Here is a 57,671-nt window from a genome sequence, read left to right as displayed (position 1 = left end):
TTGTCTCGAAAAATTTTGACTCGAATGAAAGCTTTAAAAATAGCATTTCCCGACAAATATTATCAAATCTTAGCCGCTTCGAGTCCGGAAAGTCAAAATGAATGGCAGGAACTAACCTTGCTGCTGACAACCAACGAAAGTTATTTCATGCGGGACAAAGGACAGTTTTCGCTCCTAGAAAAAGTGATTTTGCCGGAATTAATCGCACGCAAAATAAAATTGCACGAGACATTGGGAATTAAGCCAAGACTGCGAATCTGGAGTGCTGGCTGCTCGACTGGTGAAGAACCTTATTCTTTACTTATTATTTTAAAACAACTAATTCCTGATTGGGACAAATGGAAAATTTTAATTTTAGGTACTGATATCAATCAAGCAGCAATAGAAAAAGCCCAGCGAGGAATTTATAGCCCTTGGTCTTTTCGCTTAGTTGACCGGGAACTGCAAAATCGATATTTCTCTCAGCGGAAAACCGATTGGGAAATAGACAAGAACTTGCGCCAATTTGTCAGCTTTAGATCTGTAAATTTAGTGACAGATAATTTTCCTAATATTTACACAGATCTTCATAACATGGATTTGATATTATGCCGAAATGTTTTTGTTTATTTTGAAGCTCAGTATATTTCACAGGTATTGAAAAAGTTTGCCAAAACGCTAAGACCTGGAGGATATTTAATGACTGGTCACGCTGAAATTCACAGTCACGTGATGAACGATTTTCAACCAAAGAGTTTCCCGGAGTCGGTTGTTTATCAAGCCAAGAATGTCCTAGAGGAGGAACCAGGTAAAAAAAAGTCTTTGATTGTACCAGAATCTAAAACAAAATCGGCGTTTGGGGAATCGGGAAATAAATTGGAATTGGGCGACCATAGCGGTCAGTTGCTACCGAGGAAAGGGGAAACGGTGCCAGCTAGTTTTGCTAACGGCAATTTTGGGGATGTCGGGTCGCTGTCGCTGTTAACAGCAGGTACCGGGCTGGGAAAGATGCTGCGAAGTCGCTATTTAGAGGGCGATCTGGCGAACAAGAAGATATCTAGTTTATCCCCAAAAATTGCAGCCGAAAAAGCTGATAGCAAAACGCCTCAGATGCTTATATTAGAGGCAAAAGCTTGTTTAAAAAATAAAGCTTATTTTGAGGCAATTGATAAAGCAAAACAGGCGCTCCACCTGCAATCTCAAAATTTTGAAGCTGATTATTTGCTCGCTCAAATTTATGCAAATTTAGGCCAGTATTCTCAGGCGGTAGAATACTGCAAGCGAGCTAGTAAGCTAGATACTATGTCAGTATTTCCTTATTATTTGCAAGCTCAGATTGCTGAAGAACAGGACGACTTGGAAACCGCTAAAATATATTTAAGAAAAGTTATTTATCTTTGCCCATCTTTTGTTTCAGCTTATCTCGAATTCGGGAATATATACCATAAAGAAGGTAAGCTAAATATAGCTATTAAAATGTACAAGTCATCTTGCGATATTCTCAAACAACTGCCGCCCAATACTCCGATCGAGCAACAGGGAAAAATGACAGCGAGTCAAGTATTGATTGATGTTCAAAAAAAATTGGTAAAATTGTACAGCCAAAAAAACTGACGCACTGGGAAAATCTAAAAACCTGGTTTTTTGTGGGTGTGTCGCTGCCAAACCGAATGGGTGCATCTCAATTTTGAAGCCTGAAGAAGCATGACCGCATATAAGTTATTAGTTATAATCCTATATTGACTACGGTCATGCTTCGCCCCTACAAACATATTTGACAAACCCAGATGCACCCAACCGAATCCGATCGCATAAACCATGTGTTTTTTGCAAGTCTTACTAGATAAATTGTCAGAATTAATATGGAAACTAAGCCGTATCTTATATTTGAACATAACGGTTTGCTGTGCGGCGTAGAAGTCGGCTGCGTTAGAGAAATTTTCTTTCTCCCGGAGTTGACACCGATCGCCGAAGCGCCTCAAGATATTGTTGGGGCGATCGATCTTAGAGGATCCATTCTGCCCGTGATGGATCTAAATCTCCGTTTTGGGTACGTTTGGCAGGACTATTCTGTCACAGATAGTGCGATCGTCATAGAATGGCAAGAAATTCGACTTGTCATCATTGTCGATCGAGTTAACGAAGTTAAGCAGATCCCCGCAGATGCCATAACTCCCCAGCTATCTTACGGGCGAGACAACCCAGAAGCCCCCCATCATTTTTTAGCTGGATTTGCCCGCTGCGGGGCCGATATGATTATGCTGCTGGATCTCGATCGGCTAATTCGATATTCTCCCGACAAAACAGAAGCCCAAATCCCAGTGTCTGCAAGCGATGCAGGACTGTCAGCGGCATCCGGCAACCTAGAAACCGCCAATTTGCAGTTAGAAATAGAGCCAAAATTGTTAGTGGAAGATACTAAAGTTTTGGCCAAAATTCACGTTTTTTGTCCGAATGCTACAGCCCAAGAAAAGGCGATTTTTCGAGATAGGGCCCAGAATTTGAGGCAGCAGGGCGATCGCGAAAATTCCGCAGCAATTGATATGTCCCTCGCCGTAGTTGTTTTAAACAGCGAATACTTTGGTATTAACCTAGCTGTAGTGCGCGAATTCACTGACATTCGCCAAGTAACTCCAATTCCTTGCACTCCCGATCGCATTATTGGCAACATGAATTTGCGGGGCGAGATTCTCACCCTAGTGGACATTCGGAATGTTTTAAATATGTCAGGCGACACAAAATCTCTCTCAAAGGCGATCGTTGTTGAAATTGAAGATTTGGTCGCCGGTATAGTCGTTGACGAAATCTTAGATATTATACATTTAAATGTGGCAGAAATTGCGACTATTCCTGCTGCACTAAATTCGGCCAACCGCGAATATCTTCGAGGCACCGCTTTTTACGAGGAAAAACTTATCGCTGTTCTGAACTTGCAGAAACTATTAACAAAAGGAGGAGTTGCTGTTGATGAGGAGGTTTGAAGAAAGATTTTACCATAAAGAATTGTTTGAAAGCCTCTCCCCGATCGGGAGAAACTAAAATCCGACTATTCATTACTCCAATCCTCTTCCTTCTAGGTAGAGGTCGCTCTCAAACTGTCAACTGTCAACTGTCAACTGTCAACTGTTGAAGGCCAAATCGGAATCGCACCTGCAAAAACGATGTCAGCGCCACCCGAAACTAAAGAAAAGAGAGTAAGAGAACAGAATTTGCTATGATACTATTTTCTACTGTCACTGGACGGCATCAGTCCCAGAAGTGGCTGACCCATTTCCGTTGCCAACGCCGGACTCCCAACCACTATCGCAGGATCGCAACCTTAGTAACGCAAATGCTATCTTAAATTAACGCAAAAATATGTTTTTATCCATTAAAAAACTAAATATTAGAAACAAGATGCTCGTCGGATATCTAGCGCCAGCAGCTATTTATTTAGGGTTGCCAGTCTTAGTTCTCGTTACTACGAGTCAGGTTTTTGAGACTTTCAAAAAAGTGGAAAGAGTAGAAAATGTGATCGGAGAAACAAGTAATATGTCCGTAGGTACGGAGCAAATGGTACGGGGAATGCGCGGCTATTTAATTAATAAAAATCAGCAGTTCTTAAACGATTTTAAAACAGGTGCAGACTTGGCTCGCCAGTCAGGGATCAATCTAGGGCCGATTGTTGAAAATTCCGAACAAAAAGCCCGTTTGCGGAGAATGTTGGATCTGGTCAAAGAATATTATGATGGTTCTAACGAAATAGTTCGCTTATTTCAGCAAAATCAGACAGCCGAAGCCCTCGCTATATTTAATACAGGCAAGTATACCAAATTTGTGAATGAATTCGTGGAATTGAACCGGGAATTTCGGGAAACAGAATTAAAGATTATTAAGCAAGAAACTAAAATCACGAAGGCATCTTTAAGCTTTTTGGTATCGACGCTGGTGTTTGGTTCGATACTGCTACTGCTGCTTGGCGCCACTGTTGCTTGGCTGATTTCGTCAGGAATTGCTCGAACTATCGATCGCACAATTAGTTCGATCGCCAGTTCCTCCGCCCAGATTGCCGCCACAGTTGAAGAACAGGAACGAATGGCAAGCCAGCAAGCAGTTTCAGTCAATGAAACTACTACCACAATGGACGAATTGGGTGCATCTTCTAGGGCGACTTCACAGCAGATAGAAACTGCCGCAAGTCAAGCAATGCAAGCTTTAACTTTAGCTGGTGGCGGTACAAAAGCTGTGGAACAAACCTTAGAAGCAATGGCAATACTGAAAACAAAAGTGCAAGATATGCAAGGACAAATTATGCAGTTGAGCGAGCAAACCGATCGCATTGGCAATATCTCAACCGTAGTCAGCGACTTAGCAAATCAGACTAATATGTTAGCACTAAATGCTGCGGTGGAAGCAGTCCGAGCCGGCGAACACGGCAAGGGGTTCGGCGTTGTCGCGTCAGAAATTCGCAAACTTGCCGATCGCAGTAAAAAATCTGCCGCACAAATAAATCTCTTAGTCGCCGATATTCAGCGCGCGATCAACTCAACAGTCATGGTGACAGACGAAGGAACTAAAACGGTAGAATCTGGCGTAAATATTGCGGAGGAAACTGCCGCAGCATTTGCTGGAGTAGCTGATGCAATTAACAACGTAGTTTTGAGTTCTCAGCAAATTTCGCTGAATGCCAAACAGCAAGCAATCGCGATCGAACAAGTGGTGGAAGCGATGAACTCTCTCAACCAAGCAGCAGCACAAACAGCTTGCGGTATCACTCAAACTAAAATTGGCACTCAAAAATTGAATGAAGCTGCTTTAGATTTAAAAGCAGTTGTTTAGCATAGTTATAAGTTCTGATAGTTTGAAAACAAAATTAAACAGTAAGTCTGTATTCTCAGCCCCGATACTCATTAGTCAATCCCAATTATTCAATCTAAAATCTAAAACGGTGCATCTCACGCAAGGCGAATATATCCGTAGGGGCGAAGCATGACCGCAGAAAATATGGGATTACAACTAATAACTTATATGCGGTCATGCTTCGCCCTCTTCAAAAACCAGATGCACCCATCTAAAATCTCAAGTCTCAAATGGTATGAGTCATTAATAATTATGAAAAACCAATGAAAAAAATGTCTTTAAGAATTAAAGCGATTGTTTTTGCGATCGCCCTCGGAACAATTCCCGTAATTTTAACTGGGGCAATAACTTTTTTCTTAGCCAATCAAAGTATCACTAGCTATGTAATTAATTATCAAGAAACGCGGGCGCTCGCTACTGCCAATGAAGTCAGCAATTTTATGTTAGAACGCTACCAAGATATCAAGCAACTAGCAAGATTAAGCATACTTAACGACCCCAGAGTCAGTCAAACGACTTCAACCATTCAAAAGGAAGCCATGTTAGATAAATATATAGAAGAAGACGAAGGCTACGACAGCATTGCAGTCGCCGATCTCAAGGGAAATACTATTTTGCAATCCCGTGGAGAAAAAATTGTAGATTTGGGAAAGCGGGACTATTTTCAGGAAGTAACAAAAACTAATCAGGCTGTAATTATGCAGCCTATAAAGTCAACAGACGGCAAATATGCCATTTTTACGGCGGCTCCGGTTGTGGATGTCAATACTAACGAAACTATCGCCGTCATCAGGACTCGCACGCCCATAACTTATTTAGAGCAGACTTTTAAGGAAACACAAAACAAGCTAACCAGAAGTTCTGAAGGATTAAAAAAAGAGGAATTCCATTTAATTGATGGCAATGGCAAGTTTTTTTCGGCAACAGAAGCTGAGCAGATCGGCAGAGATGCAGCCTCAGATTTTAGTGTTTTTGCCAAAATGCAAGCTAACAAAAAAATTGACAGTGCCATAGATATCGATCGCATTGATGGAGCTAAGCAATTGCTTACTTATGCTCCTATTAAAGCCTTAGAAAATATGCCAGAATTGGGCTGGAGCGTGATTATTGCTAACGATACAAAAAATGTATTTGCTCCCCAACAAGAGTTACTGTATACTTTGATGTCAGGAGTTGGGTTCACTGCTGCTGTTGTTAGCGCGATCGCAATTTTTTTAGCTAGTCGAACTACTCGCTCGGTTAATCACATTGTACGGGCGATCGCCTCTTCTTCGTCCCAAATTGCTGTCACCATCGAACAGCAGAAGCGCATCGCCAGCCAACAACTATCTGCTGTCGATCGCACTGCGACTACAATGAACGAATTGAGCGAATCAAGCAAAGCTTGTGCCTCCGAAGCCGAAGCTGCCGCTTTTGGGGCAGTCCAAGCTCTTAAACTTGCAGCAGGAGGCAGTCAAGCAGTAGATAATACCTTGAAAGAAATGGCAACTTTGACAGAAAATGTCGGAGCAATTCAAAAACAAATTTTGCATTTAAGCGAGCAAACCGATCGCATTGGCAATATATCCAGTTTAGTCAGCGATTTAGCCAACCAAACAAATATGCTCGCCCTTAACGCTGCTGTCGAAGCAGTTAGAGCCGGTGAAAGCGGTAAAGGATTTGCTGTTGTTGCTAGCGAGATTCGCAAATTAGCCGATCGCAGCAAGGAATCTGCTAGCAACATCAATGCTTTAGTTGCAGAAATCCAGAAAGCTATTACTTTGACAGCAACAGTGACGGATGACGGCACAAAAACTGTAGAAAATGGAGTAAAAATTGCCCGAAAAACCGCAGACGCATTTGCTGGGGTTGCCAGGGCGATCGATCGCATTGCTGCAAACAGCAAACAAATTTCCGTCACATCGAAAAACCAGGCGATCGCCATTCAGGATGTAGTTGAATCCGTCAACTCTCTTCACCTCGCCACTCAAGAAACTGCCGCCAGTATTTCTCAAGTCAAACTCGGCATTGTTCAACTAAACCAAGCAGCCCAAAATCTCAAATCAGCAGTGTAGTTGAAGGAAGTAAGATTTATTTATTACTGATTAGCGATTATCGATTACCAATTAGCAATTAGCCACTCCCCATGATTAATAAATTTTTCAGAAAAATTCAAAACCGACTGCTACTGCTTTTAATTTTAAGTACCTTGATTCCAGTATCTCTTGTTGGCTGGTATGGAATTTCCTCTTCCGAAGCAGCACTCCAAACCTTAGCCTTAACTAATCTTACTGAAAGTGTCACATCCAGCGGAGAGCAAATAGTCAACAAACTAGAAAATATCAGTTACGATCTTTTGTTCTTCAGCAAATCTCCTGCTCTTCAAGGAATAATTAAAGCTAGAGATGGAAATGGAGCAGACAAAGAAACTAATTCAACTTATCAAAATTGGGTCGATCGAATGCAAATCACATTTGCATCAATGATGGCAATTAAGCAATCTTATATGCAATTGCGTTATATAGATGAGAATGGCAACGAACTCGTGCGCGTAAATTCTGACGGCCAAACGCTCAAAATAGTTCCAACTTCAGAACTACAAAATCAGGCTCATAGGGATTACTTTTACTTAACTATGAAGCTAAAACCGGGCGAAATTTATGTGTCTCAATTCAATCTCAATCAGGAGCGCGGTAAAATAGAAATTCCTTACAAGCCAACCATTCGTCACGCCACTCCTGTTTTTAATACCAAAGGAGAAAGAAAAGGCATTTTGATTGCCAATTCTTTGGGAAAGAATCTGATTGATATAGTTAAAAACATGAATCATGATAATTCAGAGAAAGGTTTTATGTTAAATCAAGATGGTAGCTACATCTACCATCCCACTTCTAAAAAAGAATGGGGTTATGAAACAAAAACGAATGAAAATGTCCAAAAAGATTATGTGGCAGAGGTAGTGACACAAATACTTTCTGGTGGCAAAGGCAATATTGACCTCGGCGATCGAGTGATTAGCTATGATACAGTTTTTCTGAGTAAAGAAAACAACAACAAATTCATTGTGATTGTGAATCAAGCACCTAAATATTCGCTGTTTGCTTCTATTTTTGTTCTTAAAAAAATAGCTACTATTATTGCTGTATTGTCCCTGGGTACTGTTCTGGGATTAGGATTTTTGGTGCTGCGACAACTAATTAAGCTGATTCGAGGATTGATCTATCAAATATCGTCATTCTCTATGCAAATATTATCTAATATGAATGAGCAAGAGCAAGTCGTCGGCCAGCAATTTCTCTCAGTCAATGAAACAACTGCAACCTTAGAACAATTGGGCATATCTTCTCGGGAGACAGCCGAGCAAGCTGAGGCTGTTGCCGTCGCCGCTCGCCAAGCTTTAACCCTCGCGCAAGAAGGAACTCAAAAAGTTGAAGAAACTCTCAATCAAATGCTGAGTCTTAGACAAGCTGTGGCAGCAATTTCTCAGCAAAATCAGCGCCTGGGGGATAGCACAAGTCAGATTGGCAATATCTCGACTTTGGCAAATTTAGTTAGCGATTTAGCCACTCAGACAAATATGCTGGCTCTTAACGCGGCTGTGGAAGCTGTCAGGGCTGGTGAGTATGGCAAAGGTTTTGCGGTGGTAGCCAGCGAGATCCGTAAATTAGCAGATGAAAGCCAACAAGCCGCGCAAAAGATTAATGGTATTATTCCAGAAATTAAGGGCGCGATCGACTCGACGGTGAAAGCAACGGAAGAAAGCCGCAAAACAGTCGCGGCAGGGGTGAAAACAGCGCAGGATACAGCAGAAGCTTTTACGGGGGTTCGGGAAGCTTGCAATCTGGTGTTTGCTAGCAATCAACAAATTTCTTTGAATATTAAACAGCAGGCGATCGCGATCGGGCAAGTAGGTGATGAAATGAACTCTCTCAACCGCACTGCATCTCAAACTATCAGCGGCATTACTCAAGTCAAAGTAGGCACTCAAAAACTTAATGAAGCTGCTTTAACTCTTAAGTCTATAGTGTAAGAAGGAAGTTAGGCAACGGATTGTGTAACGGATGTCAAGGATAAAATTACCGATTACCGATGACTAATTACCGATGGATGACCAATTCCCAATTACCAATTACCAATTCCCAATTCCCAATTACCAATTACCAATTCCCAATTACCAATTACCAATTACCAATTACCAATTACCAATTACCAATTCCCAATTACCAATTACCAATTCCCAATTCCCAATTCCCAATTACCAATTCCCAATTACCAATTACCAATTCCCAATTACCAATTACCAATTCCCAATTACCAATTCCCAATTACCAATTCCCAATTACCAATTACCAATTACCAATTCCCAATTACCAATTCCCAATTACCAATTACCAATTCCCAATTACCAATTCCCAATTACCAATTCCCAATTACCAATTCCCAATTACCAATTACCAATTACCAATTCCCAATTACCAATTACCCATTACCAATTACCAATTACCCATTACCAATTACCAATTACCCATTACCCATTACCACAAACACCTATGATAATTGAAGATGAAGAACTTCGAGATGTATTTAAAATTGCTAGTGAAGAACACTTGCAGAAACTAGACGATGGATTGCTGTACTTGGAACAACACCCCGGGGACTCAGCTAAGTTAGAAGAATTGCTGCGGGAAACTCATTCTCTTAAAGGCGATGCTGGGATGTTGGCGGTAAAAAATGTAGCATCTTTAGCTCATCAAATAGAGCATATTTTGGGAGGTGTCAAGCGGGGAGAGACTCAACTAACTTCAGAAATTAGCGATCGACTTTCGCAAGGTTTAGACGCCATCCGCAAACTCGTTGACGAAGCCGTGACTGGTCAAGATTCCGGTGTCAATACCTTTTACGTGCTCGCTAGCATGATGGGTGCTTCTAACAAGCCCCTGCCCGCCGTCCCCATAGCAGATCCAGAATCTTCAAAGGTACCAGAAGAAGAATTTATACAAACGCAACTTATTGATTCGTCTACTGCGGAACCCGAAACAAATAGTGAAACTTATTCCGCCACTAATTTAGATAAAAATTATTCTTTTTCGACTCTACAATCCGAGCAAGAATTGTTGCTCCAATCTCACAACTTGCGTGGGGCTTCTGCCCCCGCTACTGCATCGGCTTCCCAACCCGCTGTTAGCAGTTCTTCAAGTTCGTCTTACCGCATCGAAACAATTCGCGTTGCTACCAAAAATTTAGACGATTTAATGACTCAAGCTGGTGAACTTACTGTTACAAAAACTAGGTTAGTACACCGACTTGCTGATATCGAAAAACTGACAAATTTGTGGGAAAGTTGGAGCAGAGAAGCTTTTATAAATCGCTTGGCTTTTCATCAGATAGAATCGGACAAAAATGCTTTTCAACAAAATGCCCTCATCATACAGTTACAGAATTATTACCAGCGTACAGAAGAACGTTTAGAACGTCTGGGAACTCTAGTAAATAGATTGAAAAATCGAGTTGATGAAGATACTGCAAGACTCGAATTAATTGCGGAAGAGTTGGAATCAGGAATTCGCACTCTCAGACTGCTGCCTTTGTCTACTATTTTTAATCTATTTCCACGAGCAGTTAGAGACTTGGCTAAGCGGGAAGGGAAAGAGGTTAAATTAGTCATTGAAGGTGGGGAAACTCGAGCTGACAAACGCATTCTAGAAGAAATGAAAGACCCTTTAATGCACCTGATTCGGAATGCGATAGATCACGGAATTGAGACGCCAGCCGATCGCGAAAAGCTCGGCAAGCATCCCGCAGCTACTCTCCGAATTAAAGGCTACCATACTGCTAGCAATATTATTATTGAAGTTGCTGATGATGGTCGGGGGCTGAATCTCGATCGCATTAAACAAACTGCTGTCAAACGCAACATCTGCACGCCGGAAGAACTGGCGGTGATGACAGAAAGCCAAATTCAATCGCTGATTTTTGCTGCGGGTTTTTCAACCAGAACATTTGTTACTGAAATCTCTGGAAGAGGGGTAGGTTTGGATGTAGTTAGGACTAATGTTGAAGCATTAAAAGGTCGCATTCAAGTTGAATCAGATCTCGGGAAAGGATGCACTTTTCGCCTGCAACTAAGTACGTCTTTAGCTACTGCTAATGTATTAATATTAGCGGTTGATGGTATTGCTTATGCGCTGCCAGTCGAGTTTATTGAAACTGCAATATTAGTCCGCTCTTCGGATGTTTTTTCTCTCGAAAGCAAGGCGACGGTGATTTTAGACTCTCAGCCTTTGTCAGTTGCTTATTTGGCAGATTTACTAGAATTAAATGATACAGATTGGTTGCACAATAATCGGGAGTGGAGACAGGAAAGTTGGAGAGAATTCAAGAGAAATACAGAGGTAGAATCGGTGAATCATAATTCTCGGAAAATGCCTTGTATTGTTTTGAAAGTTGGGGAGGAAAGATTGGGATTATTTATAGATGCTTTGATTGACGAACAGGATGTGGTGATTAAACCTCAAAGTCAATTGCTGAAACGGGTGCGAAACGTTTCTGGTGCAACGATTCTGGGGACGGGGGAAGTTTGTATGGTGCTCAATCCCCACGATTTGATAAAATCTGTACGCAAGCAAGTTTTGTTGGGTGGGGTTGGGGGTGCCCGATCGCCAATTGAGACAGTCAGCCGAAAACAAGTTATACTTTTAGCAGAAGATTCGATCGCTACCCGCACTCAAGAAAAGCGCATTCTGGAAGGTGCAGGTTATGAAGTGGTGACAGCAGTGGACGGGTTGGATGCTTTCAATAAATTAAAAACTCGCTATTTTGATGCTCTGATTTCTGACGTACAAATGCCTAATTTGGACGGCTTGGGACTGACTATTAAAATTCGTCAGCTAAAAGAATACAGTGAGTTACCGATTATTTTGGTCACATCTTTGGCGTCTGATGAAGATAGAAAAAGAGGGGCTGATGCTGGCGCTAATGCTTATATTCCTAAAGGTACTTTCAATCAAGATGTATTAATCGAGACTTTGAAAAGGTTAGTTTGATTGTCAGAGGGGAAGGGAAGAGGGGGACAGGGGGAGAGGGGGACAGGGGAAGAGGGGGAGAATTACCCATTACCCATTACCCATTACCCATTACCCATTACCCATTACCCATTACCCATTACCCATTACCTAAAAAAATCTAAAATCTAAAATCTAAAATGGTATGATGTTGTCGCCCATTAAAGTATTGTTAGTAGAAGATTCCCCAGTAGCTACGATCGTTCTCAAGCGCATTTTGGATGCTTCGCCAGAAATCCAGGTTGTCGGAACGGCTTCTAACGGGTTAGAAGCCCTAGAATTAATCCCGAAACTTCAACCGGAAGTCATCTGTACGGATTTGAATATGGCACAAATGAACGGGTTAGAGTTCACGCGGGAAGTGATGAAAAAATACCCGCGACCAATTTTAATAATTAGTGCTTCTGTACAAGCAAAGGATACTCAAAATGTATTTGAATTAATGAAAGCAGGTGCATTAGATGTTTTTCCGAAACCCATTGGCGGGTTGGCGTCTGATTACGATCGCCTGGGGAATGAATTAATCGCTAAAGTTAAAGTGTTGTCGGGAGTTAAAGTATTTACGCGACATCAAAGGCTTGGAGGAATCGAAACAGCCGAGGGTCGCCCAAGCAAAAAAATTTATCAATTACCAATTCATAATTACCAATTATCTAGCAAAAATCTCAATTCTCAAACTATTAAGTTATTGGCTGTTGGCGCGTCTACAGGGGGGCCACAAGCGCTACACTCGATTATTTCTAAGTTTCCGGCTAATTTGCCAGTACCGGTGATTTGCATCCAGCATATCAGTGAAGGATTTTTGCAAGGATTGGTTGACTGGTTGGGTTTTGAATCTAAACTGCCGGTGAAAATAGCGGGTTTTGGGGAATTTCCACAAGCTGGGATTGTTTATTTCCCGCCAGAAAAACGTCATTTAGAATTGGATGCTCAAGGGCGTTTTATTTATTCTGAAGCTGCTCGTGAAGCGGGACATTGCCCCTCTGTAACGGTAACATTTAAGTCAGTTGCTAGTTTTTATGGTCGCGGGGCTGCGGGAGTGTTGCTAACAGGAATGGGGCGAGATGGTGCTGAGGGTATGTTGGCGATCGCCCAAGCCGGCGGTTTGACTATTGCTCAAAATGAGGCTAGTTGTGTTGTGTTTGGAATGCCAAAAGAGGCGATCGCCCTCGGTGCGGCCCAGCACGTTTTACCCGTCAGTGCGATCGCTCCTTTACTGTTGGCGAAATTAAAAGTTTAGGACAAGCGGGAGAATATAGCAGATCGGACGTAAGGTTGAAACCGCTTCTATATAAACGATGTCCGCCGGACGCCGACTGAATAGAATAACATAAAACGTAATTTAAACGGTCTGAGCTTCAACCCGCGGAGGCGGGTTTTGCTGGTATAGACGCGGTTTCAACCGCGCCCGTCTTCTTTTATGATTTGATATTGATAAACTTACCAATTACTTCGCGCAACTTGTCAGCATCAAAGGGCTTAGTTAAATACTCGGTTGCTCCTGCCAAACGCCCCTGTACTTTATCAAATGCTCCATCTCTGGCTGTCAGCATCACGATCGGCAAATTCTGAAACTGAGGCAAGCTTCGCACCGTGCGGCAGAGCTCCAATCCGTCAATCCCAGGCATCGAAACATCGAGCAACAAAACCGAAATTTGTTCGTGATAAATTGTTGACAAAGCATCAACTGCATTGTCTGTCACGAGAACTCGAAACTCTTTGCTTAAGGCTTGTTTGACCAGTCCTTGCATGACGACGCTATCATCAACTGCCAAAATAGTTGGTACTTGACTGCTAGTTGCAGACATATTCTTCTCCCGGTTTATTTATAGTTCTTGAAAATAGAAAACATAATTCCCGCCGTCAGTCGATTGTAGATTGTAGATTTTAGATTGACTGTTCCAGATGAATCTGGGAGCTTGAACTTGAGTCTAAAATTGCGATCTCGACCCTCAAAATTGTCGGCAAGCAAGTATCGGTTTTTGGGTGGGTCATTTTTCAAGAGTGCCTTCGGATAAATAGTGCCCAACTCCGTTGGAGCATTAGCAGAAACTTCACCCCTGTTTTTTTGACCTCAAACTCGAAAAAACAGATTGCCCGAGGGGTCGATCGGCGATGACAACAGTTGCAAAATCTGCATCTCAACCGTCAAACCCTTGATGGTGGAGTTTGAACAACTATTGTTACAAAGTTTAACATTTTCGGTGTTTGTGTAGTCGCTCTCCTAACTTTTGTTGAGTTGCCTGTGCAACAGCCCGGTAAACCGTACTGGTATTGTGGCACAAACCAATTATTTTAATCTACCAGCAAGCCTGCTACCCACGATTAGATCTGTCTGTTAAAATACTATTAAACTTATTAAGAAATTCTCTGTAAGCTATCCGCCATAGATTTTTGAAGGGTGCTTCGTCCCCACGGAGGCTCTTAGATTCACCCAGCCTCTGGCACATCAAAAGCATAGTCAACTCGAAGTATAATTTCTAGAGTATTAGATCTGCGGTGCTCTAACTCCCATAAATCAAAAGTTTCCATGTCAGTCAAGAGGTTGGTCTGAGTTTGGTGCCAGCAGCCTGTGTTCGACTTGCGATCGCAGTCTCCCGGGACAAAATTCATGGCTCGTTTTTCTCCTCGGCCAGTATTGATTAGGGCGGTTGCCAGCAACTAGATGGGCACTTATACATGATGAAAGCACCCTTGCCTCTTGGTAAAACAGTGTTCGATCTCGATCGCACCGACTTGTATCAACTTCTGGGTTCCGATCCAGAGGCTTGCTTTGACGATTTGGTAGGCTTGGCCGCCAGGATGAGCGGAACTCCTATTGCTTTTTTGAGTTTGATTGATGCCTCCGGCCACTGGTTGAAGTCGCAGCTAGGTATCGATCGAACTTTGGCACACCGTTACCTGAATTTTTGCGATCGCTGCTATATCGACCAAACTCCCGCACAGTTGGGCGCGAGTTCCAACTCTAACTCGGAATTTGACCGGGACATTCCCCTACAAAAACCTGCGGTTGCGGCGGCAGATGCGATCGCACCCTTTGCAAATTCCTGCAATAAACCGCCTGCCATCATTGTCCGAGACGCTTCCACAGACGTGCGATTTGCCCAGCATCCGCTAATTGTTTCTTACCCCTTCATCAAATTTTACGCTAGCATCCCAGTCGTCACCTCAGATGGGCAGATGCTGGGCGCGATCTGTGTCATGGATTCCGTACCTAAAGGCTTGACAAAAAATACGATTGATGGTATTGAGATTTTAACTCGGCAAGTTGCGAGTTTGGTGGAGCTGCGGTGGCAATTAGTCAAAGCCAAGAAAGAGGTGGCAGAGGTAGAAGATATCGCTTCACAGGGCCAGCAAATCTCGGAGTTAGCTCGATCGAACCAGGAGTTTTTCTGGGCAGTACAGACTTCAGAGAAGGACACAAGAATATTCCCAACAAAAAAGCTGCCGGTGCTCGAAACAGGCAAATCTCAGGATTTGCGGGAAACTTCAGCGGGCATGAGGCGCGATCGCGATCCCAAACAAATTCCCGAAATAGTGACAGAGGGGCAATCAATGGCAGACTTGCTACAGGAGCGATCGCGCTTGGCAATGCTGCAAGCTAAAGTTGGTGCAGCTCTCGGACAAGGCGGGACAATACCGGCCACCCTCAACCGCTGCACCGACGCAATGGTAGACCATCTCGACGCCACAGCAGCCAGCATCTGGACGTTCAACCCGCAGATAGAGCGGTTAGAATTGCAGGCCGATTCAGGAGTCAGCAGCCAAGATTGGGAACGGCTAATAGAAGATTGGCTGCGAGAAGAAACGGGAAAACTCGAAACGGCTCCTCTGTGCTTGCTGTCGAACCCGTCCCTCTGCGCCATTGCCTATCCCCTGATTGTGGAGGAACGACTGGTGGGAGTGATGGCTGTATGCAGCAGCGCTGCTGCCACGGAGGGGGCGCTAGAAGTTCTGGGGTGGATGGCTAATGCCATTGGCGTGGCGATCGATCGTGTCAAGGCCCGAGAAGAATTGTTGAGCCGCCGGGAAAGTCTGCTGTTTGGCCTCGCCAGTCAGATGCGGAATTCTCTAGACCTCGACAAAATTTTAGATACGGCTGTTAATGAAATTCACAGCTTGTTGCAGGTTGACCAGTGCTACTTTTTGTGGTATTCAGTATCGCGGCAGGGGCAGCCGAGTTTTGCGATTACCCACGAGGCGGCAAATCCTGAACTCACAGATCTGCTCGCAGAATATCCGATCGCACAAGTAACGCTACTAGCCGAGAAAATTCGCGATCGCCAAACGCTCCGCATCGGCGACGCTGCCACAGCAGCCTGCATAGATTCCGCCACGCGAGCTTTTTTAAGGAGTGTCGGGATTGTTTCTAAGCTGCTGCTACCGCTCAAGACTCACTCCGGTCAAATGGGGGCGATAGTTTGCAATCATTACAGCAGCCGTTCCTGGGCGGCAAGCGAGGTAGAATTGCTGCAAGCGGTGGTGGATCAACTGGCGATCGCGATCGACCAAGCCGAACTTTACGCCCAAACTCGGGCGGCAGCCTTAGCAGCTCAAACTCAAGCCCGACAACTGACTGAAACTTTGCAGAGTTTGCAGCAAAAAGAAGCTCAGCTCATTCAAAACGAAAAAATGTCCTCTCTCGGTCAAATGGTTGCCGGCGTCGCCCACGAAATTAACAATCCGGTTAATTTTATTTACGGCAACTTGACTTATTGCGAGCAGTACATGAAAGATCTGCTGGATTTGCTGCGCTTGTATCAAAAGCACTACCCCGAACCTTGCGAGGAAATTCTCGACAAAAGCGAAGAAATCGATGTGGATTTCGTAGTGCCAGATTTGCTGAAAATTCTTTCTTCGATGGAGATGGGAGCCGAACGCATCCGGCAAATTGTCCTTTCCCTGCGGAACTTCGCGCGGCACGACGAAGCCGAGAAGAAACCTGTGGACATTCACGAAGGGATTGACAGCACGCTGCTGATTTTGCAGAGCCGCTTGAAGTCAAACGGGCCAATACCGGGAATTAAGGTAATTAAAGACTACGGCGACTTGCCGAAGGTAGAATGCTATCCCGGACAGCTCAACCAAGTATTTATGAATATTTTGGGAAATGCGATCGACTCCTTGGAAAATCAGCCCGCACCCAAGACGATCGAAATCTCGACGGCGGTGGTGTCCCAAGACTCGGATCGAGGTGAGTCACGAAAGTCGATCGGTCAACTTGTGCTGATTCGGATTCGGGACAGCGGGCCGGGATTGACCCAAAAAGCTAAATTGTGCTTGTTTGACCCTTTCTTTACCACTAAACCAGTGGGCAAAGGCACGGGACTCGGCTTGTCCATTAGCTACCAGATTGTGGTGGAAAAACACGGCGGCAGTTTGAAGTGTATCTCAGAACCCGGACAGGGAGCGGAGTTCTGGATTGAGATCCCGCTGTCTCGCCCCGCTGCTGTCAAAGAATAAACTGGCGGGCGATCGGTTTGGCAAACATTTTTTAAACTTTATTGTGAAAGTGCTTGACAGATTCTGGTGTTTGAGTGTTAATATGATAAAGGTTAAGACGTTGGGGCGTCGCCAAGTGGTAAGGCAGCTGGTTTTGGTCCAGCCATTCAGAGGTTCGAATCCTTTCGCCCCAGTTAAATAGTTTTTAATGTTTTCGATGAAAGGGCGGTTGAAACCGCATCTACACAGGCAAAACCCGCCTCCGCGGGTTGAAGAGTGGGTCGTTAAAATTACCTTATCCTCTCTTAGTCCACAGAGGCGGACATAGTTTGTATAGACGCGGTTTCAACCGTACATGCGCTCTGCTAATTGCTGGGCCCGCGAGCATTTAATCGATCGAATACGTATCGAGAAATTGCCGGAAATGCTGTTTCGTCCTTGGTATAAGCCACATCGTCTGCGAAAACGACCAAGATGTAAATCGCGCGATCGTCTAAAGTTCTGACAAATGCCGCTTCGCTGCGGGAACGAGAAGTATAGCCAACTTTGGAACCAAAATAAATATTAGTTGGTAAAGATTCGCCGAGAAATCCTTTTATTGAGTTGCTAGGGTCATTTTTCCATGCCTTAGGATCTAAATCTCTCGTTAGCAAGTAAGCCATTTTGCGGCTGGCGAGACTAGAAACAGCCTGCCTAGTATAGATTTCATATATTAATCTGCCGGCTTGGTCAGTAGTTGCTTGATTGCGAATCGGCACAGAATCATCGCCCCGCAATTGCAAATCGCGACCGACAGGACCTTCTTGCCTTAAATAGTATATGGGATAATTTTTGGTGCTTATACGAATATCATTGTAGCCTGCTGACTGGAAAAACGTGTTAATTTGCGTGCGCTTTTGCAGCCATGTTTGCAACTCTTCTCCTCCGAGCCGTCCGCCGGATTTTGTATCGGTGATTTTGTCTAAAATCCTGCTGGCAGCATCGTTGTTGGAGATGCGAATCATTTGTTCTAAGTCGTTTTTAAATGCAGATTCTCTTTCCGTAATTATGCCTTTTTCAATGGCTGAGTAAAAGGCGGCCATCCAAAATAACTTGGCAACGCTAGCAGGAAATCTGAGAGTTTGATTTTGATATCCGGCGAAGGTGTGATTTTTGGGATTGCTGACATCAAACAAGCTAATTGATAGCTTATCTGCTGGTAATCCTTGGCTGGTGGCAATGTTCACAGCTTCATCAACAATCCCTTGCAATTCTTGAGAATAAACTGGATTGGGAGGTGTTTTGATGTTGTAGGTGAAGGTAGGATCGCTTTTACTATCGACTACATTTTGGGATGTTGGAATTGTCGGTGGCGAGATAGCCTCTTGAGACAATATGACGGGTGGTTCTGGGGCGCGGCGAGTTCTGAAGGGGATTGTCAGGAGCCAAAAAAACGCGATCGCCCCCGCAATTAAACACAAAATGTTGCGGTATTTGAGCCGAGACAATTTTGCCCTCAGTCGCCGGCGAGATGGCGCTGGACGATCGGTGATGAGGCGTCGGGGTTCAACTGGACGATCGCCGCTGATTTGCCGTCGAGGTTGGACTGGACGATCGCTAATTTGCCGTCGTGGCTCAACTGGACGATCGCTGATTTGCCGTCGTGGCGCGACTGGACGATCGCTAATTTGGCGTCGGGGCGCGACTGGACGATCTGTGATGACGCGTCGGGGCGCGACTGTACGATCGTTGATGAGGCGTTGGAGCAAGATTGAGATTTGGAGCCAGATTGGGCGTTGGAGCAAGATGAGGCGTTGGAGCCAGATTGAGATTTGGAGCCAGATGAGTCGTTGGAGCGAGATGAGGCGTTGGAGCCAGATTGGACGATCGCCGATCGGGCGTCGGGATTGGATAGGACGTTGGGGTTTGACTGGGCGATCGCTGCTTGCGCGTCGGGATTGGACTGGACGCTCGCTGCTGTGGCGTCTGGGTTGGATCGGACGTTGGGGTTCGATTGGGCGGCGTCGGCGGTCTACTTGCATTACAGTGTTGTGGTATCAAACTCGCAGGATCAGTTTATAATAGGGCGGTGTCTAATAGAATTTTAGATTTTAGATTTTAAATTTTAGATGTGGAATAACTGATTGTATAAGGGTTTGGAACTTGCCAACAGTTGCATTATTTTTTGAAACGGGTCTACACTTTCGTCAATTTAATCTACCTGCTAGGCTGATTAAGAGTTCGAGTAATCGTAAAGATTTCAGGATAGCACTGAGTTGAAGCAAAATCCTTGGGAAAACATGAGAAATTTTTGGAGTCTGGCTGTTTTGGGATTTGCGATCGCCTGGGTGAATAATTATTTGATACCTGATGTTTGGGCATTGCAGTCTCAACCTGCTGTCGCTGTTGTCGATCGACAAACAGAAGCACGCGGCCCGGATGTAGTGGCTGAGTCGATCGCAGACAGCGAAAATCGGGAACCCAAAAATAAGCAAAGTGTTTCTAGTTTGCTCAGTCTGTTTCGGGACTTGAACAACTTACCTGAAATTCCGTATTCCCAATGGCTAGAAGTGCTGGCGAGACGACCAGACTCAGAGAATACTGCGACAGAAACCGCTATACTACCCGAAGACATAGCACGTTTTGAAAAGATTGTACAGTATGCCAAACAGGAAAATTTGCCCGATCGCCCGATCGGACAAATCATCCAGGCGATCGGCGATAACTTCCAAGGATTGCCCTACGTCGAGGGTTTGCTGGACAAATCCGGCGAAGAAAAGTTGATCGTAACGTTGAATAAATTTGATTGCGTTTTGTTTGTAGAGACGGTTTTGGCTATTTCCCGAGGCGTAGCAGTAAAAGATTACGAATATCAAAATTTTGTAAATCGCATAGAAGAACAACGGTATTTAAACGGTAAAATGAACGGCTATTGCAGCCGGCTGCACTATTTTTCAGAATGGATTAAAGACAATCAAAAACGGCAAACCGTAGAAAACATTACCGCTCAATTGGGCGGAGTGCCGATGAATAAAACACTAAATTTCATGAGCCAGCACCGCAGCAGTTACCCGCAAATGGTAAAAGATGAGGCAACTTATCAGTGCATAGTCAGCCAAGAAGCAGAATTAGCCAAAACTACGGTTAATTACATCCCGACAAATCGGATCAAAAGTGTTTATTCCCAGTTAAAGCCTGGGGATATTGTGGCGGTAGCCACGGATGTTAAAGGATTGGATGTCACCCACACAGGTTTTGTGTACAGGAATGCAGACGGGAATCTCGGCTTAATTCACGCTTCGCCGGCTGGGGCTGTGACAGTTGCTTACGACTTGCAGAGATATATTAGCAGAGTCGAAAGTGCGATCGGCATTGTAGTTGCTAGAGCAAAAACACCTAATCCAATTCGTTCGTAGTGAGGACTTCAGTCCGCATTCATGAAGGACTGAAGTCCTCACTACAAACCATATCGAAGTTTGACAAAAAAGCAAATCATCTAAATTTCCGCTTCAGCCCTACCACCAAAACCCACCCCAAAGTACATCCCAAAATATAGCCAATAAAATCCTCCCACGAAAAGCCACTACCCAGAAACAAACGCCCAAATAATGTAGCGCGAATAGCTTGCAAAAAAGGAGGTTTCCACAGTTGGCTAAATTCAATGAGACAGTTAAAAATGAAAACTCCCCAGGCAATTTTAGTCGGAGAAACTTGGGGAAACATGAAAACAATTAGCAGAATCAAGAAAATTTGGTAGAGAAAATCACCAAAATAATCATTAAAAAACTCTCGCCCCGGCCCCGAATAGAATTCGCTGCTTAAACCGACAATCAAAATAGGGATGATAGTCAATAAAAGAGCAACTCGATAGTTAAAAAAGGGATGCGCGCGATTAAAAGGTGGTGCCATTTTAGGTATTAGTAGTAGGGTGCGTCAGTTGGCACGATTTTAGATACCCATTGAAAATCTCTGTGCTGACGCACCGTGGCAACTATTGGCTATTCGCCAAGAATCAAACATAATATTATTCATCAAATCTGGTGTTATTGAACAAGTTCGCTGCGAGATACCTTACTACTTCTAGCAGGATTTGGCGTTAATTCCGGTGGCGAAACTTGAACGCTTCCCCATTCAGTCAAAAAGCTTTTCAACAAAACCTCTTGCTGAGTGCGAAATGCCTCGACATTTGCCCCTCGATTCATAATCACAAACCACACGGTTTCTTGTTTTTGAGTGGGTAGCGCTCCGCCCAAAGCGCTAACATTATCCAATGTGCCAGATTTGACTACTGCTAACTTTGGCAGCGCCCGTTCTGACAAGATTCCTTTATCTTTGCCAACTACAGTTAAGACATCAGCAACTGTCATGCTGTAAGGTTGCAGGTAGCGTTCTAAAGCTATAAATAACCCGCACGCAGCCCTAGGAGAAATGCGATTGTCGTCGCTCAATCCGGAACCGTTGACGAGTTGAATTTCTGCGGGAGGAACTCCAGTTGCTGCTGCTGCTTTTTGCGCGACTGTTTTGGCGCCACCAACAGTATCAGCTAGCATATCTGCCATGAGATTGTTGCTGTACTGATTCATTTTTTTGATAAGTTCGGCGAGGGGTAAAGAATAATGTTTGGCTAAGGGTACGGCGCTGGGACGTGCTGGCAAAACTTTGACAGTACCATCAATTACTATTTGGGGTTTCGGTGTATTGGGAGGAAGTGTTTGATACTGGGCTGCGGCTTCGCCCGGCCAGATTTCGCTGTTCAATGCTTGTTTGAGCAATTCTCCTGATTTGAGGGGATTTAATTCAAAGTTCATGTAAAATTTACCGACAATAATTAAAGTGCCAGTGACTCGTTTGATGCCTTTTTTATTTAAGGCGTTACCGAGGGCGATCGCCTCTTCCCACACAAACAACGGATCTTCGCTGCCCTCAATCACTAAATCGCCTTTTAATACACCGTCTTTGATGGTGCCGTTGGTACTAATTTCGGTGATAAATTGATGTTCCGGCCCGAATTGTTGCAGCGCTACCAGAGATGTTGCTACTTTGGTAATGGAAGCGGCTGACAGAGGAACTGTACCTTGATGATTGGCGAGTAATGTATTGCCCGATTGCATCCAGATTCCTTGGTCTTCTTTGGCAGAACCTTGGGCCGTCAATGCGTTGAGATATTGCTGGATTTTGGTATTTGTGGCGGTTTCGGGATTGTTGAGAGAAACTGTTAACGGCTGATTGGGTTTAACTGGCGGCGGGGAAGATTCGGCTACAGGAGAGGGAGTTGCAAGTTGGGGTGATTCGGTAGCGGCGCATCCGGCGATCATTGTGAGAAGGGCGATCGAGCTTACAGCACTCAAGTAGCGGTTTTTCAGCATTACCTTAATCTTTTCCATCAAATTTACCATCATCTTTCGGCATACCCGATGGAAAGTTTAGCATTAGTCCGCGCGTCTTCCTTCTGGGATCTTTCTTCGCGAACTTAGCGTCTTCTTGCTTTCTTTAAATATAGATATCTTGGAAATGCTTCGGGATTTGATCTTCAGCGCCTGGGGTTCTCACCCCAGGCCGATCGCAATCGCAAATTCTCGGTAAACTGGTTTATCCAGCCATACTGCCCATACTCCCCATACTCAGGGGCACCATTTCGCCGTGCATCGTCAGGCCTAATAACATCGGCTCATTAACTCGAATCAACTCTCCTGTAAGGGCGCAGCGTTCCTCCTGCTGTGCTGTGGCGTTAATGCTGGCTCGAATATCCGATCGACAAAACATCTGACGATACTCTCCAGACTTCTGCTGGACGTAATTCCAGAGCAAATCTCGAATCAAAGCTTGATAGCCTTGATTGCCAGCGAGCTCTTTGAGTCTCTCCTTGAGCTCTCTTTCCAATCGAATGCTGGTGACTTCCATTTCGGTGGTTGAGGTTCTAGGTAGGGTATGCATAATTTTTCTCCGTGACGGGTGGACATATCTGTAATATCAGTGTAGTATGTTTAAAGCTAGATTTAAAGGTCTCAGATCACTTTCTGCCTACTGTGAAATTTTTCCCCACCTACTCTACTTATCAACTCAAGTGCGATCGCCCCAGGGGTCGCGCTGAGTCCTCACGGCAAGTCTTTATGACAGGTTTGCTAACCCCTACAGCGACCTCGTGGGCTGGGACAAGCCCAATTAAACCCGGTTATAGTGGATTAGGACTAATTTCAGAAATTAATTACAACGAGGTAGACCGGGACGGTCTGGGAGTGGCACGGCCACACCATAAAGATAGGCGAAGCGGGAGGTACAGCTAACGACTGTACCAACATAAGATGAAAATTTGCATGAAAGCAGTTTTTCTAGCCCCCGCTTCACTCGTAAGAGAAGCGGGGGCATTTGATTGGAGATTGGAGCAATTTGGCAAGGCTTGGGGAACTCGCAAAAACTAGATGTAGCCAATGCTGGGAAGCATTCCAAATCTAAAATCTCAAATCTAAAATCTCAAATCTAAAATCCAAATGAGGAGGAGCAAGCCGTGACCGTAGTAACTGATGTATTGAGGCAATCTGTTGTGGTATTTTCTCAAAATTACCTACCGATGAGCCGTGTCAACATCAAACGGGCGATCGTACTTTTGGTAACAGGCAAGGCTGAACCTCTGGATTTTAGCATCGGCAATGGCTATCTAGTGCGATCGCCCAGCACCAGCATCCACGTACCCGAACAAATCCGCTTAACTTTTGGCAACAGGGAGCGTGTTTGGAAAGTACCACCGGTCAATCGCCGGGAAGTGTTGCGCCGAGATGCCCATGCTTGCCAATACTGTGGCAACAACAGGCATTTGACGCTGGATCACGTGATGCCTCGATCGAAGGGCGGGTCGCATACTTGGGACAACGTAGTGACGGCTTGCGAACGGTGCAACTCTCGTAAGGGCGATCGAACTCCCATAGAAGCTGGAATGTCTCTGCGAACCAAGCCGAAGGCTCCCATTCACCCCACTGTTGCTTTTGCCGAAATGTTTTGGCACGAATACCAAATTGGGGAATAGGGAATGGGGCATGGGGAATGGGGCATGGGGAATAGGGCATGGGGCATGGGGCATGGGTAATAGTTAGTGGTTTTTCTAATAACCAATTCCCTATTTGACCAATTCCCTATTTGACCAATTCCCAATTCCCAATTCCCAATTCCCAATTCCCAATTCCCGATTCCCAATTCCCGATTCCCAATGCCCAATTCCCAATTCCCAATTTTCAATTTTCAATTCCAAATTTAAGGCTGTCAATATGCTGAAGTTGACTTACACTGAAACGGGCTTTAACCTAGAGCGTTTGGCTCAATCTCCCGAACAGTTAGTGGCGCTGCGAGTTGTGCTGGCTATGCGAGTTGGTCAAAGCATCAGCGTCGAACCGAGCACTGCGGCATTTTTGCTGCCCGCGAATTTGCCGGCGCTTTCTCTGTTGGAATCTGAGGCCCGCCGAGATGATACCGATTCGATCGCTCTTTGTGTTGCTGATGCTGATTTTGTCGAAGTGACCCTGCGCGGTACGTGGATTGGAGGGGCATCTGAAGGCGCTGATGGGGTGTTTGCGACGGTTTTGAGCGATCGGGCGGAGCGGTTGTTGCTCGGACTCTGGCTCGAAACTCAGGCTGCTGCCGAGGTTGTCGGGGAAGTCGGCGATTAAGATCCGATCGAGAAAGTTCGGCAGGGAGCATCTCGGCGCCAGCTTTGATAGCAGTGCTGTCCCCGCTCGCGAGTGATAAAATACGCGAGCGGGGACGCTCGCACTGCTGTAAAAAAAATGCTTTTTGCAATCAGATGCTTTCTCCATCCCCCACTCTCGTTAAGGCGTGTAAATGATGTTGAAGTAAATGCCATTATCTTGCAGGTTGTTGCCTTTATCGGTAATTCTCACCAAAGGAAAAGCATAATCTACACGCAAGTTCACCCGCCGTATCGGTTCCCAGATTACCCCCAAACCCATACCTGCTAAAAATGTCTGATTGGTTAATTTATTAGGATTATTGGGAGCGTTCCACACCGTACCCGCATCCAAAAAAGGAGCTAATTGAAGTTTGGGATTTCCCGAAGCATCCCGCTGCAAAGTAATCCGATCCTCGATCGACAGTCGGAAGCCGTTATCGCCAGAACGCACATTTTGGCGGTAGCCGCGCAGAGATTGCCCGCCGCCAATTACAAATTGCTGCGAAGGTAACAAACTATTAGCAGAAAGTTGTAAGTCTGACTGCAAAATTAATAAATGTTTATCATTTAATCGCTGTACTCGCTGCACTTGACCCAGCCAACTCAAAAATTGTCCGTCAGGGACAGAACCTTCATTTTGAGTAGCATCAAACAAGCTTGTGCCGATCGTAAATTGCGATCGCAAAGCCCAAGCACCCTGGGGATCCCGCCGAATGTAGTCCTGTCCCAGCTTGATCGCAGTCGTAGTCGTGACACCATTGGAGTCAGGGCCCGAGCCAAATGGAGTCGGTACACCGGCGACAAAAGTTCTGCCTTTCTGATAAGTAAGACCGGCAGATAGGGCAAATTCTTCGATCGGCGTTCTCCGCAGCGGCTGGCGGTAACTAACTTCAAATAAATGCGATTTTCCCGAAATGTCAAAAGCATCAAAAGGTTCTTGTACTATACTGTTGCGGTTCGGCGCTGCCCTCAATTGCAACGTGCCGTTCATCGCATTTAGCGGCAAGCGATAGCTGAAATCGAAGACATCTGAATCGCCGAGCGATCGATAATAAGCACCCGCAAGTTCATCGCCATTTCCTGTGAGATTGCGGTGCCGCAAACTAACACCCAATCTTTCAGAACCGACGCTGGGAGGCGAATAATTGTCAATGCTGAAACTAGATTGAAATGGATTAGCTTCCGTAACTCTGACGATCAGAATGCTCTCTCCTTCATTATCCCCAGCCCGCAGGCTGGCTTCTACATTGTCAAATAAAGGATCGACTCGCAGCAGCCGGAGTTGGTTTTCTAATGAAGCTGTACTTAAAGGCATTCGGGCACCGAGTCGAATCCGGCTGCGGATGTAACTTGGATGCAATCTTTTAGCTCCTTCTACCTCAATTCGAGTCAGCTTGCCTTCGATAACTTGAATTTTGACTACCCCTGCGGTGATAGTTTGGGGCGGCAAGACGGCTCTCGAAGTGATGTAGCCACGATTGAGGTAAATTTCGGTAATTTTGTCGGCGATTTGTTTGAGCTGTTCTAGCGTGGTAGAACGGCCCTCTAACGGCTTGACTAAGGCATTAATTTCGTCTTGGCTTAAAATTGTGCTGCCAACTACTTGAATTTTCTGCACCTGAATTACCTGATTCGGGAGCGGCAGGGGAACTGGGGACGGGCGCTCCGGTGCAACTGGTTGCGGTATTTGAGGAGGTTCTGGGGAAGGCTGCGGGGCCGGTTGCAAAAATCGATCGCGATTTGGATCTGGCTGAGTCGGTGGCGGGGGCAGGTTTGGAGGGGTATTTTGTGGGTTTTGGGCTAAAACATTGCTATGTAGCTGGTTAGGGAATATCGGTTCGCTGTTAACTAGATTTGGTCTTTCGGGTTCCGGGTGGGCATCACAACCAGTTTCATTAATTGTGGAACAGCGATCGGCCTGGTTGTCAAGAGGGTTGTTTTCGGCAAAATCCGGCAGTTGATTGAAGTTAGTTGCAGTTTCATCCTGCTTGATTTCGAGTTTTTGCAGTGCTAATACTCCGTTGGCCGGATCTGCTAAGTTGTCAGCGGCGGCGGGCAACTGAGAAATATCGTCCGTTTGGGATATAGCTTGATGGGCATCAAAGCAAGCAATGGGGAGCGCAGTTAGAAGTGAAATCCCCAACCGAAATATTGCAATATTTGCTCTCGGGCGCATAATTAATATTTTTGTAAAATAATTTTGCTTGCTGCTTGACTATGCAAGTTTACCATTTAGTATTGGGCGCAATTTGAACATAAAATTTTCAATAGTCCGGCTTTCCAGAGACAAGGGGACTGGGAGCATCTCAATTTTGCTATCGAAGTCGATCGATCTTTTAGATTTTAGATTTTAGATTTTAGATTTGGGGGATTGGGGGATTTAGTCGCGAGGATCGGGACTCTAGTAGCATCTGAAGTGCAGTCGCTTCAATAAAAATGCCCAGTTGCAACCTCCCAGATCCTCCTAGCGAATCCTTATGCTGGTCAGCGCAAAAATTTTAATTTATTGAGGACGATCGACCAAAAAACCCGAGACAGGCAAAAATCATCTGTGGCGCTGCCAAATACCGCGCGCGATCGCCACGGGTTTTTGGTACTTGCTGCACAAGTCGAATTATTTTTTGGCGATGGGTGTTAACTGACTGGGGATTAATGGTTCTCGGGCAATTTTGCCGAGTTCGACTGCACTCAACACTTCTGACCACTCGAACGCTAAACTGGCATCGCTGGGAGACTCCACGCGCAATTGAGCTAGAGCTGCCAGGTACTCGTACCAGAGACCTTGTTTGCCGAAGATGCTCAGCTTGGCGCGACCCTCGGGCGATCGATCCAACTCTGTTTTCAAGGTTGGGGCCACTGCGATGCGGTTTATCCACCCCGAAACGAGAACCTCATCTCTATAGTTTTTTGGGTTGCATTTGATAGTAAAGTACCATTGATAGTTTTTGCCAACTTCCAGGGCTGGCGAGTTGCCGTCGGAGCCGAGGTTGATGCTAACGATACCAGGACGGCTCGTTACCATCCGAAAACTTTTTTTGTATACCGTTTTGTCGCTTTCGTCTGCTAACTCAAACTGAACTGTTTTGTCGATGGCTACGGGAACGTAGTAGAAAAATGTCGGCTTTGCTGATATTGTTTGCCCCATAGTTGATTGGGGAATCAAGGCAGTTAAGGCATTTGTGGCAGTGCATTCTAAGCCGCGGGTTCCTCCCCCTTCCCGTCTTCCGGGTACTCCCTGCTCCGGCGGTTGAAAGTTATTCCACGTGCCTCCCAATTGCTGGTTGTTCGGTCTGCTTCCAGTTAGTTCCGGGGGTTGAACTGTTTGCCAGTTGAGTGGTAGCTGCGGTTGTGAGGGGCGGCGGACATTGTTACCGGGGCTGTTGAGAGCAAGAGCTGGTATTAAACTACCAACGGCAACTCCCTCTAGAGACAGAATTAAGGAAAGAGCACCGATGTTTAGAGCAGACTTCCAAGCCATGACGAACCTGCCTTCTAATGAACCTAGGAACTTAAACACACGATTTTATTCTACCCAAGGTTTTGACGGATCTAGTAATCTGTTGTACTTAATTTATATCTTCCAACAGATACGATTAGTTTGGCCCTTCTGAGCAAGATGGAATTCTGTGTCGCGTTTTTCAGTGGTAGCTTGGTAGTTATACTTACTTGCCTGCACGACAGCAGGTTGGGTTGAGCTTGTCAAAGCCAATGTTCAGAAAGACTAATATTCCGGTTTTTTTACTGCGATCGCAGGCTAAAAAGCGTCTTTTCGTAAAAAAACCGGTTGATGCGTCAGTTCAGGATATCAGGAACCTCGGCAATTTTGCTGATGAGCCTAAAGCGATCGGCTACAAGTGAGCAAATTAAGTTTTCTGTACAATACAATAGCGGCAAAAAAATTTAGCATGAATCTCGATTCACCTGTTCTCTCGGACAAACAGCCTTCGGGGCTGCGGATGGTAAGACCGATCGGGGTCTTGGCGCTGCACGGCATTACTTTTTTAGGAAATAGGTTATTCGCGGTCGATCGCACCGAAGGGCTACTATTGGAGATCGATCGAGAAACTGACAACACTACTGTTTTGAATCCTCATCAAACGGCTAAGTTTGCAGGCGCAACCGGGCTGGCGATTTGGGAAGATACTCTCTGGTTTTCGCGAGATGAGGATATTTGTTGCTGTCCGGGCGCAATTCGGGATGGGGCAATCGCTGAACTCAAACCGGAACATTTTGTTTCCCTTTCTTATCCCGCTGACGGGATTGCAGTTTGGAAATCTACGCTGTATGTGACTTGCCAGAGATTGGGCTATATTCTGGTTTTTGATGTAAAAACTGGTCGGGAAATTACTCGGTTTTATGCTCCCGGTATTGGGATAGAAAATATCACTGTCCGGGATGAGGAACTCTGGGTTTGCGACAAGACTGAGCAAACTGTTTACTGTTTGGAACGGGCAACTGGGGAGATTAAATTTAGCGTTTTGACTCCCTTTGAATGGCCTTCGGGTTTGGCTTTTCACAAAGATTCCCAGACGGGCGAAGAGGTTCTGTATGTGGCTTATGCCGGGGATGAACTTTATATTCGGGACGATCCGAATTCGGAAGATCCTTTTCAGTTGACGAAGCGCGATCGCACTTTTGTTCACCCTTTATCTTTTCACTACAATGAAGCCGAACGCTTCGCTCTGTCAAATGGTTTTTTGATGGAAATGTCCTATGTGGAGGAACTTTCTCCCCTGGATGAGGTAGAAATCGATAATTTGGAGTGGCGGATTGCTTTACCTTCGGACACTCACCGACAAAAGGTCAGGAAAATTACGCCGATTGGGATGCCTTTTACTGAGGAAATTCAGGAAGGGGAACGGGTGGCGGTGTTTAAGTTCGATCGCCTCCAGAAGGGGGAACGGCGAGTTTTTGGCTGGAAGGCGTTGTTGGAAGTGCGATCGATTAAGTATCAGTTGTCACCTCGGAATGTAGAAAAGATACCGCAACTATCGCCGGAGTTTGCAGCGAAGTATTTGGTGGACAATGATAATTTGGCGATGGATACGGAGATTGTGCGATCGGCTGCGGTGGCCTCCATTGGCACAGAAACTAATATTCTGAGGAAGTTACTGAGCATTCGCAATTTTGTTTACGACCAACTTTCTTACGGGATTAGACCTCACATTGACACTCCCGATATTGTACTGCGTCGCGGCGTCGGTTCTTGCGGCGAGTATGTGGGGTTGTTGTTGGCTTTGGCAAGGTTGAACGGAATTGCTTGTCGCACAATTGGGCGTTATAAGTGTCCGGCTTTTGCTGACAGAAAAGGTTTGCCGCTGGAACCCGATTTCAATCACGTTTGGCTGGAGTTTTACATTCCAGGTTTTGGCTGGGTGCCGATGGAATCTAATCCTGATGACATTCAAGACAGAGGCCCTTATCCTTTGCGGTTTTTTATGGGTTTAGCTTGGTATCACGTGGAAATTGGCAAGGGAATTCGCTTCCAAAGTCTCACCAGCGGGGGTCTGCCTTTGAAGAAGGAGGATGTTTCCGTGGGAAGTCTGGCCATTAATCATGTCCGGTTTACAATTTTGGAAGAGTTGTTTTAAGGAAGAGTTGACTGTTGACTGTTGACTGTTGACTGTTGACTGTTGACTGTTGGCAGTTGGCAGTTGATAGTTGACAGAGGGAAGACTCGGAGTATCTCACTTTTGTAAAAAAGCAATTTCTTTACAGTGCGAGCGTCCCCGCTCGCGAGTGTTAGATAGATCGTAGATCGCGAGTTCTTGAAGTGGTCGCACTATAAAATCAAAACTGAGATGCTTCCGGGAAGACTTTTCTCATCTCCCCCTCTCGGACTCTCCAAGTCTCCCTCTCACCCAATTCAAAACACGTTCGGTACAATAACCGTTATCAGGTTTGTAGTGAGGACTTTAGTCCGCAGAGTTTGATGAAGATTTCCATTCCTTGCTACAAACTAATTTTATTGGGGTTGTGCGATCGCACATAATCTCAAGTCTAAATCTCAAGTATAAGGCAAGCAGGAGGGGTTGTGGAATTTTCGATTGCTAATTTGCTGGTTTTGGTAGCCTTTGTGCTGTTGCTGACAGTGACTGGCGGGGTCGCTTATTTGACAGCAGTTGAATGGCGCGATCGCAGGCGCTTAGATAACGCCAAGCGTAAAAAATAGTCGCTATTTGCTGTTGACAAATTGCATTTTTCATGATAGTAAACAAGGCAACCCAAATAGGTCGCCTTTAGAGGTTTGTAGTGAGGACTTTAGTCCGCAGAAATTGATGCGGACTGAAGTCCTCACTACAAACCTATTTGATTTAGTAGGATTCACGGGCGGGACGCCCGCGCCACAATCAACACACTTGAAGTCATTGGTTATTGGTTGTTGGTTATTGGTTGTTGGTTATTGGTTGTTGGTTATTGGTTGTGCATTTAAATTGTATCTTTAGGGCGGGCAAGATGCCCGCCCCACAAAAGTTTAACTTTATTCGGACGTGCAATTTAAATGCCTCGGAGCTGATTTGTCCTATGTTTCTTGTTAGTTGTTCGTTCTAATAACCAATAACCAGTAACTCATGCCCTATGCCCTATGCCCTATGCCCCATGCCCTATGCCCTATGCCCTATGCCCTAGTCAATTATCCACGCGCGAATCAGTTCGTTTACCTCTTCTGGTACTTCGTCGTGGGGACAGTGACCGGCTTTGATAAAGTGTTCTGTCAACTGCGGATAATGTTCGCGGAATTTGGCGCTTCTGTTGGTAGAATTCATCCACGGATCGCCCTCTCCCCACAGCATTAGCAGCGGGCAATTTAATTGACTCAACAATACGTCGATTTTTTCACCTTGGGGTGTTCGGAAGACGGAGGCGAATACTTTGGGTGCACCCCGATCGCACGAGGGTTGGTAAATTTCTTCTACTAATTGGTCTGTGACGGCGCTTTGGTCGAGATAAACTTTTTGTAGGGTTTTCCGAATTGTCGATCGCCCTCGTACGTATTGGAACAGCAGAAAACTTGCCCAATCTTGCTGGAATAAGGTTTTAGCTACGGTAGATATGGCTTTTTGCAAGGGCGGGGCTTCGGGTGCGGGCTGAGGTTCGCTGAAGGGGCCGGCGCTGTTGATTAAGATGAGTCCGGTGGCTGATTCGGGACGCTGGGCTGCTACGCACAAGGCGGCGTAGCCTCCGAGGGAGTTCCCGGCTAGTACGGCGGGCCGGCCGATGACGTTGGTGATGAAGTCGTGGAGTTGGTCGCGCCAGAGCTCGCCGCTGTACTGGATTTCGGGTTTTGCCGATCGCCCGAATCCGATCAGGTCGATCGCCCACACTTCAAATTCTTTGCTCAGCCCGCTGATATTTTTGCGCCAGTGGTCTGTGGATGCTCCAAAACCGTGAATTAACAGCAGGGGAGGGCGTTCGAGATGTCGATCGCTCGACCGCACATAGTATACTGAATGGCCCCGCCATTGCCAGTATGTGCCTGGAATGGGGGTTGCAGTGATGGCTGGGGTTGTTTGCATAATGTAAAGAAATAAGTATTTACTTTAACTATTGTATCGTGAGGTTCAGATTTATAAAGTTTTGCCAACGCGCTGGGGTTTTGCCAGTAAGGGATACGTCAAGTTGGTCGAGTTGGGCTAGTTCGGGCGATCGCACTCATAATCAATAAGTTTTGTAACAAATATTGATTTGGTAAAGGTCGCAGCAGTCGGATTTTCAGTATTCGATCGGCATTTTGGAAATATATCTGGTTTCGACTGCAACACACCTAGGTAAGATCCTTGCGATCTTTGGTACAAGTAGGAGATCTAGGCGATCGGGCCCAAGCTGTGGTGGTGGGAGTCGATCCCCATTGGCTAGGAGTCAAGGGATCGACTTTTTTGGACGGATTTCCGATCTTTTCAAGGTGGGGATCGTTTGGTAAGCGAGCTGTTGACGGCTTGGGATGCAGCGGGTTCAGCTTCAGTGCCCTAGCAAAAGCCGACCTCAAAAATCAGGATGCGGGTAGAAGTTATAAGTAAAATTACTGGGAGTTCTTGGCAAAAGTTTCTGAGAATCGCAGAATATTTTGTGATGTTCTTTGCTTTTCTTAACGGCTTTGATACTCTAAGATAGAAATAGAGCTGCGCCGCTCAATTAATGAGTATTTTGAATACTAGGGAGCCAACTATGCAGGGTGTGAAGTTTATCCACCTGAAAGTTAGGGAGTTTTCTGAGTGATTGCTATCTCAGCCCGTCCGGTCGTCGGACGCAATTGGATTACGATTAGCTTCGCTTCTACCCTATACCTTTGTCCTATTTTGGATCTGCTCCTAGCAGAGATTCCGCCTCACTGGCAAGCGGAATTACGGTTGGGGCTTCAAGAAGCTTTGGTAAATGCCGCTAAGCATGGAAATAAGTTAGACCCCAGTAAAACTGTTGGAGTCCGTTTTTCGATCGTCCAAAACGAATATTGGTGGGTGATATCAGACGAAGGTTGTGGCTTTAAAGCACCTTGCGGTTGCGACCTTTATACCGATACTTGCGACAGTCTCATAACAGAGGATGTTGCAGATAATTCTGCATTCCCCCATGTTGAACAAGAATGTGGTAGGGGGCTGTTTATCCTTTACCAAATATTCGATCGGGTTGAGTGGAATTCTCAAGGCACAGAGTTACGGCTGTGCAAAGAACTTCCCAGTCGCTACCGGCTGCCTCGCTTGCGCTAGAACTGATATTTGGCAGCATTTTTCAGCTCGGCTCGACCTGCATTTTTTTTCGTTTCCTCGCTGAACCGAGGATGGAGAATTTTGAGTATCAGGCTATTGATAGTAGATGATAATGCAAAATGTGAGTTTTGAGTGAGAAAAGTATAAATCTTTTTTAGCTCGCAATCGCGCTGCTCGATCGAGCAGCGCGATTCTTTGAGTTTTGGACTCTAGTCAAATATTTAACTCAAGAGTCAAAATTATTTGCCGTGAGTCGGGCACGGAGGTGCACAGATCGATCGATCCAGCCATCCTGCTGCTTGGTTTAAGCGCGGCAGAGCTTCTTCGGGCTGATTTTTCAGCAAAAAGACCAAAGCGGCCGCGGCTTGCTCTCCGGCCCGGGCGGAACGGTTGGCTTTGAGGCGGTGCCAATCTCTTTCGGAAATGGCGAGGCGGGCTGCGAGGGCTTGAGCCAGTTCTACTGTGCTCAGCTCGTTGAGGTTGACAGTTTGGGTTGTTTGTGTAGTTTCAAGCATAGATGGCAATTATAGCTATTTGGCTGCGGTTTCTGAATTGAAAAAATATACTGCATATAATAACAAGTTAATTGGGAATTGTTTTTTTCAGTATTGTCGGGTTTGCAGATCGAAATGCCTCAACAGCCGTCAGAGTTAAATCGGGAAGATTCAGAAAATGAGTTTGTGCAGGCGATCGCAGCAGTGGAGCGATCGCTCGCAGCAGTCAAAGAGCGTTACACTCAGATTCAGTGCGATCGCCAGCGCCAAGCCGAACTCGGCAACCGGCGAGAAGATGTCCGCCAGTCTCTGCGCCAAAACCCATTACCGCAACTCAAGAAAGAATTGCGGGAAATTGAACAAGAACTGGAAACGATCGAGTTAAATTTAGAAAGCAGCCTGTTTTCTTGGGGAAGCATAAAACAACCTTTTTGGCAAGCGGTTCGCTTTGGGGGACTCGGTATTTTGCTCGGTTGGATTTTGAAATCCTATGTCGGTTGAATTATGTTAGGAGTTATGATTTTTTTTACCGCAGAGGGCGCAGAGGGCGCAGAGGAAGAGAAAAGAGAGAATTATGGTGCAAAATATTAAATAAACAGGATTGGATATGACAAATCAACGAATTGCAGCAATTTTGCGCGCCGGCGAACCAGACGAAACTGTAACCATTCAAGGCTGGGTTCGTACTAAACGCGAGTTAAAAGAATTTGCCTTTGTCGAAGTCAACGATGGTTCGGCGATGGCTAACTTGCAAGTAGTCATTAATGCTGATTTGCCCGACTTTGAAAATATACTCAAACAAATCAATACAGGTGCATCTGTAGAAGTTTCAGGAGTGCTGGTGGCATCTCCCGCGAAGGGACAGCGAATTGAGTTGAAAGCTTCACAAGTACAAGTTTACGGCGAAGCAGACCCGCAAACTTATCCGCTCCAGAAAAAGCGCCATTCCTTGGAATTTTTGCGGACAATCGCCCATTTGCGGCCGCGCACAAACACCCACGGCGCTGTTTTTCGAGTCCGCAATGCTTGTTCGGCGGCGGTACACCAATTTTTTCAAGAGCGCGGTTTTTTGTGGGTTCACACTCCGATTTTGGCTGCTAGCGACTGCGAAGGTGCGGGGGAAATGTTCGCCGTTACTAACTTCGATTTAAAGAATGTGCCGCGTACTGATTCGCAAGAAGTTGATTATGCGAAAGACTTTTTTGGGAAGCGCGCCTATTTAACAGTTAGCGGCCAGTTGGAAGCGGAAGTTATGGCAATGGCTTTCGGTAATGTTTACACTTTTGGCCCGACTTTCCGAGCGGAGAATTCCAATACTTCGCGGCATTTAGCTGAGTTTTGGATGATTGAACCGGAGATGGCTTTCTGCGATTTGCAGGGTAATATGGATTTGGCTGAGGCGTTTTTAAAGTACATTTTTAACTTTGTTTTGGAGCATTGTCCGGAGGATATGGAGTTTTTCAACGAGCGGATTGATAAGACTGTTTTGGCGACTGCTGAAAATATTATTAACAATCAGTTTGAGCGAATTACTTACACGGAGGCGATCGCACTTTTGGAAAAAGCTGACAAAAAGTTTGATTTTCCGGTAAGCTGGGGCTTAGATTTGCAATCGGAACACGAGCGCTATTTGGCTGAGGACTTGTTTAAAAAGCCGACTATTGTCAGCGATTATCCCGTCGGGATTAAAGCATTTTATATGCGCTTAAATGAGGACGAGAAAACGGTGCGAGCGATGGATGTTTTGGCTCCGAATATTGGGGAAATTATCGGCGGTTCGCAGCGGGAAGAACGGCTCGATGTGTTGGAGCGGCGCATGGACGCGCAGGGTATGAATAAGGAGGAGTTGTGGTGGTATTTGGATTTGCGCCGCTACGGTACTGTACCTCACGCTGGCTTTGGTTTGGGGTTTGAACGGTTGGTGCAGTTTATGACTGGGATGGGGAATATTCGGGATGTAATTCCGTTTCCGAGAGCACCTTTGACTATTGATTTTTAGATGCAGACGGCGGTTGAAACCGCGCCTACAAAAACAAAGTCCGCCTCCGCGGACTGAAGACAATAACATAATCTTCACAGCGCGTTATTTAACCCCTCTGAGCTCGGGTTTGGTCTGTATAGACGCGGTTTCAACCGCGAGCGTCTTCTTTTCCCATCTCAAATCTAAAATCTAACATGGTATAGGCTCATGGTTCTTCAAATTCCGTCGAGTTCCAAAGCACCAACTGTCACCTGGGAAGCCCTACCAGCCGACTTTATTTTACCGGACGATCCTGTGGAAAATATTCAACAACCGCCCCTTGCTGCCTCTCTCACCGATGCTCTGGGGGCCGCCGGACTTATTGGACTCGCCCTAATTGGTTCCAATTTTGGACTGGTAGCGACTATCAATCAGAAAACTGTAGTTAAAGCACCCGATTGGTTTTACGTGCCACAAGTGCATCCAGTTGCTGAGGGGACGATTCGCCGCAGCTACACGCCGAATCTGGAGGGTGCGCCGATATCGGTGGTGATGGAGTTTTTGTCTAATGAAGATTACGGCGAATTGTCTGTGCGATCGACTCCTCCCTACGGCAAGCTCTACTTCTACGAGCAGATTCTGCAAGTGCCTACCTATGTTACCTACGACCCCTACGAGCCCAAGCTGGAAGTGCGCTATCTGCAAAATGGGCGCTATGAAAAGCAGGCTGCTGATGCACAGGGACGGGTGCGGATTCCAGAGTTAGATTTATGGCTGGGGATTTGGCGGGGGGAACGTTTGGGACAAACTATGAATTGGCTGCGCTGGTGGGATGAAGCTGGAAATTTGCTGCTGTGGAGTTCGGAACAGGCCCAACAGGAACGCCTGCTGGCCCAACAGGAACGCCAGCGGGCGGAGGTATTGGCGGCAAAGTTGCGGGAGTTGGGTGTCGATCCCGATCGGCTGACATGAATCGGGCGATCGGGCCGCTACTCAATCCAAATTGACCCTACGGCGCTTCAAACCCAGCCTTACTGCTTGAATGCGATCGGGTTCAAATTGGTATTATAGCAATCCTTGCAGGAGTCGTAAAATTTTTACCCCTCCCCAACCCTCCTCGAACCCGCGGGGAGGGAGTAAGAAATTCACAAATGATTTAGGATTGCTATATAGCCCGATCGCCTACCGACTCAGTATTAATTATAGTAGCTAGATCGGGGGAAAGAAAGAGATCGGGAAATAGTAAAGTTTCTAAATAGTGAAACTTTATTCCATAAAGTTTTTTAATTTCTTGGATTTGTCCAAGAATCTGCTCCTTGTTGATACTCTGATTGCTTTTGATTCCCACAATCATTATATTCTTACTCGTATGTTCAGCCGCTATAAACTCAAAAACCTTGGTTTTGTAGCCAGACAATTCAAGTAAAAGCGCTCTTAATCCATCAGTCACTATTTCCGATTGCCTCTCTAGCAAAATGCCAGACTTCAGCAGATCCTTCAAAACCATATTCGGATGAATTTGTTTCCTAACTTGCTTGTGACAGCATGGTGCTAGGATAATCAAAGAAGAATCAGATTGTATCCCTTTATAAATTGCATCATCTGTTGCAGTATCACACGCATGAAGTGCGATGGTTATGTCTGATTTTTCTGCGCTATAGTTACTGATATTGCCTTGTTTGAAATGTAAATTTTTAAACTCAACTGATTGGGCGACAGAGTTACAAAAATCCACTAAATGGATTCTGCTTTCTATACCAATAACTGATGCTTCTTTGTCTAAAATATTGTTCAGAAAATCATAGATTGCGAATGTTAAGTATCCTTTGCCTGAACCCATGTCAACTACAGAGATATGACTTTTCGCTGCCAATCCTGATGATTCAATTAAGCTATTTATAATTTCTACAAACTTATTTATCTGTCTAAACTTATCTTCCATTGTTTTTACGATATTACCTTGACTGTTGGTAATACCTAATGCTGTGAGATATAAATTGTTTTCTGATTGAATATACCGTTTTTTATTGCGATCGTGTTCCTGCGGAACCGTATCAACAGGATTGGTGAAAGTAGGCTTAATAAATTTAAGTTTTGGTTTTTTATCTTTGCCATATTCAAGTTGGACATCCTGCGTCAGCGAGAATAATCTAATACTCATAAATTCACTTCCCGTCAGGGTTTTGATTAAATTTATTCCCTCTGCAATTAGGTAATTTTTTACTATTTCCTTAGTTTTGTAGCTATAGGTAAAAGAAAGTTTTATGCTTGATTTAAATTGTACGCTTCTATATTTTCCTAAAGTTAATCTGATAAATTCTTGATTTTCTATACTAGAACCTAGAATTAACTCGAATTGCTCTTGCGTGTTGATATTCATTATATTATTCAGTAGCGGTAGCGTGCGTCGCAGAAAGAAAATTTACAAATTAAAGTCAAAATATCACAGCAACGCACCACACAATAGTCTGGTGCGTCACACGAATTATTGATTAAGTCGCCGATGGAATTGTGATATCAACAGATTGCACTTTTACCGAAGTTCCTAAGCTCGATAACGGCGGTTGAATTCCCGCAGTATTTCCCACTACTAATGTTACCAAATTCTCAGGTTTTAAGTAAGTCTTGGCAACGCGCTGCACGTCGGCAATTGTGGCTGCTTCGACGCTGAGGCGGTAGCGAAAAATGAAATCTTCGGGATAACCGTAGTATTCGTAGCGCATTAGTCGCGACAATGTTTGACTGGGATTTTCAAATTTGAAGATGAAAGAATTGAGGGTGGAATCTTTCGCAAAAGCTAATTCTTCGGCGGTAATTGGTTCGGTGCGAATTCGATCGATCTCAGCGCGGATTGCCTTAATAAACGGTACTGTCGCGTCCGATCGCGTTTGGCCTCCAGCCACAAACGTCCCTGGATAGTCAAATCTCGGACTCCAAGCCGCGTAAACACTGTAGGCTAAGCCTTGGCGCGATCGCACATTATTGAACAAACGCCCGCCAAAACCGTTCATAACCCCATTCATCACGTCCAAAGCACCGTAATCTGGGCTGTTCAACATCCCGCCCAAATGCCCCATCTGCACGTAACTTTGACTCAATTGCGGTTGATTTACCAAAAATATGCCGCCTTGATTCGCCGGCGTTACCGCTGGTAGCGCAGGCATTTCTGCACTTTTAGTCGGTACCCAGTTGCCGAATTTTTGCTCCACGAGCGATCGCATTTTAGCCGTATCAAAATCGCCAGAAATACCCAAAATCATATTCTTCGGGTGGAAATACTTCTGGTAGAAACCCACCAAATCGTCGCGGGAAATATTGGCAATAGTCTTGTATTCTGCTGTGCGCGCGTAGGGACTGCGATCGCCATAAATCAACTTTTGAAACTCGCGGCCCGTAATATCGTTAGGATCGTCGTTGCGACGGGCGATGCCACCTTGCTCTTGATTCTTAGCTAAATCCAACTTTTCCTTAGCAAAAATTGGCTCCCGAATCACTTCAGCAAACAAGTCAAATACAGGTTCCACATCTTCAGCTAAAGCACTAAAATTAGCGTTCCCAGAAGCAACATCAATCCCCGTTTCTACCGAAGCTGCCCGCTGTTCTAGCAACTGATTTAATTCATCAGCCGTATGGCGACTCGTCCCACCAGTTCGCATCACTTCTCCCGTCAAACCTCCCAATCCAATTTTATCAGCAGGTTCAAAACGATCGCCCGTGCGAAATAGCGCCGTTCCCCCAACTAACGGGAGTTCTCTATCTTCCATCAGATAGACTCGGATGCCATTTTTTAGCTCGAAGCGAGTGTATTTAGGCAGTTTAATTTCTGGCACCGGCGGGAATTTTAATTCATCGTAGTGCTTCGGCCCAGCCGCTAAGGAAGGCAACAAATTAAACGTGGCAAGTGAAACAGTAAAAAAGCAAAGCGACAGCAGAAATAACTTTACTTTTTTCAGTCTCAATTTACTCCTTTTCATGCTTTCTCCTAAGTTTGATATCGTGAAATAGCGTAGGGGCGGTGCTCTGTACCTGCCCTAGATGCGAGTCTATTTCCTAGTCTGCGGAGGCAGACTTAGTTTGTATAGTCGCGGTTTCAACCGCCGAGTCTGAGTGCGAGTCTATTTCCTAGTCTGCGGAGGCAGACTTAGTTTGTATAGTCGCGGTTTCAACCGCCGAGTCCAAATCGAGGCTTCTTCTTACAGCGACAAAAGCTTACCAATCGTGCGATTTTCCGGGCGGAAAGTTGCCTTAGCTACTCGCTGAATGTCAGCGGGAGCAACAGCAGCGATCGCATCTAATTGCTTAAACAGATTTTTCCACGAACCAGTTTTTACTTGATAGTCCAGCAGCGAAAATGCCATGCCCATATTAGAATTGAGCGATCGCAATAAACCAGCCCTCGCCTGAGTCTTCACCCGTTCCAACTCCAAAGCAGACACCGGATCAGTTTTTAGGCGATCGATTTCCTTACTCAAAGCCACCGCCACCTCATCAACCGTCTTACCCGGAGCAGTTTGAGCGTAAAACAGCATCAAATTCGGGTACTTTTCCCCCGGATAACCGCTAAAACCTTGAGCAGCTAGCGCCAATTGCTGTTGTTCAACCAAAGACTTATAAAGCCGAGAAGTGCGGCCGCTGCTGAGTAAAGAACCAATGATTTCATAAACCGCATTGTCAGGATGATTCATCGCCGGCCTGTGGTATCCTTCCAAATACCAAGGTTGAGTTTTTAACTTCAGCGTCACTTCCTTCGTTTGTGTTTGCGGAGGCTCCACAATTTGCAATTCAGGAGGCGCTGGTTTCGCCTTGTAGCGGCCGAAATAAATTTGAGCAAGACGCTTCACCTCCGCAGCTTTCACGTCTCCTACCACCGCCACAGTCAGCTTGCTGGGGATATAGTGACTATCGAAAAAATTCTGCACCTGGCTGCGGGTGAGGTTCTTAATATCTTCAGTGTAGCCAATCACCGGGCGACGGTAAGGATGAACAGAGAAAGCTTTGTCAGCAAAAACTTCGACCATTTGCCCGATCGCCGAATTCTCAGTTCGCAGCCTCCGTTCTTCTAAAATTACCTGTTTTTCCTTGTAAAATTCCCGAAAAACAGGCTCTAAAAAACGCTCGGATTCTAGCGACATCCACAGCTCTAACTTGTTAGCGGGGAGACTGTAAAAATACATAGTCGAGTCGATAGAAGTAGCGGCATTTAGTCCAACTCCGCCTGCTTGTTCGACAATTTTACCGAATTCATTGCGCTTGACAAATTGCAAAGCTTCGGATTCAACCTTGTCAAATTCTGCTTTGAATTTGGCGATTTCTTCAGTTTTGCCGATCGCCTTCGCTGCTTGCATTTGCTCGAAGAGTTTATCTTGTTTTTCTAGCAGCGGCTTTTCGGCTTTGTAGTCGGTTGTGCCGATTTTGGGCGTACCTTTAAAAGCTAAATGTTCCAGGTAGTGGGCGACTCCAGTTTGACCCTCTGGTTCGTTGGCGCCTCCCACGTCGGCGTGAATCAGAAACGATGCTACCGGGGATCTGGGTCTTTCGAGCACCACGAATGTCATGCCATTGTCGAGCTTAAATTCGGTGACTTGCTTGATTACGCGATCGAGCGACGGTTGCACAGACACTAATTGCGAGCCGCTAGCGGGGTTCTCGCGAGCGAGGGCGATTTCGGGGGAAATTCCCCACCACAGCAGCACAGCGGCGAGTAGGGAGGCAATGAATCGAGTTTTGGGTTTGGGCGATTCCCTAAGGGATCGCTTCGCCGCGCGTGGTTTTTGGAACTGCGGGATCATTCGATTTTAGATTTTAGATTTTAGATTTTGGATTGTCAAACCTGAGGTTTGTGCCGAATACAAGAGATTCTTGTTTAAGGATAAAGATTTTTTGAGGCATAAGCGATCTGTTGCGCCACAGATGTTAGGCTGATACAGCAAATCTCAAAAAGGGTCATTCGATTTTAGATTTTAGATTTTGGATTTTGGATTGTCAAACGGCAAGAAGTTTATGCCGAATAACAAGAGATGCTTTTTAAGCATAAAGATTTTTGGGGGCATAAGCGATCTGTTGCGCCACTTCCAGTTTAAGATTAAAGTCGCGCACTACTTAAAACTTAACATTATTTCGCCCGCCCGCCCCAAACCCGCAGTTCCAAGTGCATGAACCTAATCAAACGTAAAATACGGCTCGCTTAAAAGCTTGCTGTGTATGTCTTCCTCCTTCTTCCTTCTTCCTTCTTCCTTCTTCCTTCTACTTAAATCGCCAATTACCCATTCCAAAGCCATGCGAATTTTTAATCAGTCTCCTCCTTCAGAAACAGAAACCAAGAAGCGAATTTTACAAGCAGCTCAGCGGTTATTTGCCCGCAGCGGATACGACGGTACGACAACTCGGGATTTAGCAGCGGCGGCGGGGGTGGCGGAGGGTACGCTATTTCGGCATTTTGATAATAAAAAAGCGATTTTGGTTGAGGTGGCGACGGAAGGATGGGTGGAGTTGCTGACAGATTTGCTGACGGAATTGAGCGAGATGGGTAGTTACAAAGCAGTGGCTCAAGTGATGCGGAGGCGGATGCTAAATATCCGCGAGAATAGCGATATGATGCGGGTATGTTTTTTGGAGGCGCAGTTTCATCCCGATTTGCGCGACAAAATTCAGTTGGAAGTCATCGGAAAAATGAGTATTGTGGCTGAGGCTTTTTTTGAAACGGCGATGGAAAAAGGAGTTTATCGGAAGATGAATCCAAAAATTGTCGCTCAAGTATTTTTGGGAATGTTTGCCGTCGCCGGTTTCAGTCAGAATACAATTATGGAGCCGAATGCTTCCCCGCAGGAAATGCAGGAAATGGCGGAAGGATTGGCAGAGATTTTTCTGAATGGGGTTTTAGTTAAGGATTAGTCAGTTGGCAGTGGTTAGTGGTTAGTGGTTAGTTGTCAGTTGTCAGTTGTCAGTTGTCAGTTGTCAGTTGTCATTAGCGCGAGCGTCCCCGCTCGCGAACGTTATTAGCGCGATCGTCCCCGCTCGCGAACGTTATTAGCGCGATCGTCCCCGCTCGCGAACGTCATTAATCATTGGTCATTAGTAGTTCGGTTTTTTTCCTTCTTTATTCTTCCACGCATTTGTTAAATCCGTCGAGCGAATCCTTTGCCTAACTTTCTTCTACCTTATGGAAAAAATCTTAGACTATTCTATTAGGCCGCTAACGCAGGAAGACGAGCCTTTTTTGTGGCAAATGCTGTACGAAGCGGCGCACATGGCAGAAGAAGGTGAATCAACGGTGGAAGCTGTTGTGAATCATCCTTTAATTGCGAAATATGTCAAGCATTGGGGACGTGCAGGCGATATGGGCTTCCTAGCAATTGAATTGAACAGCAGCCAGCCAGTAGGAGCGGCGTGGCTGCGTTTATTTCCAGGGGATGACAAGGGATTTGGCTGGATTGACGATACTATCCCGGAATTGGCGATCGCGGTTCTTCCAGAATACACAAATCAGGGTGTAGGAACTCAATTGCTGGCTCATTTGTTGCCAGCAGCCAAAGCATCTTATCCAGCGGTATCCCTGAGTGTCAGAAGCTCAAATCGGGCCCTGAATTTGTACGAGCGATCGGGATTTAAAGTAATTGAGGGAAGCGAGATAATTAACCGCACAGCCGGGACATCATTGACTATGAAAATAGATTTTGATTGAGTAAATTATTACTCATCGTTAAACTCGTACATTTGCCTGGCCCAATTATCCCGATTTTCCTGCCATTCATCAATAAATGCTTCCCAAGTTGTATTGCTTTCTAGTTCCAGCAATAAACTTGATACTTCTTCAAGAGTCGATGCTGCTTGACATTCTTCTACCCAACTTTCCCGGCGCCGTTTCCATTGATTTTGCACCGCTTCCCACTCGATGTCTGATTCCAATTCAACTAGAAATTTTGCTAACTGTGACGGATCGACTGCTGCTTGCACGTCGCTCACCCAACTGTCGCGACGTTCTTTCCATTCTTGCGTCACTGCTTCCCATGCGAGGTTGCTTTCAAACTCTAACAGTAATTGGTTCAGTTCTACCATATTAAATGTTTAATTGTTTGCAGTTTGTGCTAAGGTGATTATACAAAAAAAAATAAACAAAGAGTGTTAAAAAAATTTTAAGATTGGATTCTCAGTGAAACTACGGAATATATATCAATACGGTTAACTTAAGAGATGACAACAGGGAAAACTCATGAAAAATATACATTGCGATTGCTTCGTTCCTCGCAATGACCATCTTAAGTGAACCGTATTGGAATATATATAATTGCATAATGAGCGATGAATTTAGGTTAGATAGGCTAGATATTCCCAGGAGTTGGAATCGCGGGACAGGCGACTGGACGGGAGTGGCGGCTGCGATGCAGAGAGGGGAAACTGTAGAAGTAATTCAAGAAGTTGGTTCGACTTTGTGGCGAAACAGTCTGCCGGAAAAACATTGTTTGTATTGGGATGGGGAAAATATATCACCTATCAAAGGGCGAATTTGGATTAGTTTTACCCAGAGAAGATTTGCGCCGGAATCTGTTTTGCCGAAGGTTCAGTGGCATCCGAGAGTGTTGTGGGTAGGGATAGGTTGCAAGGCCCGAACTTCGCGAGAATTAATCGAAACTGCGATTCAAAGTGTCTGTCGCAGTTATCATTTAGCGGAAAGTGCGATCGCAGGTATTGCTACAATAGACACTAAAGCAGGCGAAATCGGCTTGCTGGAACTTTGTCGATCGCGAAATTGGCCGTTAAAAACCTTTGCGGCTGATGTTTTAAGTTCCGTTGAAGTCCCCAATCCTTCAGATGTTGCAGCAAAATCAGTGGGAACGCCCAGCGTAGCAGAAGCCAGTGCACTTTGCGCGATCGAACCAACAGATTACACAATTATCAGCAACAGGCAAGATGCCTGTTCCACAATTATTAGCAACAGGCAAGATGCCTGTTCCACAAAGAGTGAATATTCTGCTTGTGGGGTGGGCATCCTGCCCGCCCATAACAGGCTTTTAGTGCCAAAAAAAATATTTTCCACTAAAAATCCCCTCCCTTTACAAGGGGGGGTTAGGGGGGGTTCTGCGGTAACTGTAGCCGTTGCAGTTTGCCCGATCGACTATCTAAGATAATATCTTACTGCTCGACACCAGTATTCACAAATCGGCCAATCAGCCCAGAAACCAACGACAACACAATTGAACCGAACAAAGCAGGCCAAAAACCGTTAATCGCAAAACCGATACTGAAAGCACCAGCCAACCACGAAGCCAAGGAAAGCGAAATCGCATTCACCACAAACAAAAACAAACCTAAAGTCAGAATGCTGAAAGGCAGCGTCAGCAATGTAATAATCGGCCTGACAACCGCGTTTACAAATCCGATAACTACAGCAGCCAGCATCGCCGCCGGAAAGCTCGTCACCGCAATACCTGGTACAATGTTAGCGGTAATGATCAGCGAAACGGCCGCTACTATCCAAGTTAAGAAAAAACTTAGCATATCTTTTTTCATCTCCATCACTATTAATTAAGATTGTAGCTGTTTAGGCGATCGACCAAAGTTCGGGATACACTACCAAATACCCACCTTGCGACCACATCAGATTTATGAAACTCCGGCAACTAGCAGCATTCCTATTGGCGCTAACCATCTTCATCCTGCCGCGCGCAGCCCAAGCTCAATCTAAATATTACCCACCGCCGCTGTCCTTTAGCAATGCCGAACTGACCAGACGCGATTTTTCTGGCCAAACACTGCGCGCCGCTGAGTTTTCTAACGCTAATATGGACTTAACTAATTTTTCTAATGCCGATTTGCGGGGAGCAATCATGAGCGCTTCGGTGATGACTCAGGCGAATTTACACGGCGCAAATTTAACTAATGCCATGATCGATCAAATTAAATTTACTAAGGCTGATTTAAGCGATGCCATTTTAGTCGAAACAATTTTGTTGCGTTCTACTTTTGATGAAGCTGATATTACTGGTGCTGATTTTACTGATGCAATTATGGATGGCGCACAAGTTAAAGAATTGTGCAGTAAAGCCAGCGGAATTAATTCTCAAACTGGGATTTCCACTCGCGATTCCTTGGGATGTCGTTGATTTATTTTATAATCCCATTATTTCAATTTGTGGAACAGAAGGTACGTAGTTGGGCTTTAGCCCTGTTTAATATATACGCCTAAAGAGGGCCCAAGCCCAACTACGTACCTATTTTTATACAGAAGGTACGTTGTTGGGCTTTAGCCCTGTTTAATATATACGCCTAAAGAGGGCTGAAGCCCAACTACGTACCTATTTTTATACAGAAGGTACGTTGTTGGGCTTTAGCCCTGTTTAATATATACGCCTAAAGAGGGCCCAAGCCCAACTACGTACCTATTTTTATGATAATAAAACCACTCTGGGGAAAGCTTGTTCCGGGCGGGCTAGAAGCCCTCCCCACAAGTAATAAACAGACAAAATTAATGTGATTGTGGAACAGGCAGGAAAGCCTGTTCCTGACAGCTCAAAACAGATTTATTAAGGCTTGGCTTTTTTCTGAGCAGCCTGATAATGTTCAGTCATCAACTGATTAACTTCTGGATTGTAAATCCGCAGATAATTCCAGTAATTCTCAAACACCGATTTCACATATCCTTTCGTTTCAGGAAACGGAATCTTTTCCGCAAAAGCATCCGGATCGCTAAAACTAAACCTCTTCAACCAATCTGCTACCGCATTCGGCCCTGCATTGTAACTCGCCACAGCTAACATCGAATTATTCTTGTACTCGTCGTGAGTATGATCCAAATACCAAGTTCCGAGTTTAATATTGTCGTCCACATTCTCCAGTGAATACTTTTTGAGGTTAATTTTTGCTGCTACCCAAGTAGCCGTTTCAGGCATTACCTGCATTAAACCAGTGGCGCCAACTGCTGATTTAATTCCGGGCATAAACCGCGATTCTTGCCGGATTAATGCTGTCACTAAAACAGGATTTATTTTCCGTTCTTGCGACCATTTCGTAATGTTTTCTAAGTACGGAAAAGGATAAAGTGCTTGCCAATAAGCTGGCTGCTGTGTGAGTGCTTGGTATTGGGCTCTATCATCGGGTTTTTCCCGCTGGCGCAAACTCCCCACCATCCACAAACCGTCTAAATTGTCTCCGACTCCAATTCGCATTAAACCGTCGGTAAACTGTTCGGCTATAGTTGGTTCGACGCGGTTGGTAAATTCTATTTGCCACAACGTCCAAGCATCTCTATCTTGACCTAATTGATACAGTTCTTTTAATGCAGGAGATCCGGCGGTTGGTTCGGGGCGCTGAGGCTGTTGCACTACCTTGGGAGATAAGTCTCGGACTGTGGTAAAGTCGCCTACTGGCCAGCCGAGAAATACTGCCGATCGCCATGCGAAATATGATTCTGGATAGCGTACAATGGTGTACTCAAAGGATGTCTTGGCATCCTGTTCGCGGCCGAGTTGCTTTGCCCATTTGCCGACCCAAAATGCTGCTTCTGGTGCTTGTTCGCTGTCGGGATTATGGGTGGTTAATTCCCTCGCCCACTGCCAAGCTGATTTTAAATCTCCGCCTTTGGCATACTGTTGGGCGATCGCCCAACGCAATTCGGCTGCTGTATCAGAATTGTTGTATTTTGTCAATAGCAACTTGCGGGTTTGTGAGGCGGATTCACCGCTACCTGCTTTGTCGAGAAGTTTGGATTTATCTAGCAAAGCTTCGGGGGCACGATCGGGGAATTTGCCGATCGCGCGATCGAGATACACGATCGCATCCTTGGGCTCGCTCAGCCGTGACAGCCGGATTAAACCCATACCAGTATCTTCGTCATTGGGGAAATCCCGCACTAATTCTTGATAGGCAATTCTCGATTCCGGGATTTTACCGTCTAGCCACAAACCGCGAGCTTTGCGGTAAACATTTTTGGCGGTGCGGGGAGCTTTTCCGTAAGCAATCGCTCCTTTGCCGTAATCCTGTTTTTCCCAATAGCCAAAGGCAATTTCTTCCCAATCTTCGGGTTTCAAAGTGGCGCTGTTTTGCTGCGCCAGTTGTTCTAATAATGTACCGTAATCTTTGACATAATGACCGTGCTTTGCTACTAGCAGCATTAACTCGGGCTGATTGGGATTTTCTTTTAACTTCTTCCGGGCTATTTCTACACTGCGCGGATGTGCGGGAAATTCCGTAATTGCTTGCTTCCAATATTCTGGTTTCGACTTGCCTATAACATATAATGCTTCGGCAGATACTGGATCGCTAGAATAGTTTTTAAGCAGTTCTTCCCAAGCTTTTTGTGCTTTGCCTTTGTCGCCGCTCAATTCGTAAGCTTGCGCGCGTTTGAGGGCAATTTGAGCAGCTAAAACTGGATATTCTTGCTCTAAATTTTCCAGTAATTTTAATGCTTTGGTGGCATTTCCTTGCTGGATTAAATCGCTGGCAAGTAAGTAGCGGGCGCGGCTTTGAGGGGAGATTTGCTGCTTGTCGTTTGAATTCTCAGATCGATCGCCCGCGAGTTCGACTAATTTTGCCGATCGCTCATTGGGTGACAGCGATACCAACATTTTGACTTCAGAGGCGGAATTCGCTGCATCCCGAGGCCGCTGAGCCTTCTGGAAGGGGCCGACACCCATCCATTTCGCCGCACCAACCACAGAGGCGATCGCCATTATGCAAACTGAAACGCCAATTAAAACAGAAACTCGGGTTTTTCGTCGCTTTAGCATGGGAAAATTTAAGAAAATAACAATAGAAAATCGATCGCCAGCGGACTTGGCTGATATCGTACCAGAATTTATCAGAAATTTGGGTTTAAAACCCCGTCCTTCGCTTGACGGCTTTCTGCTATGGTATTCGTAGGTTGCTGACCGTGAGAACGTGAGGAAACAGGTTGAACGTCCTACTCCGGGATCTCAAAATCTTTAACCGTCAATGGTAAAAACCAAATCTCGGACTAGACATGAAACTGTAAGACCAAAACTGACATTGTTGGTAGAGGCACGATTCAGCCCAAGAATCCTCGTACCTTGATAGTCGAGGAGTGTCAATTAGATCTGTAGCGGAGAATTTAGGCGATAAATTTATTTGTCGGAAGAAGAAAAAACGACAAACCAGCAAGGACAAAGTACAATCAAAAATCTAAAATCTAAACTGTAAATCAAAACATGGAATTTCTAGTCACCGATACACTCCCCTCTGCTTGGACGGGAGATGCCCTCGCAATTGGTCTATTTGAGGACGCTCTCTCGATCGCCGGCGACTTGGCGCAATTAGATGAAAAGCTTGCAGGCACGTTGAAAGAGCTGCTAATGGAAGTAGATTTTAAGGGCAAAGCGGGCCAGAGTGCGATCGCCCGTGTCGGCGGCAATAGTCCGATTCGCAAAATTGCGATCGTCGGTTTGGGGAAAGCCGCAGACTTAAAATTAGAAACCGTGCGGCAAGCTGCGGGCGCGTGCGCCAAGTTAGCCAAAAAGGAGAAATGCAAAACCCTCGGAATTAGCCTTCCGGTGTGGCAAAGTGCGCCGGATGTTACAGCAAGTGCGATCGCCGAAGGTGTGGAACTCTCGCTGAATCAAGACAACCGTTTCAAATCGGAACCCGACGAAAAAAGCCCGCAAGTAGAACAAATTCATTTACTCGGTTTCGCCGGTACCGAAAGTGCGATCGTCCGCGCCCGCCAAATCACAGCCGGAGTTATTTTAGCACGGGAATTAGTCGCAGCACCTGCCAATTATGTCACCCCGATTACCATGGCCGAAACCGCTCAAAGTCTAGCAGCAGAATGCGGTTTAGAATTAGAAATATTAGAGCAAGAAGATTGCGAAAAACTAGGCATGGGAGCCTTTCTCGGCGTTGCCAAAGCATCCGACTTGCCGCCGAAATTCATCCACCTGACTTACAAACCCGCAGGCACACCCCGCCGCAAAATTGCGATCGTCGGCAAAGGATTAACCTTTGATTCCGGCGGTTTGAACATCAAAGGTGTCGGCAGCGGTATTGAAATGATGAAAATAGATATGGGCGGTGCCGCTGCTACCTTGGGAGCCGCAAAGGCGATCGGACACATCAAACCAGATGTCGAAGTTCACTTTATCAGTGCCGTCACCGAAAACATGATCAGCGGCCACGCCATGCGCCCTGGAGACATCCTTACAGCTTCCAACGGCAAAACAATTGAAGTCAACAATACCGACGCCGAAGGTCGTTTAACCCTCGCTGATGCTTTGGTATTTGCTGATAAGTTGGGAGTTGACGTAATTGTCGATTTAGCCACTCTCACTGGCGCCTGCGTCATTGCTTTGGGCGAAGATATCGCCGGTTTGTGGAGTCCTCAAGATAGTGTCGCAGCCGAAATAGTCGCGGCTTCTGAATTGGCAGGTGAAAAGTTTTGGCGAATGCCGATGGAAGAGAAGTATTTTGATGGCTTGAAGGCTTTGCACGCTGACATGAAAAATACAGGGCCTCGTTACGGCGGTTCGATTACGGCGGCGCTATTTTTGAAGCAGTTTGTTAAGGACACTCCTTGGGCACATTTAGATATTGCTGGCCCAGTTTGGAGCGACAAGGAAAACGGCTATAACGGCGCTGGAGCAACTGGCTTTGGAGTTCGGACTCTGGTGCATTTGGTGCTGGGTGGTGCTTAATTAACTGTGGATTGGCTAGCGCAAAAATAGAGATTTTTGCTGCTGGCAATCTGGGTCATAGCAATCCTAAATCATTTGTGAATTTGTAACTCCCTCCCCGCAATTTCGGGGAGGAAGTCAGGGCCGTTTGGTTGTCGTCTTAGGTACGTAGTTGCGCTTCAGCGCTCTTCATAATCTCAGCAAAAAGCGCTATTATTTATTATCATCTTAGGTACGTAGTTGCGCTTCAGCGCTCTTCATAATCTCAGCAAAAAGCGCTATTATTTATTATCATCCTAGGTACGTAGTTGCGCTTCAGCGCTCTTAACAATCCCAGCAAAAAGTGCTATTATTTATTATCATCCTAGGTACGTAGTTGCGCTTCAGCGCTCTTAACAATCCCAGCAAAAAGCGCTATTATTGATTATCATCCTAGGTACGTAGTTGCGCTTCAGCGCTCTTCATGATCTAAACAAAAAGCGCTAAGTTCGCAACTACGTATTTGCGTTCATCTCATTTAGGCAAGGGCGAAGCATTTCGGTACATAATTTATAGCCTTTCTCAAAAAGATGAGGTATAACTGACAGCTCATATAACTACTAAACTCACAGGGCTAAAGCCCAACAACATACCTTATCTTTCTGAAAACCGCTATATCGAAAATTATTCTAGAAGCACCAGGGATCGGAAACACTGCGCGCGATTATTTTTACTCCCAGAAACTTCAGTCAGCTTACAGGAACTACCAATTGCCTTTTTCCCCATTACCACCCTTTGATATCGTTTCCGGTTGCATCGGTATTGTTTAAACCGTCAACTGTCAACTATCACAGGGCAACTGTCAACTGTCAACTGTCAGCCGAAGCTATACAGTTTTGACATTCCATGCAAAAATAGCTGTTTCATAAAAAATGAAAAAAGTATATAATTATGTAAACATTTTTCAGCCACCGAAATCAAATAATTATATTTGATGGATTTGGATTGCTGCAAATAACTTTTTTCTTGAAATTTATGCAAGAATTATTAACATTTTTTTATGCAACACTGCCTGCATCTTCCGCACTTGGCTGCGACGGGCTGGCCCAGTTGCGACTGTACGCTGTTTTTGACTCGCTGACGGCACTCGCTTATTGCTCTCTGGCGCTATCTTTGGTTTATTTTACCCGCCAAAGTTCTCACAGCAAGATTGGAGGGCTATTTGCTGTCGGTTTTTTGGGCTGCGGCGCTGCTCAATTAACGCAAGTTTGGACGCTTTGGCATTCCATTGATTGGCTGTCGGTAGATCTCAAAGCTGCAAGTGGTGTGATTTCTTTGCTCTTAGCCGGATTTGCGATCGCCCTGATGCCGAAAGCATTTACCGAATCTGACTTAAATCTCACAGAAGATATTCCACAACAGCCGTTAAAACAGCTAGCAGAAAATCAGCAGCAAGATGATACACAGACAGCAGAATTGGCAAAACCACCGACAGATGATATTGTCGATCGCACTTTAACTCTCAGTTCGTTAAGCGAACTGTTACAAAAAGAAATTGCCGATCGCCACCGGATTGAGGAAAAGTTGCAATTGGCTCAATTTGCGCTCGACCGATCGGCAGATGCGGTATTCTGGATGGGAGCGGACGGTAAATTTTTGTACGTCAACGACGCCGCTTGCTGTTCATTGGGATATTCTGCCACAGAATTGCTCGATCTAACTGTGCACGACATCAATCCCGATTTTCCCGAAACTGCTTGGAATTTGCACTGGAAAGTCTTAAAAAGGTGCGGTTCCGTTAATATTGAAGTTCACCACAGCACTAAATACGGTCGCATTTTTCCAGTAGAAATTACGATCGACCATTGGCAATTTAACGGTAAAGAATATCAGTGCGCCTTTGCTCGCGACATTAGCGATCGCAAGCGGATTGAGGCAGCTTTGCGGGAAAGGGAACAAGAATTTAGATCGTTAGTTTCCAATATTCCCGGCGCAGTTTACCGTTGCAGTGCTGCGGGGCGATCGAGCTTAACTTTTATCAGCAGCGGCATAGAAGCTATTTCCGGCTATCCGGCAGATAACTTTATGCAAAAACCCGTGCAAGCTTTTTCTAGTATAGTTCATGGCGATGACGTGGGGCAGATCGATAAAATTGTCGATCGGGCGATTAAGACAAGACAACCTTACGCGATCGAATATCGCCTGATTCACAGCAACGGAAACGTGCGGTGGGTTGCAGAAAAAGGTCAAGCTATTTTCAACCCAGACGGTCAAATTTCATCCCTCAACGGCGCCATTTTTGACGTGACAGAGCGCAAAGCAGCGGAGGATGCTTTGCGACTCTCCGAGGCGATCGCCAACAACAGAGCCCAGCAGCTAGAAATAGCTCTCAAAGAACTCCGAGAAACTCAAGCTCACCTAATTCATACCGAAAAAATGTCAAGTCTCGGTCAAATGGTAGCAGGAGTCGCCCACGAAATCAACAATCCCGTGAGTTTTATCTACGGCAATATTTCCTACGCCAGCCAATATATGAGAGACTTATTGCAGCTTGTGGAACTGTACCAAACACACTATCCTCAACCACAAGTAGAAGTTCAAGAATATATTGAAAACATAGATTTAGAATTCCTGAAAGAAGACTTATTAAAAATATTCTCTTCGATGAAAATGGGAGCAGATCGCATTCGCGAAATAGTTCTGAGTTTGCGAAACTTCTCGCGTTTAGACGACTCGGTAAAGCAGCCTGCCAATCTTCATGAAGGCATAGACAACACACTGCTAATTTTGCACAACAAACTGCGAGCTAGATCCGAATATCCCGAAATTAAAGTCATCAAAGATTACGGGAAAGTACCCTTAATTGAATGTTATCCAGGTCAGCTAAATCAGGTATTTATGAATCTGCTTAGCAACAGTATTGACGCCTTGGAAGATGCTTGGAAGCAAAAAAAGCGTTCCTCTCCTAGGGCTTCGCTAACGGGTAGTGGCAACTGGAAACCAACTATTAGCATTCACACAGAAGCCCTTAACGAAAATATTATTTGCATCCGGATTGCCGATAATGCGATCGGCATGACAGAAGACGTGCGCCACCAATTATTTGATCCGTTTTTCACCACAAAACCGATGGGGAAAGGCACCGGTTTGGGCTTAGCCATCAGTTACCGAATTGTGGTGGAAAAACACGGCGGAACCTTGATCTGCCATTCGGTTTTGGGCGAAGGGACGGAATTTGCGATCGAGCTTCCATTATAAACTAGCTATAGATAATTTTACTTGCAAGTTGGCAACTCGATCGCCAACTCCGCCCCCTCTCCGGGTGTCGAAAAACACCGCAACTTCCCCCGATGATTTTCCGTGACAATTTGATAGCTAGTTGCTAGCCCCATCCCCGTACCTTTACCCACCGGTTTAGTCGTAAAAAAGGGATTAAATATTTTTTCTTGAACTTCGGGAGTTATCCCGCAACCGTTATCATGAATCGAGATCGACACGCGATTGTCAGCAGCGAACGAAGTGGCGATCGCGATCCGACCAATATAATTTAATTTGGCGCTGGGTTCTAGGCTTTCTCGCCTTTGTTCGATCGCATCGATCGCATTCACCAGCAAATTCATAAATACCTGATTTAACAAACCGCCATAACATTCAACCAGAGGTACTTCACCATAATATTTGGCGACATGAATTTCTGGTTTTCCCGCCCTACCGTTCAAGCGATTTTGTAAAATCACTAAGGTACTTTCGAGATTCTCGTGAATATCTGTGCTTTTTAAATCCGCTTCGTCCAACCGCGAAAAAGTCCGCAGCGACTTAACAATATCGCTGATGCGCGCGGCTCCAGTTTTCATCGATTTCAACAGCTTATAAAAATCATTTTCTAGATACTCAAGCTCGATATCTTCGATAAAATCGGCAATCGCCTGGGGCGGAATCGGATAATGCTCTCGGTAAAGATGAATTAGTTGAATTAACTCGCTCGCACAATCGGTAGCAGGTTGAATATTGCCATAAATAAAACTGACTGGATTGTTAATTTCATGGGCAATTCCGGCGACTAATTGACCCAAACTAGACATTTTTTCCGCTTGAATTAACTGAGTTTGGGTATCCTGCAACTTTTTCAGGGTTGCTTCTAATTCTTCAGTTTGCAGCCGCAGTTGAATTTCTGATTGACGCACTGCTGCTTCCGCCTGCATCCGTTCCATTTCCGCAGCCGCACGGGTGGCAAATATTCTCAAGATAGCTGACTGCATTTCTAGATATTTCACCATCGGCTCAGTATCCATCACTACGAGCAATCCCCAACAATTTCCAGCGGCATCTACAATCGGTACACCCGCATAACTTTGGGCTTGGAGACTTGCTAAATTATCATCTTTGGGGAACCAGCAGTGCAAGAGATTGGGATACCGACATATCTTGGTACACCGCTCGACATTTTGACAGGGTGTCTCGGATAGATGGTAAGTAAAATTATCCCCAAATTCATCTCCCGCCCAAAATGCTAGAGTTGTGGCGATCGTTTTTTCAGAGTCACCAAATTCAGCAATCAAAGCATAGCGAACTTCTAGTGCCTTGGCGAGATATTGAACGCAGCTTTTGAAGAATGCTGCGCCGGTTTTTGCCGCCGTACCTTCGACTACTAAGCGGAGAGCTTGCTGTTGGCGTTTGCGATCGGTGATATCTCTGGCGACAAACACCACTTGCTCTTGAGACATGGGAGAAATCCTGGCATCAAACCAGACTGAGCGATCGCCAATTGGTAATGAGTATTCCAACTGCGTCACGCATTGATTGGCGATCGCTTCTTGAATCGACTCTAGGAAAAAATCTGCTGATTCTTTGGGTAAAACTTCGTGAAGAGTTTTACCTAAAATTTGAGCGGTAGGTTTGTACAACAAGGGAGCCGAGCTGGGAGATATTTTGAGATAGCGTCCCTCTGCATCCAGCACCATAATCACATCCTGCATGGCGTTAAATAGTGCGATTAATTCTGCTTGAGAGGCAGCTAACTCTAATTCTGCGGTTTTGCGATCGCTGATATCGCAATGAGTGCCGATAAACCGCATCGGTTCAGATTCTTCGTCCCATTCCACCACCTGACCCCGGTCTAAAATCCACTTGTAAGAACCGTCTTTGCAGCGCAGGCGGTGTTCGTTGCGACAGGTAGAAGTTTCGCCGCGAAAATGTTTGGCAAAATCTATATAGCATTGAGCTTTATCCTCTGGATGTACCCGACCGTCCCACTCTGCTAAATCATTCACAATTTCGTGTTCTGCATAGCCCAGCATCGCTTTCCACTGCCTGGAAAAGATGACTTCATTGGTTTTGAGGTTCCAATCCCAAGTGCCATCTCCCGCTCCTTCTATAGCCAACTGCCAGCGGCTGTTACTTTCTTCTAAAGCGATTTGTGCTTGTTTTTGAGGGTGGATGTAACGCGCTATTCCCAAACAGGCAACGAATTCTCCAGCGTCATTTACGATCGCGGATACATTGGCAGAGTGCCAGTAATAGTTGCCATCTCGATGCAAAACTCGGTACTCAGATCCCCGCAGTTTCTCACCTTGCAAAGAGCGATCGAGAGTATTTTTACAAATTGGTAAATCTTCTGGATAAACCCAATTAGCAAAACTCTCATGTAACATTTCTGCTGCTTCATATCCCATGATTTCTTTTAATTGGGGACTGACATAGCTGAAGGTGCTATCGGGATTGACGATATAAACCATATCGTTGAGATTTTCCACGATCGTGCGGAATCTGTTTTCACTGGTTTTGATGGCAATTTCTGCGGCTTTGCTCTCGGTATTGTCCCGAACATAGCCATGCCAAATAGTGCTGCCATCGGGTTGTCGCTGCGGTGTAGAATCGCCGCGCAACCACCGCAACCGCCCGTCGGGAAAACACAGCCGGTATTCGCAACACCAAGGTGTCTGATGTTGGGCAGAATCGAGAATCGATTGATAAACGCGATCGAAATCTTCAGGATGGAGGTGATTGAAAATACAAGTCGCATCTTGTTGCACTTGTTCTCGGGTAACGCCGTAAATCTCTTCCAGTCTGCCGCTGGCATAGGGAAAATGGAAACCACCATCAATATCCATGCGAAACTGATAAATAACGCCCGGGATGTGGCGGGCAATTTGCTCTAAAATACCAGTATCTGTGGGACTGATGGGACTCTCCGGTGCGATACCTGCTTCCCGAAGTTGAGCTTGGGTTTGGGCGAGTTGGCGGGTAAGTTCTTCGACTTGTGTTTCGGCTTGTTTGCGCCCTGTAACATCTCGCATGACTAACAAGTAGCGGTGAGGCCAAAAGTTGAGCGTTATTGCATATTCGACGGTGCGAATCTCTGTATCAGCCCGCACTAACTCAAATTCACCCTGCACTTTTTCCGGTTTCTGGCATTCTTCCCACACCTGTTGAAAATTCCAGCTTGGTTTTGCAAACTCCCAGATCCAGCGCCCGAGGAGTTGTTCTCTTTTTAGTCCAAGCAATTCGCAGGCGGCGGGGTTGACATTGAGGTATCGCCCTTTGTTATCGGCGATCGCGATCGCATCTAGAGCAGTTTCCCAAATAGTCCGCAATTTCCTCTCTCTGAAACAAATCAAAGTGCGATCGTCTGCTGCTGATGGGGGATTGATTTCTCGATCGCCGTCTAAAAATTCAGACATAAATTATTGAATCAGGTGTAAAATAATACATAGTATTTGCGTAATATCGCCAACCAACTTACGAGTTACTCTATTTCTACTAATTCTCAAAACTCACAGAACAATAAGGTTCCTCGTACCGGAACACCCTTAAATCCTGAAAAAAAGCGACAATCTCGCCTCGACGTACCTGAGACAATAGTTAGGGACTCGCGGACAAATAAAATACCAGTCAAAATGGGATAATCGTGATATCCCATTTTGGTAAAGTTTCAGAACGTTGCCATGAGGGCAAATAT

At 45.4% G+C, this 57,671-nt stretch carries 44 protein-coding genes and 1 tRNA gene (1 of these 45 running past the window's edge); 27 read left to right on the top strand and 18 right to left on the bottom strand.

Translation table 11 applies throughout. The annotated features are described in order from the left end of the window. The 7 genes from JGK36_RS12445 to cheB all read left to right on the top strand — a co-directional run. On the top strand, positions 1 to 1,593 hold the 3' portion of the coding sequence (locus tag JGK36_RS12445; RefSeq protein WP_293196760.1) for a CheR family methyltransferase. The gene continues 84 nt to the left of window position 1, outside the view; only the last 1,593 of its 1,677 coding nucleotides appear in the window; its start codon lies off the left edge, out of view; its stop codon occupies positions 1,591 to 1,593. 248 nt (positions 1,594 to 1,841) lie between these two features. Further along, positions 1,842 to 2,960, top strand: a complete 1,119-nt coding sequence (locus JGK36_RS12440; RefSeq protein ID WP_293181622.1) for a chemotaxis protein CheW — start codon at positions 1,842 to 1,844, stop codon at positions 2,958 to 2,960. A gap of 376 nt (positions 2,961 to 3,336) precedes the next feature. Then, positions 3,337 to 4,797 (top strand): methyl-accepting chemotaxis protein, encoded by a 1,461-nt coding sequence (locus JGK36_RS12435; protein WP_293181620.1) that lies wholly within the window; start codon positions 3,337 to 3,339, stop codon positions 4,795 to 4,797. 293 nt (positions 4,798 to 5,090) lie between these two features. After that, positions 5,091 to 6,872, top strand: coding sequence for a methyl-accepting chemotaxis protein (locus tag JGK36_RS12430; protein WP_293196759.1), 1,782 nt, complete (start codon positions 5,091 to 5,093; stop codon positions 6,870 to 6,872). Positions 6,873 to 6,943: 71 nt separating this feature from the next. Then, the gene (locus tag JGK36_RS12425; RefSeq protein ID WP_293196758.1) at positions 6,944 to 8,827 is read left to right on the top strand and encodes a methyl-accepting chemotaxis protein; all 1,884 of its coding nucleotides are present in this window, start codon (positions 6,944 to 6,946) and stop codon (positions 8,825 to 8,827) included. 520 nt (positions 8,828 to 9,347) lie between these two features. Then, a complete protein-coding gene (locus JGK36_RS12420; protein ID WP_293181611.1) occupies positions 9,348 to 11,840 on the top strand; it encodes a hybrid sensor histidine kinase/response regulator in 2,493 nt (830 codons plus the stop codon). 166 nt (positions 11,841 to 12,006) lie between these two features. Next, on the top strand, positions 12,007 to 13,098 hold the full coding sequence (cheB, locus tag JGK36_RS12415) for a chemotaxis-specific protein-glutamate methyltransferase CheB (RefSeq protein WP_293196761.1): 1,092 nt from the start codon (positions 12,007 to 12,009) through the stop codon (positions 13,096 to 13,098). 178 nt (positions 13,099 to 13,276) lie between these two features. On the opposite strand, the gene JGK36_RS12410 is transcribed toward cheB, so the two are convergent. Together JGK36_RS12410 and JGK36_RS12405 are read right to left on the bottom strand one after the other, a co-directional pair. After that, positions 13,277 to 13,666, bottom strand: a complete 390-nt coding sequence (locus JGK36_RS12410) for a response regulator (protein ID WP_293157809.1) — start codon at positions 13,664 to 13,666, stop codon at positions 13,277 to 13,279. A 622-nt stretch (positions 13,667 to 14,288) separates the two neighbouring features. Next, the gene (locus tag JGK36_RS12405; protein ID WP_293181608.1) at positions 14,289 to 14,471 is read right to left on the bottom strand and encodes a hypothetical protein; all 183 of its coding nucleotides are present in this window, start codon (positions 14,469 to 14,471) and stop codon (positions 14,289 to 14,291) included. 66 nt (positions 14,472 to 14,537) lie between these two features. Between JGK36_RS12405 and JGK36_RS12400 the strand changes: the two genes are divergently transcribed. Together JGK36_RS12400 and JGK36_RS12395 are read left to right on the top strand one after the other, a co-directional pair. After that, complete coding sequence (locus JGK36_RS12400; RefSeq protein WP_293196757.1) at positions 14,538 to 17,321, top strand: GAF domain-containing protein; 2,784 nt, start codon at positions 14,538 to 14,540, stop codon at positions 17,319 to 17,321. A 101-nt stretch (positions 17,322 to 17,422) separates the two neighbouring features. Further along, positions 17,423 to 17,494: transfer RNA gene (locus JGK36_RS12395), tRNA-Gln, on the top strand. Between the two features lie 171 nt (positions 17,495 to 17,665). Here the strand turns inward: JGK36_RS12395 and JGK36_RS12390 are convergent. Continuing rightward, positions 17,666 to 19,048 carry a serine hydrolase gene (locus JGK36_RS12390; RefSeq protein ID WP_293196756.1) on the bottom strand — a complete coding sequence of 461 codons (1,383 nt, stop codon included), beginning with the start codon at positions 19,046 to 19,048 and terminating at the stop codon, positions 17,666 to 17,668. Between the two features lie 63 nt (positions 19,049 to 19,111). Here JGK36_RS12390 and JGK36_RS12385 point away from each other — a divergent pair, with 63 nt between their 5' ends. Continuing rightward, positions 19,112 to 19,387, top strand: coding sequence for a hypothetical protein (locus tag JGK36_RS12385; protein ID WP_293181599.1), 276 nt, complete (start codon positions 19,112 to 19,114; stop codon positions 19,385 to 19,387). A 192-nt stretch (positions 19,388 to 19,579) separates the two neighbouring features. Further along, positions 19,580 to 20,695, top strand: coding sequence for an N-acetylmuramoyl-L-alanine amidase-like domain-containing protein (locus tag JGK36_RS12380; RefSeq protein ID WP_293181596.1), 1,116 nt, complete (start codon positions 19,580 to 19,582; stop codon positions 20,693 to 20,695). 76 nt (positions 20,696 to 20,771) lie between these two features. Here JGK36_RS12380 and JGK36_RS12375 read toward each other — a convergent pair whose 3' ends face one another. The 3 genes from JGK36_RS12375 to JGK36_RS12365 all read right to left on the bottom strand — a co-directional run bounded on the left by JGK36_RS12375 (position 20,772) and on the right by JGK36_RS12365 (position 23,213). Continuing rightward, positions 20,772 to 21,188 carry a DUF2809 domain-containing protein gene (locus JGK36_RS12375; RefSeq protein ID WP_293181593.1) on the bottom strand — a complete coding sequence of 139 codons (417 nt, stop codon included), beginning with the start codon at positions 21,186 to 21,188 and terminating at the stop codon, positions 20,772 to 20,774. 134 nt (positions 21,189 to 21,322) lie between these two features. Beyond that, positions 21,323 to 22,678: a D-alanyl-D-alanine carboxypeptidase gene (locus JGK36_RS12370; RefSeq protein ID WP_366858050.1), complete on the bottom strand. Its 1,356-nt coding sequence runs from the start codon at positions 22,676 to 22,678 to the stop codon at positions 21,323 to 21,325. Positions 22,679 to 22,868: 190 nt separating this feature from the next. Next, positions 22,869 to 23,213 (bottom strand): ribbon-helix-helix domain-containing protein, encoded by a 345-nt coding sequence (locus JGK36_RS12365; protein WP_293181586.1) that lies wholly within the window; start codon positions 23,211 to 23,213, stop codon positions 22,869 to 22,871. Between the two features lie 571 nt (positions 23,214 to 23,784). On the opposite strand from JGK36_RS12365, the gene JGK36_RS12360 reads away from it, so the two are divergent. Then, positions 23,785 to 24,300 carry an HNH endonuclease gene (locus JGK36_RS12360; RefSeq protein ID WP_293190189.1) on the top strand — a complete coding sequence of 172 codons (516 nt, stop codon included), beginning with the start codon at positions 23,785 to 23,787 and terminating at the stop codon, positions 24,298 to 24,300. A 90-nt stretch (positions 24,301 to 24,390) separates the two neighbouring features. Here JGK36_RS12360 and JGK36_RS12355 read toward each other — a convergent pair whose 3' ends face one another. Beyond that, complete coding sequence (locus tag JGK36_RS12355; RefSeq protein WP_293190187.1) at positions 24,391 to 24,516, bottom strand: hypothetical protein; 126 nt, start codon at positions 24,514 to 24,516, stop codon at positions 24,391 to 24,393. Positions 24,517 to 24,538: 22 nt separating this feature from the next. On the opposite strand from JGK36_RS12355, the gene JGK36_RS12350 reads away from it, so the two are divergent. Continuing rightward, positions 24,539 to 24,937, top strand: a complete 399-nt coding sequence (locus JGK36_RS12350; RefSeq protein ID WP_293181580.1) for an alr0857 family protein — start codon at positions 24,539 to 24,541, stop codon at positions 24,935 to 24,937. A 159-nt stretch (positions 24,938 to 25,096) separates the two neighbouring features. Here JGK36_RS12350 and JGK36_RS12345 read toward each other — a convergent pair whose 3' ends face one another. Continuing rightward, positions 25,097 to 27,133, bottom strand: coding sequence for a ShlB/FhaC/HecB family hemolysin secretion/activation protein (locus JGK36_RS12345; protein WP_293196754.1), 2,037 nt, complete (start codon positions 27,131 to 27,133; stop codon positions 25,097 to 25,099). A 438-nt stretch (positions 27,134 to 27,571) separates the two neighbouring features. Next, positions 27,572 to 28,435 carry a DUF928 domain-containing protein gene (locus JGK36_RS12340; protein ID WP_293196753.1) on the bottom strand — a complete coding sequence of 288 codons (864 nt, stop codon included), beginning with the start codon at positions 28,433 to 28,435 and terminating at the stop codon, positions 27,572 to 27,574. Between the two features lie 230 nt (positions 28,436 to 28,665). Between JGK36_RS12340 and JGK36_RS12335 the strand changes: the two genes are divergently transcribed. The 3 genes from JGK36_RS12335 (at position 28,666) to JGK36_RS12325 (ending at position 31,129) form a co-directional block, all read left to right on the top strand. Beyond that, positions 28,666 to 28,815 carry a hypothetical protein gene (locus tag JGK36_RS12335; protein WP_293181571.1) on the top strand — a complete coding sequence of 50 codons (150 nt, stop codon included), beginning with the start codon at positions 28,666 to 28,668 and terminating at the stop codon, positions 28,813 to 28,815. A gap of 47 nt (positions 28,816 to 28,862) precedes the next feature. After that, a complete protein-coding gene (locus tag JGK36_RS12330; RefSeq protein WP_293196752.1) occupies positions 28,863 to 30,548 on the top strand; it encodes a transglutaminase domain-containing protein in 1,686 nt (561 codons plus the stop codon). A gap of 443 nt (positions 30,549 to 30,991) precedes the next feature. Next, the gene (locus JGK36_RS12325; protein WP_293147539.1) at positions 30,992 to 31,129 is read left to right on the top strand and encodes a hypothetical protein; all 138 of its coding nucleotides are present in this window, start codon (positions 30,992 to 30,994) and stop codon (positions 31,127 to 31,129) included. Positions 31,130 to 31,583: 454 nt separating this feature from the next. Here JGK36_RS12325 and JGK36_RS12320 read toward each other — a convergent pair whose 3' ends face one another. Continuing rightward, positions 31,584 to 32,474, bottom strand: coding sequence for an alpha/beta fold hydrolase (locus tag JGK36_RS12320; RefSeq protein WP_293181566.1), 891 nt, complete (start codon positions 32,472 to 32,474; stop codon positions 31,584 to 31,586). 261 nt (positions 32,475 to 32,735) lie between these two features. Here JGK36_RS12320 and JGK36_RS12315 point away from each other — a divergent pair, with 261 nt between their 5' ends. Further along, positions 32,736 to 32,975 (top strand): hypothetical protein, encoded by a 240-nt coding sequence (locus tag JGK36_RS12315; protein ID WP_293181563.1) that lies wholly within the window; start codon positions 32,736 to 32,738, stop codon positions 32,973 to 32,975. 195 nt (positions 32,976 to 33,170) lie between these two features. Continuing rightward, a complete protein-coding gene (locus tag JGK36_RS12310) occupies positions 33,171 to 33,662 on the top strand; it encodes an anti-sigma regulatory factor (protein WP_293181560.1) in 492 nt (163 codons plus the stop codon). A gap of 239 nt (positions 33,663 to 33,901) precedes the next feature. Here JGK36_RS12310 and JGK36_RS12305 read toward each other — a convergent pair whose 3' ends face one another. Next, positions 33,902 to 34,177: a DUF6439 family protein gene (locus JGK36_RS12305; protein ID WP_293181557.1), complete on the bottom strand. Its 276-nt coding sequence runs from the start codon at positions 34,175 to 34,177 to the stop codon at positions 33,902 to 33,904. A gap of 114 nt (positions 34,178 to 34,291) precedes the next feature. Here JGK36_RS12305 and JGK36_RS12300 point away from each other — a divergent pair, with 114 nt between their 5' ends. The 3 genes from JGK36_RS12300 to JGK36_RS12290 all read left to right on the top strand — a co-directional run bounded on the left by JGK36_RS12300 (position 34,292) and on the right by JGK36_RS12290 (position 37,088). Further along, on the top strand, positions 34,292 to 34,657 hold the full coding sequence (locus JGK36_RS12300) for a DUF2203 domain-containing protein (protein ID WP_293181554.1): 366 nt from the start codon (positions 34,292 to 34,294) through the stop codon (positions 34,655 to 34,657). A 106-nt stretch (positions 34,658 to 34,763) separates the two neighbouring features. Further along, the gene (gene asnS, locus JGK36_RS12295; protein WP_293190183.1) at positions 34,764 to 36,155 is read left to right on the top strand and encodes an asparagine--tRNA ligase; all 1,392 of its coding nucleotides are present in this window, start codon (positions 34,764 to 34,766) and stop codon (positions 36,153 to 36,155) included. Between the two features lie 189 nt (positions 36,156 to 36,344). Further along, positions 36,345 to 37,088, top strand: coding sequence for a Uma2 family endonuclease (locus JGK36_RS12290; RefSeq protein WP_293190181.1), 744 nt, complete (start codon positions 36,345 to 36,347; stop codon positions 37,086 to 37,088). Between the two features lie 193 nt (positions 37,089 to 37,281). On the opposite strand, the gene JGK36_RS12285 is transcribed toward JGK36_RS12290, so the two are convergent. From JGK36_RS12285 to JGK36_RS12275, 3 genes are all read right to left on the bottom strand, one after another. Further along, positions 37,282 to 38,496 (bottom strand): SAM-dependent methyltransferase, encoded by a 1,215-nt coding sequence (locus tag JGK36_RS12285; protein ID WP_293200946.1) that lies wholly within the window; start codon positions 38,494 to 38,496, stop codon positions 37,282 to 37,284. Between the two features lie 112 nt (positions 38,497 to 38,608). After that, positions 38,609 to 40,090, bottom strand: coding sequence for a pitrilysin family protein (locus JGK36_RS12280; RefSeq protein WP_293196750.1), 1,482 nt, complete (start codon positions 40,088 to 40,090; stop codon positions 38,609 to 38,611). Positions 40,091 to 40,309: 219 nt separating this feature from the next. After that, entirely contained in the window at positions 40,310 to 41,905 is a 1,596-nt protein-coding gene (locus JGK36_RS12275; protein ID WP_293181533.1) for a pitrilysin family protein, read from the bottom strand. Positions 41,906 to 42,392: 487 nt separating this feature from the next. Between JGK36_RS12275 and JGK36_RS12270 the strand changes: the two genes are divergently transcribed. Both JGK36_RS12270 and JGK36_RS12265 read left to right on the top strand, forming a co-directional pair. Beyond that, the gene (locus JGK36_RS12270) at positions 42,393 to 43,007 is read left to right on the top strand and encodes a TetR/AcrR family transcriptional regulator (RefSeq protein ID WP_293181530.1); all 615 of its coding nucleotides are present in this window, start codon (positions 42,393 to 42,395) and stop codon (positions 43,005 to 43,007) included. A 268-nt stretch (positions 43,008 to 43,275) separates the two neighbouring features. Then, positions 43,276 to 43,797 carry a GNAT family N-acetyltransferase gene (locus tag JGK36_RS12265; RefSeq protein ID WP_293181527.1) on the top strand — a complete coding sequence of 174 codons (522 nt, stop codon included), beginning with the start codon at positions 43,276 to 43,278 and terminating at the stop codon, positions 43,795 to 43,797. An 8-nt stretch (positions 43,798 to 43,805) separates the two neighbouring features. Here JGK36_RS12265 and JGK36_RS12260 read toward each other — a convergent pair whose 3' ends face one another. Then, the gene (locus tag JGK36_RS12260) at positions 43,806 to 44,171 is read right to left on the bottom strand and encodes a hypothetical protein (protein WP_293181524.1); all 366 of its coding nucleotides are present in this window, start codon (positions 44,169 to 44,171) and stop codon (positions 43,806 to 43,808) included. A 236-nt stretch (positions 44,172 to 44,407) separates the two neighbouring features. On the opposite strand from JGK36_RS12260, the gene JGK36_RS12255 reads away from it, so the two are divergent. Continuing rightward, entirely contained in the window at positions 44,408 to 45,241 is an 834-nt protein-coding gene (locus JGK36_RS12255) for a cobalamin biosynthesis protein (protein ID WP_293196749.1), read from the top strand. A gap of 4 nt (positions 45,242 to 45,245) precedes the next feature. Here the strand turns inward: JGK36_RS12255 and JGK36_RS12250 are convergent, their stop codons facing one another. After that, positions 45,246 to 45,611, bottom strand: a complete 366-nt coding sequence (locus JGK36_RS12250; RefSeq protein WP_293190171.1) for a phage holin family protein — start codon at positions 45,609 to 45,611, stop codon at positions 45,246 to 45,248. Positions 45,612 to 45,718: 107 nt separating this feature from the next. On the opposite strand from JGK36_RS12250, the gene JGK36_RS12245 reads away from it, so the two are divergent. Beyond that, a complete protein-coding gene (locus JGK36_RS12245) occupies positions 45,719 to 46,216 on the top strand; it encodes a pentapeptide repeat-containing protein (protein ID WP_293181516.1) in 498 nt (165 codons plus the stop codon). 420 nt (positions 46,217 to 46,636) lie between these two features. On the opposite strand, the gene JGK36_RS12240 is transcribed toward JGK36_RS12245, so the two are convergent. After that, the gene (locus JGK36_RS12240) at positions 46,637 to 48,838 is read right to left on the bottom strand and encodes a transglycosylase SLT domain-containing protein (RefSeq protein WP_293196748.1); all 2,202 of its coding nucleotides are present in this window, start codon (positions 48,836 to 48,838) and stop codon (positions 46,637 to 46,639) included. A 438-nt stretch (positions 48,839 to 49,276) separates the two neighbouring features. Between JGK36_RS12240 and JGK36_RS12235 the strand changes: the two genes are divergently transcribed. Then, entirely contained in the window at positions 49,277 to 50,755 is a 1,479-nt protein-coding gene (locus JGK36_RS12235; RefSeq protein WP_293192820.1) for a leucyl aminopeptidase, read from the top strand. Between the two features lie 993 nt (positions 50,756 to 51,748). Further along, the gene (locus JGK36_RS12230) at positions 51,749 to 53,971 is read left to right on the top strand and encodes a PAS domain S-box protein (protein WP_293181507.1); all 2,223 of its coding nucleotides are present in this window, start codon (positions 51,749 to 51,751) and stop codon (positions 53,969 to 53,971) included. A gap of 17 nt (positions 53,972 to 53,988) precedes the next feature. On the opposite strand, the gene JGK36_RS12225 is transcribed toward JGK36_RS12230, so the two are convergent. Then, complete coding sequence (locus tag JGK36_RS12225) at positions 53,989 to 57,393, bottom strand: PAS domain S-box protein (protein ID WP_293196747.1); 3,405 nt, start codon at positions 57,391 to 57,393, stop codon at positions 53,989 to 53,991. Positions 57,394 to 57,671 lie beyond the last annotated feature (278 nt).

The sequence above is a fragment of the Microcoleus sp. PH2017_35_SFW_U_B genome, assembly GCF_020737865.1.
In the GTDB taxonomy this organism is placed as follows: domain Bacteria; phylum Cyanobacteriota; class Cyanobacteriia; order Cyanobacteriales; family Microcoleaceae; genus Microcoleus.
Note: the sequence above shows the minus strand (reverse complement) of the source record. Positions and strands in the feature narration are given on the sequence as shown.

Bases quoted from the DNA above. Each gene is read 5' to 3' on its own strand.
- JGK36_RS12440 (WP_293181622.1), top strand. From the start codon at position 1,842: ATGGAAACTAAGCCGTATCTTATATTTGAACATAACGGTTTGCTGTGC.
- JGK36_RS12435 (WP_293181620.1), top strand. From the start codon at position 3,337: ATGTTTTTATCCATTAAAAAACTAAATATTAGAAACAAGATGCTCGTC.
- JGK36_RS12430 (WP_293196759.1), top strand. From the start codon at position 5,091: ATGTCTTTAAGAATTAAAGCGATTGTTTTTGCGATCGCCCTCGGAACA.
- JGK36_RS12425 (WP_293196758.1), top strand. From the start codon at position 6,944: ATGATTAATAAATTTTTCAGAAAAATTCAAAACCGACTGCTACTGCTT.
- JGK36_RS12420 (WP_293181611.1), top strand. From the start codon at position 9,348: ATGATAATTGAAGATGAAGAACTTCGAGATGTATTTAAAATTGCTAGT.
- cheB (WP_293196761.1), top strand. From the start codon at position 12,007: ATGTTGTCGCCCATTAAAGTATTGTTAGTAGAAGATTCCCCAGTAGCT.
- JGK36_RS12410 (WP_293157809.1), bottom strand. From the start codon at position 13,666: ATGTCTGCAACTAGCAGTCAAGTACCAACTATTTTGGCAGTTGATGAT.
- JGK36_RS12405 (WP_293181608.1), bottom strand. From the start codon at position 14,471: ATGAATTTTGTCCCGGGAGACTGCGATCGCAAGTCGAACACAGGCTGC.
- JGK36_RS12400 (WP_293196757.1), top strand. From the start codon at position 14,538: ATGATGAAAGCACCCTTGCCTCTTGGTAAAACAGTGTTCGATCTCGAT.
- JGK36_RS12380 (WP_293181596.1), top strand. From the start codon at position 19,580: ATGAGAAATTTTTGGAGTCTGGCTGTTTTGGGATTTGCGATCGCCTGG.
- JGK36_RS12375 (WP_293181593.1), bottom strand. From the start codon at position 21,188: ATGGCACCACCTTTTAATCGCGCGCATCCCTTTTTTAACTATCGAGTT.
- JGK36_RS12370 (WP_366858050.1), bottom strand. From the start codon at position 22,678: ATGATGGTAAATTTGATGGAAAAGATTAAGGTAATGCTGAAAAACCGC.
- JGK36_RS12365 (WP_293181586.1), bottom strand. From the start codon at position 23,213: ATGCATACCCTACCTAGAACCTCAACCACCGAAATGGAAGTCACCAGC.
- JGK36_RS12350 (WP_293181580.1), top strand. From the start codon at position 24,539: ATGCTGAAGTTGACTTACACTGAAACGGGCTTTAACCTAGAGCGTTTG.
- JGK36_RS12345 (WP_293196754.1), bottom strand. From the start codon at position 27,133: ATGCGCCCGAGAGCAAATATTGCAATATTTCGGTTGGGGATTTCACTT.
- JGK36_RS12340 (WP_293196753.1), bottom strand. From the start codon at position 28,435: ATGGCTTGGAAGTCTGCTCTAAACATCGGTGCTCTTTCCTTAATTCTG.
- JGK36_RS12335 (WP_293181571.1), top strand. From the start codon at position 28,666: ATGTTCAGAAAGACTAATATTCCGGTTTTTTTACTGCGATCGCAGGCT.
- JGK36_RS12330 (WP_293196752.1), top strand. From the start codon at position 28,863: ATGAATCTCGATTCACCTGTTCTCTCGGACAAACAGCCTTCGGGGCTG.
- JGK36_RS12320 (WP_293181566.1), bottom strand. From the start codon at position 32,474: ATGCAAACAACCCCAGCCATCACTGCAACCCCCATTCCAGGCACATAC.
- JGK36_RS12305 (WP_293181557.1), bottom strand. From the start codon at position 34,177: ATGCTTGAAACTACACAAACAACCCAAACTGTCAACCTCAACGAGCTG.
- JGK36_RS12300 (WP_293181554.1), top strand. From the start codon at position 34,292: ATGCCTCAACAGCCGTCAGAGTTAAATCGGGAAGATTCAGAAAATGAG.
- asnS (WP_293190183.1), top strand. From the start codon at position 34,764: ATGACAAATCAACGAATTGCAGCAATTTTGCGCGCCGGCGAACCAGAC.
- JGK36_RS12290 (WP_293190181.1), top strand. From the start codon at position 36,345: ATGGTTCTTCAAATTCCGTCGAGTTCCAAAGCACCAACTGTCACCTGG.
- JGK36_RS12285 (WP_293200946.1), bottom strand. From the start codon at position 38,496: ATGAATATCAACACGCAAGAGCAATTCGAGTTAATTCTAGGTTCTAGT.
- JGK36_RS12280 (WP_293196750.1), bottom strand. From the start codon at position 40,090: ATGAAAAGGAGTAAATTGAGACTGAAAAAAGTAAAGTTATTTCTGCTG.
- JGK36_RS12275 (WP_293181533.1), bottom strand. From the start codon at position 41,905: ATGATCCCGCAGTTCCAAAAACCACGCGCGGCGAAGCGATCCCTTAGG.
- JGK36_RS12270 (WP_293181530.1), top strand. From the start codon at position 42,393: ATGCGAATTTTTAATCAGTCTCCTCCTTCAGAAACAGAAACCAAGAAG.
- JGK36_RS12265 (WP_293181527.1), top strand. From the start codon at position 43,276: ATGGAAAAAATCTTAGACTATTCTATTAGGCCGCTAACGCAGGAAGAC.
- JGK36_RS12260 (WP_293181524.1), bottom strand. From the start codon at position 44,171: ATGGTAGAACTGAACCAATTACTGTTAGAGTTTGAAAGCAACCTCGCA.
- JGK36_RS12255 (WP_293196749.1), top strand. From the start codon at position 44,408: ATGAGCGATGAATTTAGGTTAGATAGGCTAGATATTCCCAGGAGTTGG.
- JGK36_RS12250 (WP_293190171.1), bottom strand. From the start codon at position 45,611: ATGCTAAGTTTTTTCTTAACTTGGATAGTAGCGGCCGTTTCGCTGATC.
- JGK36_RS12245 (WP_293181516.1), top strand. From the start codon at position 45,719: ATGAAACTCCGGCAACTAGCAGCATTCCTATTGGCGCTAACCATCTTC.
- JGK36_RS12240 (WP_293196748.1), bottom strand. From the start codon at position 48,838: ATGCTAAAGCGACGAAAAACCCGAGTTTCTGTTTTAATTGGCGTTTCA.
- JGK36_RS12235 (WP_293192820.1), top strand. From the start codon at position 49,277: ATGGAATTTCTAGTCACCGATACACTCCCCTCTGCTTGGACGGGAGAT.
- JGK36_RS12230 (WP_293181507.1), top strand. From the start codon at position 51,749: ATGCAAGAATTATTAACATTTTTTTATGCAACACTGCCTGCATCTTCC.
- JGK36_RS12225 (WP_293196747.1), bottom strand. From the start codon at position 57,393: ATGTCTGAATTTTTAGACGGCGATCGAGAAATCAATCCCCCATCAGCA.